The following is a 56,409-nucleotide window of genomic DNA, read 5'->3' as shown; positions in this document are numbered from 1 at the left end:
GCGACGGCGGCCGATCCGACCGGCCTGCCGCCAGCCGGTACGCGAGCAGGCCCGCGCTGCCGAACCGGGTGATCACGTCCCGCTCGGCCAGCGCGGCGAACGTGCCGAGCGTGCGCAGGCCGAGCCGTTTGAGCAGGTCCACGAGCTCGGCCCGCTCCGCGCCTGGCTGGTCGAGCTCGTGGATGCCCAGCGGGGCCAGGAAAGCCGCGGCCGCGCCCCGCTCGACCAGCGCCGACCGGTGCGCCGCCAGCGTCGCGGCGAACAACCCGTCCGCGACGCCGACCTGGCATTCCACCCCCGCCGCGCCGGACACGTGATCGACCAGCTTCTCGACCAGCTGATACTCGCCGCCGAAGTAACCGGCGGCGCCGTCCACCGGCACCGCGACCAGCCCGGGCCGCACCACCTCGACGCCGACGACCAGCTCCTCGACAGCGGCCGCGACCGGCTCGAACAGCCGCGCGTCACGCCCGTCGTCCTCGCCGAACACGCCCAGCTCCGGGCACCTGGCCTGCGCCTCACGCCGCCGCATGCCGCGGCGGACACCCGCCGACCTGGCGACCGCCGTGCACGCGACCACCCGATTGGCGCAAAAAACCGCGGCGGGCAGATGAGGTGAGTGTCCTTCGGCGGCGCCCGCCGCCACCGCCGGCCAGTCCGGGCACCAGAGGACCAGCATGCGCTTGCCGTTCACCCGACCTCCGCGGAGAAGATCGCATGCACGTTGTGTTCTTGCTGGGCAACGCTTCCCGCCGGACCAGGCAAGAGCACCCGCGTGCTCATGGGCCGTGCCGCCGCACCCCTTCCCCGGGCGTGGACCACGACTCCACGAGCACGCAGGTGCCCATACCCCGCTTCGAGCCCGGACCAGCGGCCCGGTTCGCAGCGAAGCTCCACCTCGGCGCCGGGCCAGTGGCCCAGCGCGAGCAGCACGGCGTCCCGATGCCGTGCCCGCGCGGACAGCCGCCTGGCCACCTGCGCGTTCACCCCGGCGGCCCCGACCGCCACCAGATCGACCCCGTCCAGCAGCGCGGCCGTCACCGCGGGGAACTCGACGCCGGGGCGGGGAATGAGAGCGAGCCTGCCCACCTCGACGCCGAGCTCTTCCGCGGCGGCCAGGCCGAGCGTGGGCACGCCCACCACCGCGGCCCACGACCCGGCCGCCGTGGCCTCCGCCAGCAACGCGAGCAGCAGGGAGACCGAGCCCAGCACCGCGACGGTGCTCCCGCGCCTCAGTCCCGCCGACGGCAGCAGATCGGCGAAGGCGGGATGCACCCTGAGAACCCCGCCCGTCGATCGCGCGTGCTCGGCAGCGGACGCCACTCCGCTGGCCGTGCTCACCCCTGGCAACGAAGCCAGCCGCGCCACTCCCGCCGACACCCCGCACCCGCTCCCTTCGGACCAGCGCCACGGCGCACGCCCCCGCGAAAAGGCGTGCTCCGTCGGCGCTACGGTCACCGCGGGGAAGGCGGCGAATCGCACCTCGAACACTTGTTCGACAAATCCAGTACACACGATGCGGCCGAGTGCTGTCAAGCCGACTGTGACCTGCGACGAAAGTCCGGCGCGAGCCGTGATCAAGGTTGTTATGCTCGCGCCGAATCGCGGTGTCGGCCGCGGCTGGGGATTTAAGGAAAAACCATGTTTAACCTGCGAAGACTGTCTTTTGTCGTCGGGTCCGCGCTCGTGCTCGGAACCCTCACCCCGATGGCGGCTTTCGCCGACCCGTCCATCGAAGAACTGCCCGCGCTCGACGGTGCTTCCGGCGCGGGCGCCTGGGGCGTCAACGACGACGGAGTGGCCGTCGGCTGGTCGAACGTCGACGACACCTCGCACGCGGTCCGCTGGGACCCGGACGGCTCGGTCAACGACCTCGGCACCCTCGAGGGTGACACCGGCAGCCGCGCGTACGGCATCAACGCCGTCGGCGCGATCGTCGGCTCCTCGTCGAACGCGGACCACCGGCGCGCGATCCTGTGGACGCCGGAAGGCGAGATCACCGAACTCGCTTCACTGCCCGGCTTCGACTTCTGCGAAGCCAAGGCGATCAGCGAGCGCGGCGAAATGGCAGGCTGGTGCGCCACGTACGACTACGTCTACGGCGGCCACGCGGTGCGCTGGACCGCCGAGGGCGAGGTGACCGACCTCGGCACCCTGCCAGGCGGCCACACCAGCATCGCGACCGGGATCTCCTCCGACGGCACGGTCGCGGGCTCCGGCGACGACGCCGAAGGCCGCACCCAGGCACTCCGCTGGGACCCGGACGGCAAGGTCGTCGCGCTGCCCAACGTGCGTAACGGCTACTACTCGGTGGCCAACGGCATCAACAACGACAACACGATCGTCGGCACCCTGCAGGCTTCCCTCGACCACGATTTTGGCGTCTTCGCCATCCGGTGGAACACCGACGGCACCGTCACCGAACTCGGCAGGCTGCCGAACAGCTTCCGGTACAACAGCGATGCACGGGCGATCAACGACGCCGGTGTCATCGTCGGCGCCTCGGAAAACGAGCAGCACCGCTCCAACCCGGCACGGTGGACGACGCCGACCAGCGTGACGGATCTCGGCACCCTGGACGACGCGGGCCCTGGCACGATCTCGTTCGCGACCGCGATCAGCTCGAACGGCCTGATCGTGGGCAGCTCGGGCGGCAAGGCCGCCCGCTGGACCGAATAGGACCTCGTGAGTGTTCCGGCCGGTTCTGGCCGACCCGTATTTAGTCACCTACGGCGGAATTCGCGGCGCTACCTGGTGCGAGGGGAAGGTTTGCTGCGTTAGATGCAGCAAACCTTCCCCTCGCACACCCGATCACACCTCACAAGCCGAAATACGCCCCACGATGTACCTTTTGCCGGTTTCGCTGGCGAAACAAGGGTCGCCCTTGCCACACTGGAGGTGACAAGGGCCACCCTTGTCACCTCCAGCACAAACTCCGGCAGCCTGGCCCTCGCCGCGCATGTTACGAACGGGACTTTTGTCACCGTGAGCGCGACAAAAGCCCCGTTCGTGCGGATCCCGACGAGCACGACCCGCGTAGATCACCAAATGCGGCCGGTTCTAACCGGCCGCAACACTCACGACTCCTTTTCTTATGCCGAGCCGTCGTTGATGTGCAGCAACGCGTCAGCTCCGTCGATCGTCTCCTGCTCGAGCGGGAAATACCCTTGGCGTGCCTCGATATCGGTCCGCTTGCGGCCGGAAACCTCAGGCCGCACCAGGGCCCAGGTCTTGATATCGCGTTGAAGCGCACCCTCGAAGGTGTCCGCCTCAGGCTCACCCAACCCGATATCGGCGTTCCGTCCCAGGCTTCCGAGCACGACGACGTACTGCCCGCCCACCAGCGAACTCACGATCGAACCGGCGGGCGCCCACGTGAAGTCCCGGCCGCCCAACGCCCAGCGGCCGAGATTTCGTTGCAGGTGCGCGTTGTTCGCGAAGACGAAGGTCGTGCCCCTGCCCGTCTCGGCCCGCCTGATGGCGAACAGGTTCTGGGCCATGAACGCGTCACGGGTCGCCATCAGCCGTGACACCCGGGCGTTGACTTCGAGTTTCGCCGCCGCCTGCTTGTGATAGCGCAGCAGATCGAGACCGGTGGTGAGGTGCGCCTCGGCCCTGAACCACTCCGCGCGGGAAGTCGTTTCGATCAGTTCAGGGCCGCGCCAGTAGAGCGTGGTGAGCATGTCGTCGGCGAGCACCCGGAGTTCGCGGGCAGGCACGGTGTCGCCGATCGACATGGCCGGGTCCATGATCGCTTCGGTGCGGCTCCACTGCTCGTCGTCGCCCGCGAGGCCCGCGAAGTCGACGTCGAGCCCCAGGTAGTCACGGGCGTATTCGAGATAACCGAGCGGGCTGGGCGCGCTGAAATTCTCCGTCGCGGCGTCGAAACCGTGGAACGCCAAGCGTTCTTCCGCCGGGCGCCCCTCGTTGTACTCGCGCATCCAAGCGACCAAGAGCCGATTGTCTTCCAGCTCACCGAAGTTGTGCGAAAAGCCTTCGCTCATCACCTTGTCGAGGGATCCGATGCCCTCTCGGACGTAGTCGTCCACGAGGTACGCGGCCACGCGGTCGGTCTCCAGCGCGATCGACCGGAAGCCGTGGTCCGCGAGCTGGGCGAACAGCTCGTTGCGAAGCCGCCGGAAGGCGGCCCCTTGATGCGTCGGCTCACCGAACGCCAGCAGCTCACATGACGGGGTTACGAAGTCTCGAATGTCCTGACTCATGAGACTCAATCGTATCTTTGAACACTCGATTGAGACTTAGTGTGCGTCCGCCAGCCAATCCTGCTCCAAAGTCTCAAAGGAGGAGGTGAACCGCACCTGACGCCCCTTGTTCGACTCGTAGACGAAAGCCCGCAGCGCGTCCGAAGCCGCCAGGTGCTCCGAGATGTCCCCGACGATGACCACGCGCAGCCGGTAGTCGAGCAGCTTCTGCAGGAACTCGCCCGCGATCCGCGTCTCCAGCCGGAAGAACTCGGCGTCCAGCCGCGAGACCGGGATGACGACCACGTTCGTGTCCGCGCTCAACGCCTCGCCGACCAGATCCACGGCGTCGCGATAGGACCCGAGCACCGGCCCCTCGGCAGCGACCTCAAGCATCGACGGCCGCCAAGAACTCGCTGATCACCTTCGTCTGGTCCGGCAGCAGGTGCCCGGCAGACGGCAGCACCTCGATCCGCGCGTGCGGCACGGCCGCGCCCAGCCGCAAAGCCGTCTGCGTGGTGTCGAGCATCTCGTCCCTGGCGCCGACCACGACCAGCATCGGCATCTTCAGGCCGCGCAACGCCTCGTCCGGGAACACCGGCAGCGGCTTCTTCCGCGGGTTGAAGTTCTTCGAGATGGCCAAGACGTAGCTCGCCGCCACCGGGTCCAGCTCGGTGCCGATCGCGGTCGACAGCGCACGCCGCTGCCCCCACTCACCGAACATCCGCCAGAACAACGCCTTGAACAACACCGCCATCTTCTGCCGTCCGACCCCGCCGGGGGTCAGCAAGACCAGGCTCGTCACCTGCTCCGGCCGCCGGGTCGCGAAGTCGAGCGCCATCCAGCCGCCGAGCGACTCCCCGACCACCGCCGCACGCTCGATTCCCAGCTCCCGCACCACATCCGAGAGCCAGAGCGCATACGCATCGGAGTCCATCGGTGGCCGCGAAGGCGCGCTCAGCCCAGGCTCGCCGATGATGTCGACGGCATAGACACGATGGTCCCGCGTCCATTCGCTCACCGAACCCAGCCACCGCACCGTGTTCGCCATCGAACCGTGCAGCGCCACGACCGGCGGCGCGCCCGCCGGGCCACTCGCGACGACGAAGGTGTCACCCTCGCGCGTCGGGACGGTCAGCGTCTCGTGCTCGACCGGCCAGGACTTCAGCGCCTCGCGGTACTTGCCTTCGAGCAGCAGGCGGCCCGCCTCGCTCTTGTAGATGTTCATCGCTCACCCCATCAGCATGTCGGCTATTTCCAGCAACTTCGCGGTGTCGAGCGGACTGGCCAGCACGATCACCTTCAAACTCGCGCGCTCTTCGTCATAGGCGGACTCGATGCGCACCGGCGGCCCACCCGGCTCACGCCCCTGCAGCGACGCGTTGAGCCCGAGCACCACCCGGCTCGCGCCATCCCGGTCGATCGCGTCGACCTGGACGATCGTCGTCACCTCGACCCGGCGGCTCCGGACGGCCGACTCACGCGGCGTCGCCGGGACGACCCCGCCGGTCAGCGCCTCGAGATCCTCACGGGCGATCCGGTACTGCTTGCCGATGCGCACGGCCTTGAGCCGACCGTCGCGCACGTAGTTGCGCACCGTGCGCACATGCAGGCCGAGCCGATCGGCGACCTGCTCAACCGAGTACAACTCCTGATCCATATTCCTCAAAGTACCCTATCTTCCGGAAGATAGGGAGTCTTGAGGTAAATTCAGTGGCGCGTGACACTCGATCCCCGTCAAGCTGAGCGCCATGGAAAACCCGAAATATCAGATCCGCGCGAAGCAGACGGCCACCACGGTCACCGTCTACCAGGCGTACGGCCCGCACCTCGGCCTGCCCGCGGCGCGCGACAACCGCTTCCCGCCGGAGTGGAAGCGCGACCGGATGACCTGGATCAAGCCGTCGTTCCTCTGGATGATGTACCGCTGCGGCTGGGGCACCAAGGAAGGCCAGGAGACCGTGCTCGCCGTCGAAATCACCCGCGAGGGCTTCGAATGGGCACTGCGCAATGCCTGCCTGTCCCACTACGACCGGGCACTGCACACCGACGCCGCCACCTGGAAACGCCGGCTCCGGCAAGCACCCGCGCGCGTCCAATGGGACCCCGAGCGCACGCTCCGGCTCGGGCCGCGTGACTTCCGCTCGCTGCAGCTGGGCCTTTCCGGCGAGGCCGCGCGCCGCTACGCCGACGAGTGGACGGTCGCCATCACCGACGTGACCCCGCTCGCCCACGAGATCCACGCGCTCGTCCGCGCCGGCGACCTCGACGCCGCCGCCGCGCTACTGCCCGAAGAAGTCCCCTACGACCACCAGGAAGACCTGATCGCGCACCTGATCAGCTGACCGCGAGCACCCGCACGCGCACGCCGTCGCGGGGCCGCATCGCGGCCAGCGAGGTCGGCTTGAACGCGTCGTCCAGCAACTCCAGCGAAGTACGCAGCCGCAGCCGCGCGAGCATCGCCCGCAGCTCTGTGAGAGCGAAATGCGAGCCGACGCACCGATGCGGGCCACCGCCGAACGGCAGGTACTCGTGCGGCCCCGGTTTCCGCGTCTCCCAGCGGCTCGGGTCGAAGCGCAGCGGATCCGGCCAGACCTCTTCGAGCCGATGCGTCACGAACGGGCTGTAAACCACGAATCGCCCGGCACGCACGCGATGTCCCTCGTAAGTGAACTCCCGCACGGTCTTGCGCAGGCTGATCACCGCGGGCGGATACAGCCGCAACGTCTCCGACACCAGATCGTCCAAAGAGGACTCACCTGGATGCATCAGCGACGCGCGCACCGCCCACGCCATCGCCGCGCTCGTTGTCTCGTACCCGGCCGCGATCAGCGAGATCACCTGATCGACGATCTCCACATCGGACAGTCCGGAACCCAGCAGCGCGCCGAGCACGTCGTCGCTCGAACGGTCGCGCGCCATCTCCGCCCGCACCTTCGCCTCGACGCGCGCGCGGGCCGCGACGGCTCGCCGGTACGACGGCAGGAACCGTTGCGCCTGCTGCAGAAGCGGGCTCTGGTCGAGCAGGTCGAGCGCGATCTGGAGGTCGCGGCCGAGCGCCGGTTCGTCGGCCGCGAGCACCGGTCCGAACAGGACCTCGATCGTGGCGCGCCGGATCGCGGTCCGGAACTCGGGGTAGACGTCGACGACCGAACCCGGGCGCCAGGTGTCGATCACCCGATCGGCGTGCGCGGCCATCGTCTTCTCGTAGCCGGCGATCCGCGCGCGGCTGAAGGCGGGCGTGACGAGCCGTCGCCTGCGCTGGTGGTCCTCGCCGTCGCTGACGATCAGCGCCGTCTCGCCGTCGACCGGGATGAGCGGCTCGAACGCGCCACGCCAGCTGAACAGCTCGGCGTTGGCGAAGACGAACTTGTTCGCCTCCGGTCCGAGCAGGTTCACATACGGCCCGATCTCGCTGACCGGCCCGAATCGGCGGTACAGCTCCGGGTAACCGGTGAACGGATCCCGGATCAGCCGCACCGCGCTTTTGGCTCTTTCGAGCGCCTTCATACCAGCGACAATGCCATACTGCGGCAGCAGAATGGGGGCACGAACATGCAGCAATACGGGCAGCCGTACTACTACCCGCCGCGCCGCAAAAGCCGCGTCGGCCTGGTCTTCGCGATCATCGGCGCGTCCTTCGTGACGCTGCTGGCCGCCGGGGTCGTGACGTGGCGGCTGATCGATCTCAACATCCCGGGCGGCGTGCCGGCGGCGAACGCGCCGGTGGAAGGCGCCTGTGCGTTCACTCCGGCCCTGCTTCAGCGGATCGACGCCACCAACGCCGCCCGAGGCACCGACGGCATGGGCAGCGACGGCACCCGCTTCGTCGAATGCACCTACTTCACGTTGCAGGGCACCGCCGACAACCGTGACCGCAACTTCTACGTCTCCGCGCGCCACTCGCCAACGCCCGCGAAGGCGGACGAGCACTGGGCCGAGCTGACCAGGGGGTACGCCAGCCGGTCGAAGCCGCTTCCCGGCCTCGGCGACCAGGCGATGATCTCGGTCGACGGCGGCGACACCACCCGCGCGCAGATCATCGTCAGGGCGGGTAACTCCACCGCGTCCGTCGGCTACGCGGGCTTCGACAAGGGCTTCTTCGGCAAGTCCGGGTGCGACGAGGCCGACGCCATCCGCGCCGCCACCGACCTGACCAAGGAGCTGCTCGCCAAGCTCACCTGACGCGTTCGATCAGCAGATCGTTCGCGACATCCTTCACCGCGGCCACCGACTCGTCCGAGGGGATCGGCTCGGTGCTGAAGAACGTCTTGTCCCAGCCCTTGTAGATGATGTCGACGTAGTACGTGCCACGAACGAACATCAGCTCGGCGCCGCTGAACGAACTGTCGGTGTCGAGTGATTCCAGGATCGAGTCGTCGCCGATCCCGGGAATCGTCAGCTGCTTCTTGTACGGGCTCACCTTGAGCTTGAAGTCACCCTGCGCCAGTTCCGGCCTGGGGTACTTGAACACGATGACCGACAGCTGGCGATCGTGGATGTGCTCGCTCTTCATCGGCCGCCAGCTGCAGCCGTAGCGCTTGCCAGCGTTCTCCCCAATGCCGACGGACGCCTCTTCGGACGGCCCGGTCGGCGTGGGCGTGTAAAGCCGCTCCAGCAGCCCTTCGGTCTTGACCATGCATTCGCCGCGCGGCGACGGCGAGTTCGCCGCGACACCCACCGAGGCGAAGTAGTCCTTGGCGAACAGCCCCAGCGGAATGCCGGCCGCCAGCAGCACGAACACAATGGACAGCGAGATCCACAGCCCCGTCCGCTTCTTCTTGGGCGGACGCTGCTGCTGGTAGCCGTAACCGGGCCAGGGCTGCTGCTGAGGCGGACCCCAGCCCGGTTGTTGCTGCGGCGGATACGACACTGTTCCCCCAGTTTCGAATCTCAGTGCGCGAAGTGACGCGTCCCGGTCAGGTACAGGGTCACCCCGGCGGCCTCCGCCGCGGCGATCACCACATCGTCGCGCACCGAACCACCAGGCTGCACGACGGCGCGGACGCCGGCTTCGAGGAGCACCTCGAGACCGTCGGGGAACGGGAAGAACGCGTCCGAGGCCGCGACCGAGCCCTTGGCGCGGTCACCGGCGCGCTGCACCGCGAGGCGCGACGAGTCGACCCGGTTGACCTGGCCCATGCCGACGCCGACGGTGGCGCCGTCGTCGGCGAGCAGGATCGCGTTGGACTTCACCGCGCGCACCGAGCGCCACGCGAACTCGAGGTCGGCCAGCGTCTTCTCGTCGGCGGCCGTGCCGCAGGCGAGCGTCCAGTTGGCCGGGCTGTCCCCTGGCGCGTCGATCTGGTCGCTGGTCTGCAGCAGCACACCGCCGGAGATCGGCCGCAGCTCGATGCCGAGGCCCGCCGCGTCCGCCAGCTTCAGCAGGCGGATGTTCTTCTTGCGGGACAACACTTCCAGCGCGTCGGCGTCGAAGTCGGGCGCGAGCACGACCTCGGTGAAGATCTCGGCGATCTGCTCGGCCGCGGCCAGCGTCACCGGCCGGTTCGTGGCGATCACGCCGCCGTAGGCCGAAACCGGGTCACAGGCGTGCGCCTTGCGGTGCGCCTCGGCGATGTCCGCGCCGACCGCGATACCGCACGGGTTGGCGTGCTTGATGATCGCCACCGCTGGCTCGCTGAAGTCGTACGCGGCGCGGCGTGCGGCGTCGGTGTCGACGTAGTTGTTGTACGACATGGCTTTGCCGTGCAGCTGCTCCGCGTGCGCGAGGCCGCCGTGGATGTTCTTGTACAGCGCGGCCTTCTGGTGCGGGTTCTCGCCGTAGCGCAGTACGTCGCCGCGCTCCCAGGTCCCGCCGAGGAAGTCGGGGAAGCCGGAGTCGTCGGCGGGCGCGTACGCGCTGGCGAACCAGGACGCGACGGCCGTGTCGTACGCGGCGGTGTGCGCGTACGCCTGCGCCGCGAGCCGCTTGCGGTCGGCGAGTTCGAAGCCGCCGCTCTTCACGCGGTCGAGCACCCACTCGTAGCGCGCCGGGTCGACGACGACGGCCACCGAGCCGTGGTTCTTCGCGGCCGCGCGGACCATCGCGGGGCCGCCGATGTCGATGTTCTCGACGCAGTCCTCAGGGCTCGCGCCCGAGGCGACGGTCTGGGTGAACGGGTACAGGTTGACCACGAGCAGGTCGAACGGCGCGATGTCGAGCTGCTTGAGCTGCTCGACGTGCTCCGGCCGGTCCATGTCGGCCAGCAGCCCGGCGTGCACGCGCGGGTGCAGCGTCTTCACGCGGCCGTCGAGCGACTCGGGGAACCCGGTGACCTCTTCGACCGGGGTGACCGGCACGCCCGCGTCGGCGATGACCTTCGCGGTGCCGCCGGTCGAGACGATCTCGACGCCCGCGGCGTGCAGCCCGGTCGCGAGCTCCAGCAGGCCGGCTTTGTCCGAGACGCCGATCAGCGCACGCCGAACAGGGCGCAGTCCAGTGCTCACGAGAAAATCACCTTTCGTCCTTCGACAGCGCAGCCGCGGCGGCCGAGCTTTGCGATCGTTTCCACCAGCAGCCTGCGTTCCACGGCCTTGATGCGTTCGTGCAGCACGGCTTCGTCGTCCTCGGGCTCCACGAGCACCGCCTCCTGGGCGATGATCGGGCCGGTGTCCACACCGGAGTCCACGAAGTGCACGGTCGAGCCGGTGACCTTGACGCCGAGTTCGAGCGCGTCGGCGACCGCGTGCATGCCGGGGAACGCGGGCAGTAGTGCTGGGTGCGTGTTGATCACGCGGTTCGGGAACCTGGCGAGGAACTCGGCGCCGAGTATCTTCATGAACCCGGCCGAGACGACCAGATCCGGCGAGTACGCGGCGACCGCCTCGGTGAGCGCCTTGTCCCACGCGTCGCGGTCAGGGTGGTCGGCGACCCGCACGGTGAACGACGGCACGTGCGCGCGCTCGGCCCTGGCGAGCGCCTCGATCCCGGTGCGGTCGGCGCCGACCGCGACCACCTTGGCGGGATAGTCATTGGCGGCGACGGCGTCGAGCAGCGCCTGCAGCAGGGTGCCGGAACCGGAGGCCAGCACCACGATCTTCACCGGCGAGGGCAGGTCCAACCGACTAGCCAGGACAATCTCCTTGCCGGGGCCGCGCGCACTCGGGCGCGCGGCGATTCACCAGGTCACACGCACTCTAACGGTCCGGCTGTTGATCTTGATCGGCCGGTGCGGGCTCGGATTCTTCAGTGGTTTCCGTCACGGCGGCGACGGCCTCGGCAGGCTCCGGCTCGCTGGGTGCTTCGTCGGCTTCGGGCGCTTCAGATGCTTCGGGTGCGTCAGACTCTTCGGGCTCTTCTGGTTCTTCGAGTGCCTCAGGCACCTCAGGTTCCTCGGGCACCTCAGGCGTCTCGGTCTCGTCGACGTCTTCGGCCTCTTCGGGCTTCTCAAGCTCTTCTGACTCTTCGAGTTCGTCAGTGGCTTCGACGGTCTCCTCGGCCGTCTCCTCCGTCTCGACACCCATGACCTCGCTGGGCGCGGCGGGCGGCGAATGCGGACCGGCGAAGAACGCGACGAAGCAGCCCGGGATCACGATCCAGGCGAACGCGACCACCGAGGCGATCCCGACCGGCACGCTCACCGGATCGAACGGCCCGTGCCCGAGCCGCCCGCCCGCCAGCGTCCCCAGCACGACGCAGCCGAAGCCGACGATCGCGCCCGCGACGCCGACCGTGCGCAGCCGGGCGACCGGGTCGTCGTCGATCTTGCGCACCGACCAGCCGACGAGCGCGCCCGCCGCGGCGGGCAGCAGCATCAGCACCGGCCACCACACCGCGTGGTGCTCGGGGATCCCGCCGAGCAGCGGCACGCCGGGCACCGCGCCGCCGTTGAAACCGAACGGCGTCACCGTCACGGCGCCGAACGAGAAACCGGGCCCGGACGCGAACGACAGCGCGGCCACGATCGCGTTCGGCAGGTAGCCGAGCGAGAGCAGGAACAGCCCGAGACTGCTGCCGAACGCGGGCTCGAACAGATCGTCCACAGTGGACCAGGACAGCGCGAGACTGAGCGTGCACGTCACCGCGCCCGCGGCGAGCAGCGCGGCCATCCCCAGCGCGCCCGCTCGCAGGCCGCGCAGCGCCAGTGGATCGACGTACTCGGCGACGGCTTCGACCATCCCGCAGCGTTTGGCCAGCCCGGCGATCGCGGCCACGGCGGCGAACAACCCGGGAACGGCGAACGCGGTGAACGCGTTGACCCCGATCTGCTTGCCGTCGGCGATCAAGGCGATGAGCACACCGAACGTCGCGTGCGCGAACCCGATCACCACGACGACCGGCACGGCCTCACGCGGCGAGCGGAGCCCGAGCCGTTGCGCGGCGCCGCCCGCGGTGCGCGCGTTGAGCACGGCGAGCCCGATGGTCGGCAGCAGCGGCAGCACGCCGAGCGGTTTGCCGCCGATGTCGATCGGGACCTGGTACGAGGCGAGCCAGCCCGGTCCGGCGGAGAGCACCACGCCGATCACGGTGAACCGCGCGCGCTCGGCGGTGACGGTGATCAGCGCGAGCAGCGTCGCGACCAGCGCGTAGCCGGTGATGAGCGGGGCGAGCGCGGCGAAGAGCAGCACCCGCAGCCGCGCCGACGGCGACGGTTCGGCGACGGGCTCGTCGACGTCGGACCACTCATCGGCCTCGGGGGTGAGCAGTTCCGCCATGATCGGCACACTGACACCCGGGTTGCGCCGACCGGGTGAGACACGCCGCCCGGCCAGGCGGATGTGAGAGCACGCCCACTCGGACGGGTCAATCCGGAAAAGAAAACACCCGCGGTGACACAGAGCGTCACCGCGGGTGGTCTTCCCAGTTCAGGGCCTTACTTGGGCTCGCCGAATCCGCCGGGCGGGGTGCCGGGCGAGGACGGCGGCGGGGTGGCCTGGGTCGGCTCGGAGGAGAAGAACTGACCCTGCTGCGGCGCGTAGGTGGTGGCGCCGGAGCCGGGGCCCGACGGCGGCGCGACCGGCGGGTTGAACTGCGTGCCCTGCGGGCCGGACGACGGCTGCTGCGGCTGCGCGCCGGTCGGCGGCTGGTGCTGTTGCTGCTGCGGCGGGCCCTGCTGGAACTGCGGCGGCTGGTGACCGAACTGCTGACCGTAGGGCTGGCCGTACGGGCCCTGCGGCGCGGCGGGCTTCGGCGCCGGCAGCTTGAGGACACCGTGCTCGAACAGCAGCGCCGCGACCGCGATCAGCATCTGCAGGATGCCGAGGATCAGGATCACCGTGATGATGCCCGGCATGGTCCGGTCGGAGGGGACCTGGATGACCAGGTCCAGCGTTCCCAGCGCGCCTATCACGCTGAACAGGGCCGCGAACGGGAGAACCCTCGGCGCCTTGGGCAGCGCGTACAGCCCGGCGAGCAGACCACCGACGAGCAGGTACCTCGTCATCGAGTCCACACCGGTGGCCTCGTCCGAGAAGCCGATGAAGTACTGGACCAGGCCGAGAAGGGCGACCGCCAACGCGAGCAGCAGACCGAGGTTCACCGGGTTCTCCGCCGAGGCGGGTGCCGAGGGCGGCGGCGCCTGAGGAGGGAATCCGCCCGTGTTCGGTGCGGGCTGGTGGGGCTGGGCGCCACCCTGTTGGGGGTAGCCAGGCCCACCGCTGGGGAAGGTCATCCGAGCTCACTCCTGTCATTGAAGACCGGCGCCCCGGGAGCAGGCGGTACACCCGGGACAAACGAGGCGCCTGTGATGTGGGGAAACGCTAGCGCACCCGCGGTCACCCGCGGTTTCGGGTGTAAGACGCCGCGTTCACCCGATCGGTTGCACTTTCCACCGTACAAAACCCCACCCCGCCAAGTGAGCCCTTTCCCAACCCCGCCCCGTGTCCCCGCCCACCCTGGGGTCGTGAGTGGCATGGCCGGTTCTAACCGGCCCGAACACTCACGACCCTTGTTTGCCGATGACCGTGCGCAGGAGGGCGGCGAGTTCGGCCATGCCCTGGTCGATCTTGGCGAGCTGGGCGCGGACGTCCGCCTGGTAGAGCGTCGTCTCGAGCTGGGCGGACCGCGACCGGGCCTCGAAGATGCTCATCTTCGTCTCGAAGGCGCGCGTCTCCTTGAGGTGCTCGGCCTGCGTCTGGCTGAGGTCGCTGAGCACACGGGTGTGCGCGGCCAGCGTCCCCCGGCACTCGGACACATCGCGATCCGCCGCCACCGCCAGCACTCGCGCGGTGGTGGCGTCGCACTGCATGTCCGACATCTGACGCTGCATCCCGGCCAGGTGCGCTTCGAGTTTCTCGGAATCAACCATGCGTCCAGCGTAGCAAAGTGGCTAAGTTGCTTAGCCACTTGCTCGGGCATAAAAGGGCCGGACACCAGGAGAGGTGTCCGGCCCTTTTCAGTCAGCCTGGATCAGGCGTGCAGAGCCTTGTAGATCTCGCGCGCCAGCTCGGCGGTCTCGCTCGGGGTCTTGCCCACCTTGACGCCGGCGGCCTCGAGGGCCTCCTTCTTGGCGGCGGCGGTGCCGGACGAACCCGAGACGATCGCGCCGGCGTGACCCATGGTCTTGCCCTCCGGCGCGGTGAAGCCCGCGACGTAGCCGACGACCGGCTTGGTCACGTTGGCCTTGATGTAGTCGGCCGCGCGCTCTTCCGCGTCGCCACCGATCTCACCGATCATCACGATGACCTCGGTCTCGGGGTCATCCTGGAACGCGGCGAGCGCGTCGATGTGCGTGGTGCCGATGACCGGGTCGCCACCGATGCCGACGGCCGTCGAGAAACCGATCTCGCGCAGCTCGTACATCATCTGGTAGGTCAGCGTGCCCGACTTCGACACGAGGCCGATCTTGCCGGGGCCCGAGATGTCGGCCGGGATGATGCCCGCGTTCGACTTGCCGGGGCTGATCACGCCGGGGCAGTTCGGCCCGATGATGCGGGTCTTGTTGCCCTTGGCGACCGCGTGCGCCCAGAAGTAGGCCGAGTCGTGCACCGGGATGCCCTCGGTGATGACCACGGCGAGGCCGATCTCGGCGTCGATGGCCTCGACGACCGCGTCCTTGGCGAACTTCGGCGGCACGAAGACGACCGACACGTCGGCGCCGGTCTCCTTGATGGCCTCTTCGACGGTGCCGAAGACCTTGAGGTCCTTGCCCTCGATGGTGACGGTCGTGCCCGCCTTGCGGGCGTTGACGCCACCCACGATGTTGGTGCCGGACTTCAGCATCTTCGTGGCGTGCTTCATGCCCTCGGAGCCGGTGAGGCCCTGGACGATGACCTTGCTGTTCTCGGTCAGGAAGATCGACATGTCACGCACCTGCCGCAGCGAGCTCGGCGGCCTTGTCGGCCGCGTTGTCCATGGTGTCCACGACGGTCACCAACGGGTGGTTGGCCTCCGCCAGAATGCGGCGGCCTTCTTCGACGTTGTTGCCGTCGAGCCGGACCACCAGCGGCTTGGTCGCCTCGTCGCCGAGGATCTTCAGCGCTTCGACGATGCCGTTGGCGACCGCGTCGCACGCGGTGATGCCACCGAAGACGTTCACGAAGACGCTCTTGACGTCGGTGTCGTTGAGGATGACGTCCAGACCGGCCGCCATGACCTGCGCCGAGGCGCCGCCACCGATGTCGAGGAAGTTGGCAGGCTTGACGCCGCCGTGCTTCTCACCCGCGTAGGCGACAACGTCCAAAGTGGACATGACGAGCCCCGCGCCGTTGCCGATGATGCCGACCTGGCCATCGAGCTTGACGTAGTTGAGGTCCGAGGCCTTGGCCTTCGCCTCGAGGGGGTTCTCGGCCTGCTTGTCGACGAGGGCCTCGTGGTCGGGGTGCCGGAAGCCGGCGTTCTCGTCCAAGGTGACCTTGCCGTCGAGGGCGATGATCTTGTCCTGCGGGTCGCGGACCAGCGGGTTGACCTCGACCAGCGTCGCGTCCTCGGAGACGAAGGTCTCCCAGAGCTTGACGACGACGTCGGCGGCCTCGTCGATGATCTCGGCCGGGAACTTGCCCGCGGTCAGGATCTCCAGCGCCTTCGCCTTGTCCACACCGGCGATCGCGTCGACGGGGATCTTGGCGAGCGCCTCGGGGCGCTCGACGGCGAGCTGCTCGATCTCGACGCCGCCCTCGGCGGACGCCATCGCGAGGAAGGTCCGGTTGGCACGGTCAAGCAGGAAGGAGAAGTAGTACTCGGACGCGATGTCCGAGGCCTCCGCCACCAGCACGCGGTGCACGATGTGGCCCTTGATGTCGAGGCCGAGGATGGCTTCCGCCTTCTCGGCGGCCTCATCGGGGGTCTGGGCGAGCTTGACGCCGCCCGCCTTGCCACGGCCACCGGTCTTCACCTGGGCCTTGACGACGACCTGGTTGCCGATCTGCTCCGCGGCAGCCTTGGCTTCTTCGGGGGTGTTGGCCACGGCACCCGGCAGAACCGGTACACCATGGGCGGCGAAGAGATCCCTCGCCTGGTACTCGTAGAGGTCCACTACTCCAGTCTCCTGACGACACGCCACTGTGTTGGTCCGGGCTACCCGAACCGCTGCTGCTGTCGGACCAGATGAGGTTAGCGACCTGCGGAGAAGCAGGGGACTCCGCACCTGGTGAACTCGGTCACGAGACGCGGTTTACCGGTGTGAGTCCACCCACTTCACGGCCTCTTCCGCCGTTTCGAAGCGGGTTTCGGCGCCTTCGGGTGACCCGATCGTGAACAGCCGCACAGCGCCGATCGACTCGGCCAGTCCGTCAAGTCGCCGCCCCGCGCCGACCGCGACACCCAGTACGTCCGGATCCTCCTGTTCGGCGGTCCGGACGATCTGGTCCACAGTGGTCAGTTCGCCGGTGTAGACGACCTCGACGCCCGCGTCACGCAGCAGCCGGGCCAATTCCACACAGGGTTCGCCGAACTCGACCAGCACGACACGGATCACTTCGCGCTCCGCGCCGAGAGACCGGCCGCGACGATCAGCCCGATGAGACAGAGAAGCCCGAACCAGAAACCGAGGCCGGCGTGCGCGCCCTCGATCTTGCCGCTGAGGAACGGCAACTCGGCCACGCGCAGCACGACGACGGCGGCGGCGCCGAGCAGCAGCACCGCGCCCTTGGCAGGCCTGCTGCGCACCGCGAACGCGACGGCGCCCACCACGGCGGCCAGTCCGGCGAGCAGACCCCACGAGGAGACATCGAAGCTCGCGAAGAGACCGGGTGCGACGTAATCGGGCGCACTGACGACCGGGATCGCGAACGTGAGCACGGCGAGCACCCCGGCCAGCGCCAGCGGGACGGCCAGCGCCGGTCCGAGCGCGGGCCTGTCGAGCTCCTCGGCCTCTTCACGCTCGACGACGCCGGTGACGACGGAGGCGACGGCCGTCGCCGCGGCGGCGAACATCGCGAGGCTGGTCAGCACGACGCCAGGCCCGATGGTGAACGCGCCGGCCACCTGTGTCGCCGCGACCGGCGTGGCGAGCACGGCCGCGCCGGTGAGCACGACTCCGGCCCAGGCCACCGAAAGCGCGGGCCGCGCGACCGGCACCAGCGCGAGCACTCCGGTCAGCACGCCCGCGATGAGCAGCAGCCAGCGGACCGGGCTGTGCGCCGCGGTGAACCCGGCTTCGGCGACAACCACGGGCGCCAGGCAGCCCGCGACGGCCAGCGCGGCGGTGAGCACGCCCAGCGCGCCGGTCACCCGGCGCCACAGCGACAGTCCGGGCACCTTCGCCTCGGATGGCAGCTCGCCCGCCTTGCGGAAGGTGAGCGCGAGCAGCAGAGCCGTAGCCAGCAGCCCGAAGGCGGCGACGAGCACGAGCACCGGGCCCGCGCTCAGCGAAAGCTTGTCGACCACCAGCCCGGACACCACGCTGGGCACGACCACGCCGAGCAGCCCGGCGGCGAGCCCGACGAGCACGCCCGCGCCGACCTCGGGCACCAGCGTCAGCGCGACCGAAGCGGCCACGATGACGCCGACGCCGAGCAACAGGTAACCGGCGAGCACGAAGGCGGGCGACTCGAACGCCGAGTGGGACAAGAGGAAGACGTTGGCCGAGCCGACCGGCGGCATCACCAGGCCGACGGCCGCCCAGATCGCCGGGAACGGCGCGAGCAGCTGCCACCAGCGCCGGGCCGGGATCGCGCCGAGCGCGTCGGCCTCGTCCTGCGCGACCCGGTTGGCGGTGTACCCGGCGGCGATGGTCAGCAGGAACCCGGCCTGCAGCACCCAGAAGCCGACGCCGACCGGCGGATCGTCGTACCGGCCCGGCAGGTAGTACTCGGGCCGCACGATGTCCTGGGAGCCGGCGAGCACCTGCATGTCCAGCGCGAGGCGGCCGGGTGCGAGCGCGGCGGCGCCGAGCAGTACCCCGGCGGCCAGGCCGTACCGGCGCTCGAAGGTGAAGACGAGAGCGGCCACGAACGGCAGCAGCGCCAGGATGATCAGCATCGGCCCGGCGGAGAACCCGGCGCTCACGCCGGTCACCACGGGGAGCAGCGCGCCGAGCACCAGTGCGGCCGTGGCGGCCGCGGACAGCGCGAGCGCGACGGTCAGCGCTCCCGGCCTCGGCTGGGTGGACACGGCGGCTTCGGCTTGAGCGGCTTCAGAGGTCGGCATCGGCTGGAGACGCTAGCAAGCACCCGGACGGCTACGCCGCGCCACGCACCTCGACGCGTCGCCCGGCTTTCCCAGTGCGGCGACGCGGCGGCGTTCGGATGCGCACAGGTGTGTGGACACCCGCGTACGCGCGCTCGCGCGCGCGGAGGCAGGCATGGGTGCCGCAAGGCGCGCCACGCAACCGGTTATTCGCCTCCCGGACATCACAAACCGTCCGTTCATACGGTTGCCCCTAGGGGAACCCCTGTTACGTAAGTCACACCAGTCGATGTAACCCCCTCCCAACTTTGCGTAATAGCCACTGGTCCAAGCACGGCACGCCGTTCCACGTTCAGCCGACACGCGGGGCAGATGTTGCCCAGAACGGTGCCCCTTGGTTACTGTCCCCCGAACCCCATTACAGTCAGGTCACGAAAAGGACAGCGAGCAACCACCCCCGAGGTCGCTCAGCCGGGATCCCCCGCCCGGTGTTCTGGACCAACCTGACTCCCCGAACACGGAAGGCCCCGTCTTGGCTTCACACCGCTCCCCCGGCGGCCAAGCTCCTTCCCCGGTTGTGAAAGGCGCACTGAACGGTGCCGTCGTTCGCGTCCGGGGTTCCCACCGGCTTGCTCCTCCCTCCTCAGCTCTGCGCGGTCGTGTCGTCGTTGCCGCTGTCGCCTGTGGCGCTTTCGCCGCAGCCGCGGCCGGCCAGACGCTGAACTCGGCCGGTGCCACTGATTCCGACGCCGCGGTCACCCCGCTGGCGAACGCCACCGACGCGAGCGCGGCCTTCGGGCTCGGCGGCGCGGCCACCGGCGGCGCACCCGAACTGCTTCCGGCGTCGCACCTGAGCGACCCCTCCGCCGAAGCGCAGAAGCTGGCCGACAGCGAGCAGGTCACCCAGGCCCGCGAGAAGCGTGAAGCCGCCGCCCGCAAGGCCGCCGAAGAGGCCGCCAAGCCCAAGACCTGCCTGCCCGCCAAGGGCACCTTCACCTCAGGTTTCGGCGCCCGCTGGGGCACGAGCCACCTCGGCGTCGACATCGCCAACTCGATCGGCACCCCGATCTACGCCGCCGCCGCCGGCACCGTCATCGAAGCGGGCCCGGCCAGCGGTTTCGGCCTGTGGGTGCGCATCCAGCACGACGACGGCACCGTCACCGTCTACGGTCACATGAACAGCTTCTCGGTACGCGCGGGCCAGAAGGTCGGCTGCGGCGACCAGATCGCCGAGATCGGCAACCGCGGCCAGTCCACCGGCCCGCACCTGCACTTCGAGGTCTGGCAGAACGGCACCAAGAAGATCAACCCGCTGCCGTGGCTTTCCGCGCGGGGCATCAACCTCACGTAAGAGGTTCCTGGCCGTTCCGATATTCGCCGTCTCGCCGCGCCCCGTCATCCAGGGCGCGGCGTGCGGCGTTTTCCGGCCCCTGCATCCCGGTCTACGCACGCCAGGCGGCGAGCCCGACGTCCTAGCTGGACCACGAGCCCCCGCCCGCGCTCCGACCCATTTCCCGTCACTGACGTTGATATACCCCGGCCTCGATCCCCCGAAACCCGTCGTCACCCGCATCGGTTACCCCTCCCCGATTCCCAGGGGCCGCCGACCTGCCCAGCGTACCCCATGATTCGAACTTCTGTTCGAATTCTAGTCGGCGGGTCCGACAGTTTCCGGAACTCAGTCCAGCCGCAGGATGGTCTCCTCGATTTCGGCGCCCCTGGCGTTCGCGTACCCGACGTCGGTGCCGACGACCGCGAAGCCCGCCTTCTGCAGGACCCTGAGCGAGCCAACGTTGTCGCTGGCCGCCCGAGCGTGCAACGGCCGGACGGGGACGAGGTCAAGCAGCAGGGCCAGCGCCCGGCCCGCGACGCCCTGGCCCCAGACCGAGCGGTCGATCCAGTAGGTGAGCTCGGTGTCGCCCTCGATGACGAAGGCCGCGATGGTGCCGACGAGACGGCCGTCGAGCGTCACCGCGCGGTTGGTGACGCCTGGCGCGCTGCGTATCTTCGCCATGTGCGCGTCGAACGCCGCGCGGTCGTCGGGATCCTTGGCCGTGAACGCGGCCATCCGGACCGACTCGGGGTCACGCATCTGCTCGAAAATCGCGTCGAGGTCGGCGTCCTCGATCGGCCGCAATGCCACCTCTGCCACTGAAAACCCTCCCTCGTACCAGGTGATCGCAAGGTATCAAGGGGGTCCGACACTTTTGGGGTCGCGAGTGCCGCGTCCTACGCGGAGGCATGCTCGCCGGGATCCGCACGAACGCCACTTTTGTCACGCTCACAGCAACAAAAGCCCCGTTCGTAACCCACGTGGCGAGGGTCGGGCAGATGGGGTCGAGCTGGACGTGACAAGGGCGGCCCTTGTCACCTCTAGCGTGACAAGGGCCGCCCTTGCTTCCTCAGCCAAACCCGGCAAAAGACCTCAGCGGTCGGCGCGCGTACCTGGAGGGCCGTCGGGCGTGCCGACCCTCGGGGGTCGTGAGTGTTTTGGCCGGTTAGAACCGGCCGCATCACTCACGACCCAACGCGAGTTTTAGAGCTTGACCATCGGGACGGAGCCGATGAGCATCAGCCGGACCTTGCCGGAGCCACCGAAGTCGATGGTGGCCGTGGCACGCGGGCCGGTGCCGTCGCAGGAGAGCACCGTGCCGAGGCCGTACTTGTCGTGGCTGACGCGGTCGCCGACCTCCAGCTTGAGCGCGACCGTGTCCTTCCAGTTCTTGTTGGGCGCCGCGCCGAAGCCCGTGGACTCCGAGCGCTGCTTGCTGCCCCACGTGGTCGCCACGCGCGGGGAACCGAAGTTGCCGGTGCCGCCGAAGGCACGCGAGACCGGCTCCTCGCGGCGCCAGTCGATCAGCTCGGCCGGGATCTCGTCGAAGAACCGGGAGGCCGGGTTGTTCATCGGCTGGCCCCACGCGGAGCGCGTCATCGCGCGCGAGAGATAGAGCCGCTCGCGGGCGCGGGTGATGGCCACGTACGCGAGGCGGCGCTCCTCCGCCAGCTCGGTCGGGTCACCCAAGGCCCGCATGTGCGGGAAGATCCCGTCCTCCCAGCCGGTGCAGAACACGACCGGGTATTCGAGGCCCTTCGCGGTGTGCACGGTCATCAGCGTGACCACGCCGGCGTCGTCCGCGTCGTCGCCGCCGTCGGGGTCGGGGATGGAATCCGCGTCCGCCACCAGTGAAACGCGCTCCAGGAAGGCCGGGAGCGACCCGGGGGCGGGCACTCCGGCGTCGTCGTCTTCGACCAGCTCGGCGTTCTCGTCGTTCGCGATCGCGGCGGCGACCTCGACCGTGAACTCGGTGAATTCTCTTGCCACGGTGACGAGTTCGGTCAGGTTCTCGACGCGGGAGGCGTCCTGGGGGTCGTCGGACTCTTCGAGCTCCGTGCGGTAACCGGTGCGGTCGAGTACCGACTCGAGCACGTCCGCGACCTCCTGGCCGTCGTCGACCAGCTCGCGGAGTCCGTCGAGCAGCTCGACGAACCCGGTGATCGCCTTGCCGGAGCGCGGGTTCATCAACGGCATGTCGCCGGTCGCGGCCACGCGCAACGCCTGCGCGAACGAGATCCGCTCGCGCTCGGCGTAGGTGGCGACCACGGCCTCGGCACGGTCGCCGATGCCGCGCTTGGGCACGTTGAGGACGCGCCGCAGGCTCACCGTGTCTTCCGGGTTCGCCAGCACCCTCAGGTACGCCAGCATGTCCTTGACCTCGCGGCGCTCGTAGAACCGCACGCCACCGACGACCTTGTACGGCAGGCCGAGCCTGATGAAGATCTCTTCGAACACCCGCGACTGGTTGTTGGTGCGGTAGAACACCGCCACGTCCGAGTAGTTCGCGACGCCCTTGTCCGCGAGCGCGTCGATCTCGCCCGCGACGAAAGCGGCCTCGTCGTGGTCATTGTCCGCGACGTAGCCGACGATCTTCTCGCCGTCGCCGGAATCGGTCCACAGCCGCTTGTCACGCCGGTTCGGGTTACGCGCGATGACCGCGTTCGCGGCGGACAGGATCGTCTGCGTGGAGCGGTAGTTCTGCTCCAGCAGGATGGTGCGCGCGTCGGTGAAGTCGCGCTCGAACTCTTCGATGTTCCGGATGGTGGCGCCGCGGAAGGCATAGATGGACTGGTCCGCGTCACCCACCACGCACAGCTCGGCCGGCGGCACGCCCGACTCGGTCGTCTCGATCCCGACCAGCTCACGGACCAGCGTGTACTGCGCGTGGTTGGTGTCCTGGTACTCGTCGACCATGACGTGCCGGAACCGGCGCCGGTAGTACTCGGCGACATCGGGGAAGACCTGCAGCAGCTCGACCGTGCGCATGATCAGGTCGTCGAAGTCCATCGCCTTGGCCTGGATCAGGCGGCGCTGGTACTCCGCGTACACCTCGGCGACGCGGCGCTCGAGATCGTTGGCGGCCTGCGAAGCCGCGCCGTCCGCGTCGATCAGCTCGTTCTTGAGGTTCGAGATGTGGATCGCGAGCGTGCGCGCCGGATAGCGCTTGGGGTCGATGTCGAGATCCCGCGCCACGAGCGTGATGAGGCGCTTCGTGTCGTCGGAGTCGTAGATGGAGAAGTTCGACGTCAGGTCGAGCGTCTTGGCCTCACGGCGCAGGATCCGCACGCACATGGAGTGGAAGGTCGACACCCACATGGCGTTGGCCCGCCTGCCGACCATTTCGTTCACCCGGTCCCGCATCTCCGCCGCGGCCTTGTTGGTGAACGTGATCGCGAGGATCTGCCCTGGATGCACATGGCGCTCCGCCAGCAGGTACGCGATGCGCCTGGTCAGCACCCGGGTCTTACCGGAGCCTGCGCCCGCGACGACGAGCAGCGGCGCACCGTGGTGCGTCACCGCCTCACGCTGAGCGCCGTTGAGGTCGTCGAGCAGCTCGGCGTGCCGCCGCGGGGTTTCGGGTTGCAGATCGAAGAGGGTGTCCATCAGGAGTCCACGCTACTCGGCGCGTCCGACAAGATTCGCGGCTACCGCACCGGACGTAGCTTCCGATGCCGCTTCGGGGCCGACGCGCGATCGACTTCGCGCGCGGACGATCGTCTTATGGAAACCCGGATCCCGCATCGACTCCGCGCCGCCGACACCGATCGCGAGCGCGTCGCCACCCTCGTACAGGCCGCGGTCGCCGAGGGCAGACTGACCATGGAAGAAATGGAGGAACGGCTCTCCGCGGTCTATCTGACGAAGTACACCGACGAGCTGACCGCGCTCACCGCCGACCTCCCCCGGCCCGCGCCGCCGGGGCGCCGCTTCGGCGCGCATCCCGCGCTGCGCGTCCACGCCGCCTTCGCGGTGGTGCTCTCCGTGATCTTCCTGATCAGGTGGGCTACTTCGGATGTGCCGTACTTCTGGCCGATCGCGCCGATGTTTTGGCTGGCAGTGAGCCTGGCGGTGCACGCACGCGTCCGAGGCTCACGGGAACGCCGGGCCGCCGCTGTGCCATACTGATCACATGCGGCACCACGCTGAGCGATTTTTTTACGGGACCCGGACTCCGGCTCCCGTGATCGCGTAGTGCCTCCCAGCGAATCACCCGAAGCCCCGGAGTCCTCGGACCCGGGGCTTTTGTCTGCTCAGGGTTTCGAGGATGATCAGGACCGAAGAGAGGTCTCGATGAACACTCAGACGCAGGAAACGCCGGACGCCGAACACACCGCGGAGGAGATCGACGCACTCCGCCAGGAGATCGACTGGCTGGACGCCGAGATCCTCCGCCTCATCAAGCGCCGCGTCGAGGTCTCGAAGACCATCGGCGCCGCCAGGATGGCCGCTGGCGGGACGCGGATCGTCTACAACCGCGAGATGGACGTGCTCGCCCGCTACCGCGAACTCGGCCCCGACGGCCGCCAGCTCGCGATGGCACTGCTCAACCTGGGCCGCGGCCGCCTCGGTCGCTAGCCACCCGGTGCGAACGCCCGTTCGCGGCGTCGAGCGTCGCGAACGCGGCGCGCATAACTTCGCGGGCACGGTCGGCCAAATCAGGGTGAACCCCTAGGACGAACCGGACACCGTCCAGGCAGACTGGTGACATGATTAATTTGATCGCCATCCTGGTCGCCATCGCCGGTGTGCTGGCGACGCTCGGGCACCTCGGTTATCTCGCGATGCTCAACAACGCGGCGAACAAGCGGGCGGGCGGCGCGCCGATCGCCCAGTACGTGAAGAGCCGCTGGGCGATCGCGGGCGGCACCACCGCCGTCTCGCTCGTCGCGTGGCTGTTCACCGCCGGCGGCACGGGGATGGACATCCTCGCGATCATCTTGGCGGCAGGCAGTGGCGCCGTGGCGACCAAGTCACTGCAGTCGACTCAGGCCCGTTACCGCAGCGGCGGGTAATCGCAAACTGCGGAAAATCGCGGAAATCCGGACAAAACGGATCGTTTGGAGCCGCATATCATCTCTCTGAGTAAGCGCCGCCCATTTAGCCGCGCCCGTCAGAGTGAAAGATCTGCAACTTGCACAACTAACGAGACGAATGGCCCATTCAGCTTTTAGTCTGAATGGCGTGTGGACCCTCGCGTCTGGGTCGGGCGATGCCCGCGAGACGCGCCCGGCCAACGGCCCGGCGCGTCTACCGTCGCGTGCGCGTGCATTTGCTCGGTACTCAGCGCGTTATCCCGCTCGTTCCGATGCCCGCTCGTTTGGTCCGTTCGGCTTAAGTCTGACGGTAACCGCGTCAGGGCGCAGAGTGAGGGGGGTCGATCCAGCATGAGCATCGGGGCGGACTCCTTCGGCGATCCTCTGGACGCACGGGGGCGGCATCGGCGTAACGGCGCGGGGACCTGGACTCCCGCGGTCTCCGCACATCCGGACCACGGGCGGCACGAGCGTCACGAAGACAATCCCTTCTATCCCTCGGTGAGCGGCTCGCTCCCCCGCGCCGAGCGGCAGACCAGGCCGGTCAAGACGGACTACGGCTTTCTCCCCATCCGCGGCGAGCTGCCCGTGCCGCGGCCACCGGTGCCGCGCCCGCTGCGCCGCCCGGCCGCGCCGCTGCCCCAGCCCCGCGCGGAAGAACGGACGGCCGAGACCCCGGTGGTCGCGCCGCCCAAGCCGGCCGAAGACCAGGCCAGCCGCCGCACCAAGGTCAAGATGACCCAGCCGGTGCGCCCGCCGCGCCGCGAAGAAGAGGACGACGACGTCCGCGTCTACCTCGCGCCGGCGCCCGACGGGCTCGGCACCTTCGACCTCGGCTCCGTGCCCGCGTCGGTCACCCCGCCGAAGACCTGGAAGAAAGCAGCCTGGTTCGCCACCATCTCCTCCGGTGGCGTGGTCGTCGCGCTGCTGTTCGCCGGTTCGCTGCTGGTCGGCAGCCCGACCGAGAACCAGGCCTCCAACCAGGGCTGGCCCGGATACCGCGGCGGGCAGCCGTCGGTCAGCGACGAGCAGAAGACCGCGCCGGCGCCGACGACCCCCGCCGCCAAGCCGTCCGGTGGCGGCGGCAAGAACCAGGCCTCGACCGGGGACCACAAGCCCGTGAACGCGGGCGCTCCGCGTGACGGCGGGATGATGCCGCCCGCCGCGCCTTCGGGCGGCAGTGGCCCGGTGACCACCGGCGCCCCGGCGCCGAGCACGCCCCAGAAGCCGCCGATCACCCCGGCGCCGCGGGTCACCCCGACCACCGCGCCCTGGTACTCGTTCCCGCCGGACAGCCAGGCGATGGGCGACAACACGGAGAAGTTCTTCAACACCGTCGCCGACGACCCGAACGCGGCGTCCTCGGTGACCACCGGCAGGCTGCGTGACCAAGGCCCGCAGGCGCTGGCGCAGAAATACGCCGATGTCGCGTATTTCGAAGTGAAGAAGATCAGCATTGACCAGAATCGCGGAGTAACCGTCAATACCGTCGAGGTCACCCATAAGGATGGCAGCAAGACGCTCGAAACGCGCACGCTGACATTCAGTGATGACGCCAAGATCGAGAGCGACGGTCGGTAACAGCATCTGCACGTGCAGCTGCCCAATTACCGTGCACGTGCAGTGCGCTAAGCGGTTTTTCCTGGTCCGGGTGGGTGACATAGAGTGCCGTTCGTCGTTCCACGAACGCATTCCGGCGACCGGGGCTGGCTAGCCCCCGTTTCCCAGGGTTACCTGATGTCAGTGGTTCGGCGCGTCCACCAAGACGACCGAGTTACACCGAACGGCCGAACCGGCCGAATCCCGGACAGCAGAGCGAGACCGGCTCAGAAAGCGCGAGGAAACCCGTGCACGATCGGCAAGGAACCCGGCGCGAGCCGGTCCGATCCGACACCGTCGACACCATTCGCATCGAGGACGTCATCCCGGCCGACTTCCTCAATGACACCCGTGTCGACCGCGAGTACCTCGAGCAGGTCTTCCGCGAGCCGCAGAAGTTCGTGCCGCCCCGCGCCCAGGACGAGCCGGAGCCGCAGCCCGAAGAACTCGAACCCGAGCAGCAGACCGAGAGCAGGCTCGCCAGGCGGGCCAAGCTCGGCGGGCTGCTGGTCGCCGCCTCGCTCGTCACCGGCTCCGTGATCGCCGCGGCCTCGCTCGCCGGTCACCGCCAGCAGCAGAACGTGCCCACCGTCGTCGAACCGGCTGGCGCCGCCGCGCTCGGCGGCTTCGCCGTGCCGGACCCGGTGTCCGGCGGCCAGGGCGCCTCCGGCGCGCCCAGGCAGGCCAAGCCGGGCGCCGGTTCGCCCGCCGTCGTGCAGGCCGCCGAAACGCCCGCCGCGACCACGGACCGTACCGGCGGCGCGCCCGACGCGGCGAAGCCGCAGGTCGCCGTGGCAGGCGCGCCCGCGCAGAAACTCGACATCGTCAAGAAGTTCTACGAGATGATCGACTTCAACCCGGCAGGCGCGCTGTCACTGCTGGATCCGCTGCTCGCCGGCTCCGAGCCGGGCGACCTGGTCCGCGCGTGGAGCTCGATGGACGCGCTGAAGGTGCTGGAAGCCACGGTTCAGCCCGATGGTTCGGTGATCGCGGTCGTCACCATGCGCGAGCCGGACGGCGGGCGGCTGCGGGTCACCCAGCTGCTGCGGATGGCCGAGACTGCGGGCGGGCTCATCTCCGAAGTGAAGCTGCTTTCGGCCCAGCAGATGTGATCAAGGTCGCCTCTCAATGCGTGCCGGATGTGTGTGCGCAGAGTGAGCGCTTAGCCTTGTCACGAGTCGGTCTCGGCAAAGCCGACACACTGACCACAAGATGTGCCTACGCTCCTGGACGTGTGGCGCGCCACCACGGTCGCCGCTTGCCCTCTGCGGGAACCGAACCCGCAGCGAGACGGAGCCTGAAGGAGGTCGCGTGAGCGACGAGGGTCGCCTGGTCGCCGATCGGTACCGCATAGTGCGGCGGATCGGCACCGGCGCCATGGGCGCCGTCTGGCAAGCACACGACGAGGTTCTCGCCAGAACGGTCGCGGTCAAGCAGCTGCTCCTTCAGCCAGGCCTCGAGCACCACGACGCCGAGGACGCCCGCCAGCGCACCATGCGCGAAGGCCGGATCGCCGCCAGGCTGCATCATCCGAACGCGATCACCGTGTTCGACGTCGTCACCGACGAGTTCGGCCAGCCCTGCCTGATCATGGAGTACCTGCCGTCGACGAGCCTCGCGCAGGTGCTGCAGGAGCAGGGCACGCTGCAGCCGACCGAGGTCGCCAGGATCGGCGCGCAGATCGCGGCCGCGCTGAAAGAGGCGCACGCGGTCGGCATCGTGCACCGCGACATCAAGCCAGGCAACATCCTGCTCGGCGGCAACGGGATCGTGAAGATCACCGACTTCGGCATCTCCCGCGCCACCGACGACGTCACGGTCACCAAGACCGGGATGATCGCGGGCACCCCCGCCTATCTGGCGCCCGAGGTGGCCATCGGTGGCGAGCCTGGACCGGAAGCGGACGTCTTCTCACTCGGTTCGACGCTGTACGCGGCTTGCGAGGGCCAGCCGCCGTTCGGGCTCAGCGAGAACACGCTGAGCCTGCTGCACAAGGTCGCGGCCGGGCAGATCGACCCGCCGCGCCAGTCGGGGCCGCTCGCGAGCGTCCTGGCCGTGCTGCTGCACCCTGACGTCCACCACCGGCCGACCGCCGAAGAGTGCGAGGAGCTGCTCGCGGCCGTCGCCCGCGGCGAGACGCCGCTCGGCGGGCCCGCCGACGCGACGCACCTGGCGCCGGTCGCCGGTGTGCTCGGTGGTCCGGCGCCCGGCTCGACGCAGCTGTTCGAGGGCGAGAACGGGCACTCCGGCACGCTGCTCGACCAGCAGGAGCCGCCGCGCCAGGGCGGGTTCTACGACGACCAGTACGACTACGACGACGGCGGCGCGTACCCGCAGGACGACTACGACAACGCCGCCTACGACTCCGGTTTCGACCGGACGACGGCGCTGCCGCCCGCCGGCCCGCCGCCAGGCCCCAACGCCACGCGCGCGGTCCCGGTGGCGGACTACGACGATTACGACGACGGCTTCGACGACGAACCGGTGCCCGCGCCACCGCCGCCTCGGCGTCCGGCGGCGGAACCGGCCGCGAAGGACGACGAAGAGAAGCCGGGCGCGTGGAAGAAGCCCGCCATCATCGGCGGCATCGTGCTGGTCGGGCTCATCGCCATGGGCATCTGGGTGTTCAGCCCGCGCAGCAGCACCGCGACGACCGACACCAAGCCGAGCACTTCGGCGCCCGCGTCCACGAAGTCGTCGCCGTCGACCACGGACACGCCTCCGACGGAGGAGAGCACGACTCCGACGGAGACGACGACGAAGAAGTCGACCTCGTCCAAGTCGACGCCGCCGGAGACGACTTCCAGCAAGTCGACCCCGCCGACGACGACCAAGTCGACGCCGACCAGTACCAAGTCGTCGCCGACCACGACGAAGTCGTCCAGCGATTCACCCACAACGACCCCGACCGGCGGATAGGTATCGCACGTTGGTGAGTACCGAAGGGTCCGTTGTCGGCGAGCGCTATCGCCTTGATCAGCCGATCGGGCGTGGCCGCGCGGGCATCGTGTGGCTGGCGCTCGATCTGCGGCTGCACCGGACTGTCGCGATGAAACGCCTGCTCATCCCGTCCGGCCTCACGCCGGAACAGGCGGCGCAGGCGCGGGAACAGGCCTTCCTCGAAGGCCGCAACGCCGCCAAGATCGAGCACAAGTGCGCGATCACGGTGCACGACGTGTTCCACGAGAACGACGACGTGTGGATCGTGATGGAGTACATCCCGTCGCGCAGCATGGCGCAGTTCCTGGCCGAGCACGGCAGGCTCACCCCGGAGCAGGCCGCCGGCCTGGGCATCCAGCTCGGATCGACGCTGGCCACGCTGCACGCGGCGAACATCATCCACCGCACGCTCGAACCGGGCACGGTGCTGCTCGCCGACGACGGCGGCGTCAAGCTCACCGACATCGGCATCACCGGCGGCGGCCCGACGCCCGCATACCGCGCGCCCGAGGTGGCACGCGGGCTGCCCGCGACGCCCGCCTCGGACGTCTACTCGCTGGGCGCGACGCTGTACACGGCCGTCGAAGGCGTGCCGCCGTACGGCGAGAACGGCCAGGGCGGACCGCCGTCGATCGACAACGCCGGGCCGCTGTCCGGCGCGCTGGGCAAGATGCTGCGGCAGGACCCGGTCACCCGGCCGACGATGAACGACACGGTCCGCGCGCTCAACGCGATCAGCCACGGCGACACCAAGACCGCGTTCGTGCCGCCGACGGCACCCGCGATGCCGACCATGCCCGCCACGCCCCCACCGGGCACCGCCGCACCGACCGCGATCCAGCAGCCGGTTCCTCCGCAGCAGGCGTTCCAGCCGCGACCGGCCGCGCCGCCACAGCCGCCGAAACCGGCTTCGGCCAAGCCGAAGTGGCTGATCCCGGCGGTGGCCGTGGCCGTCGCGATCCTGGTCGGCGTGCTGATCGCCGAGCTCTTCTTCGTCTAGGCGATCCGCAGCCAGATGTTCGTGGCGTTGGGCGCGAGACCGCGGCTGACGTGTTCGAGCTTGATGTTGGTGCCGCCGAGGTGCTCGAACAGCCGCACACCGTCGCCGAGCAGCGCGGGCACGATCGTCACGGCGATCTCGTCGAGCAGCCCGGCGTCGAGGCACTGCTTCGCGACGTTCGCGCCGAGCACGTTGACGTACTTGTCACCGGCGGCCGCTTTCGCCGCCGCCACCGCGGTTTCGAGGTCAGTGCAGAACGTCGTGTCCGGCACCGGTGCCGACGGCGGGTTGTGCGTGAGCACGAACTGCTGACCGTGCCAGGCGCCGCCGAACGGGCCCTCGTTGGGCGTGTCCCGGTTCGGGTCATCGCCGAACTGGGTCCTGGCGCCGATGAGCAGCGAGCCCGTCTTCTCGATCAGCTCGGCCACGATCGGGTTCTCGCCGGGATGGTCGTTCAGCCAGGACATGTCACCGCCCGCGCCCGCGATGAACCCGTCCAGCGACATCGCGGCCGAATACAGCAGCTTGCTCATGGTCTTCCTCCAGGGTTTCGGTACTCCTGGACGTTGAGACGGCCACTCGCCGGAAAACTCATCGAAGCTCGGTGTCCAGCCCGAACGCCGGGAACAGTCCTGGGTCGTGGAACGCGGTGATCTCGGCGATGTGGCCGTCGGAGATCACCAGCACGCCGATCGCGAAGGCTTGATAAGCCGTCTCGCCGGGCAGCTGGACGTACGCGGCCACCGCGAGCTGACCGTTCGCGCGAGTGGGCACCATGCGGAGCTTGCCGACGTAGTGCGGCGCCGTGGTGTCCCAGCCGGCGGCGAGCGCGCCGATGACGGCTTCGCGGCCCTCGAACCACATCGGGTACGGCGGCATGGTCGTGCGGACGTCCTCGGCCAGCAGCTCGGACACCGCGGCGACGTCGGCGCGTTCCACGGCGGTCATGTAGCGCCGCAGCACGGCCATGTCCTGCTCGGTGGGTTCGGCGGACCAGTCCAGCCTGCGCTCGGGCAACCGCTCCTTGAGCGTCGACCTGGCGCGCTGCAACGCGCTGTTGGCGGAGGCGACGGTGCCGTCCAGCAGGTCGGCGGTCTGCTTGGCCGACCAGCCGAGCACGTCACGCAGGATCAGCACGGCACGCTGCCGGGGCGGCAAATACTGGATCGCGGCCAGGAACGCCAGTTCGATCGTCTCCTTGGCGACGAACTGGGCGTCCGGCTGGGACTCGCGGGGCGCGGCGAGGTCGGGAAACGGTTGCAGCCAAGGGATATCGGTGCGCACCGGTTCGCCGGCGTCGGGCGTCGACGGCGGCGCCAGGTCGTTCGGGAGCACACGGCGGGCGCGGCCGTCGAGCGCGTCGAGGCAGGCGTTGGTGGCGATCCGGTACAGCCAGGCGCGGAAGGTCGAGCGACCTTCGAAGCCGTTGATTCCCTTCCAGGCACGCAAAAACGTCTCCTGGACGAGGTCCTCGGCGTCGTCGAACGAGCCGAGCATCCGGTAGCAGTGCACGCGCAGCTCGCGGCGATGCCGCTCGGCGGCCTGCGTGAACGCGACCTCGTCCATCGGGCTAAGCGGCGTTCGCCGAAGCGAGCCGCATGGCCGACAGCAGCCGTTCGACGGCCGGCTGGCCCATAGCGTGCGCGGCGACCGCGGCGTGGATCGCCCGATACGGCCCCGGATGGCGCACCTTGCGGATGGCGACGCCGGGATGCGGGGAGCCGAGGCCGAGTTCCGGCACCAGCGTGACACCGAGCCCGGCGGCCACGAATCCTTGTGCCGTCTGGTAATCGTCGGCGTCGACGGCGATGTTGGGCGAGAAACCGGCCGCGGCACAGGCTTCCATCAGCAGCTGGCGGCAGGCGCCGGGCACCGCGTCGACGCCGACCCAGGGTTCCTCGGCGAGGTCGGTGAGTTCGAGCACGCGCTTGCGGGTGAGCGGGTGGTGCTTGGGCAGCACGGCGCGGTACGGGTCGTCGAGCAGGTGGACGAGCTCGATGCCCTTGGCGACCGGATCGGTGCGCGGCAGCACGACGATCGCGATGTCCGCGCGGCCGGACTCGACCTCGGGCATCGGGTCGTTGGGCTCGGTGAGCTTGAGGTCGAGCTCGATGCCCGGGTACTCGGCGCGGATGGCCGCGACGGCTGGCGGGACGAGCGCGGCGCCCGCGGTGGCGAAGTAGCGGATGGCGAGCCTGCCGGTGCGGCCGTTCTTCAGCTCGGTGAGCGCGGCCTCGGCCTTGGCGAGCTGGCCGCTGAGCACCTCGGCGTGCTCGGACAGCAGTGTCCCGGCCGGAGTCGGGCGGATGCCGCGGCCGACGCGCTCGAACAGCTCGGTGCCCGCTTCGCGTTCCAAAGTGGACAGCTGCTGGCTGATCGCGGACGGCGTGTAGCCGAGATTGCGCGCGGCGGCCGTGATCGACCCGCTGGTGATCACAGCGCGTAATACCTGCAGGCGGCGGACGTCCAACATGGGCACGATCTTACAGGTTTACTTAAGGGTCGATGCAGTTATTTTCGCTTGTCCTTACTCCTTCGTGGCCGCAAGCTTTGGGTGAATACGAGGAGGACTGGGTGGGTGAAGGTAAGGCGCTGCTGCGCATGGCCGCACTGGCGTTGATGTGGGGTTCCAGCTTTTTCTGGATCAAGTTCGGGCTGCAGGCCATGTCGCCGGTGCAGCTGGTGCTCGCGCGTCTCGTGCTCGGCGCGCTGGTACTGCTCGGCCTGGTTTACCTGGCCAAGGACCGGCTGCCGCGCCAGCGGCGGTTCTGGCTGCTGATCGGCTTCGCGGCGTTCTTCCACAACGCGTTGCCGTTCCTGCTGTTCGCGATCGGTGAGCAGACGGTCGACTCCGGGATCACCGGCGTGCTGAACTCGACCACGCCGCTCTGGGTGGTGCTGATCGCGCCGCTGTTCGGCGCGGGCGGCAGGCTCGGCGGGGCGCGGGCGTTCGGGCTGGCCATCGGGCTGGCCGGGATCCTGTTGATCTTCGCGCCGTGGAACGCGTCCGGCCTGCTCAGCTGGGGTGCGGTGGCGTGCCTGGTGGCCGCGGCGAGCTACGCGCTGGCGTTCGTCTACGAAGGCAAGTACCTGTCGGGCACGGGCGTCTCGCCGGTCGTGGTCGCGGCGGCGCAGATGCTGGTGGCGAGCGGGATGATGCTGTTCGCGGTGCCGGTGGGCGGGCTGACGCCGATCCACCTGTCGCCGATCGCGGTCATCGCGGTGGTGATCCTGGGCGCCGGCTCGACCGGGATCGCGTTCAAGCTCAACTACCAGCTGCTGGAGTCGGAAGGCGCCGTGGCCGCGTCGATCGTCGGCTACCTGCTGCCGGTGGTCTCGGTGCTGCTGGGCTCGCTCTTCCTCGGCGAGACGCTGAACCCCCGCGTGATCGCGGGCATGGTCGTCGTGCTGGCCGGAGTCGCGCTGACCAGGGTCCGCCGCCGCCCGGCCGCCGCCCCTGCCACCCCACCCCTCGCGGTCGCCGCAGCCACCGACTGAGCTGAAAAAATCCCAATGTGGCTTTCGTCAGCTTTGACCTGACGAAAGCCACATTGGCGGCCTGAAACCTGACCAATGCCACATTGGGATTTTTTTCCCAAGATCGGGAAGGGATTGGGGGGGTGGGTGGGTTCTGGGTGGTATGGGGTTTGACGAGACGACGCAAAAGTTGTTGGACGGCAAGAACTTCGCGACTGTGGCCACGCTGGATGCGGATGGGTCGCCGCATACGTCGCTGGTGTGGATCGGGACGGATGGGGACGCCGTGGTGTTCTCGTCGCTCGCCGATCGGCGGAAGGTGCGGAATCTGCGGCGGGACCCGCGGATCAGCCTGACCGTGTCCGACAAGGACAATCCGTATCGGTCGGTGGACATCCGCGGGACCGCCGAGCTGATCGAGGATCCCGAAAAGACCTTGCCCGCCAAGCTTTCCCACAAGTACCTCGGGCAGGATCCACCCGAGGAGGCCGAGGAGAAGCTGCGGATGATCGTGCGGGTGACCCCGCACAAGATCACCCAGTTCTCGGTTTAGACGAGACGCCGGTCCGAGGCCCAGCGAGACAGCTCGTAGCGGTTCGAGAGCTGCGTTTTGCGCAGGACACTCGAGACGTGGGTCTCGACCGTCTTCACCGAGATGAACAGCTCGGACGCGATCTCCTTGTACGCGTAGCCACGCGCGAGCAGGCGCAGCACGTCGCGCTCGCGGGGCGTGAGCAGGTCGAGGTCCGGGTCGCTGATCGGGGCCGAGCCGGGACGGTCGGCGAACGCGTCCAGCACGAAGCCGGCCAGGCGCGGTGAGAACACGGCGTCGCCGTCGGACACCCGGACGACCGCGCGCACGAGTTCCTTCGACGAGATGGTCTTGGTGACGTAGCCGCGGGCGCCCGCACGGATGACCGCGATGACGTCCTCGGCCGCGTCGGAGACCGAGAGCGCGAGGAAGACGACGTCCGGCAGCTCGGGACGGACCCGCTTGAGCACCTCGGCGCCACCGCCGTCGGGCATGTGGACGTCGAGAAGGACGACCTGCGGGTTGGTGCGGACGATGCCCGCCACCGCCTCGGCGACGGAACCGGCCTCGCCGACCACCTGGATCTCGTCGGTGATCGAGTCGAGCTCGGTGCGCACCCCGGCGCGGAACAGCGCGTGGTCGTCGACCAGGAATACCTTGACCGGTTCCCGCGTCTGCTGGCTCTCCGTCACGCTGCTCCCCTAGTCGCCTTCATCGGCATTTCCAGCTGTACCTCGGTGCCTTCGCCGGGCGCTGTCTTGATCCGGCAGCTGCCGCCGTTGCGCTCCATCCTGCCCCGGATCGAGTCGGCGACGCCATGCCGGTCCTCCGGCACGACATCGGGGTCGAAGCCCTTGCCCCGGTCACGCACGAACACCGTCACCGCGGTCGGCTCGACCTCGGCATAAACACTAACCTCTTCGACACCCGCGTGCTTGGCCGCGTTGACGATCGACTCGCGCGCCGCCTGCACCAGCGCGATCAGCGGCTCGTCGAGATCGGCCTCACCGACGACGACCTGCTGCACCGAGATGGCGAACGTGTCTTCGACCTCGCCGCACGCGGCCGCGAGCGCCTCGGAGAACCGGCCGTTCGGCGCGGACTCGGCGGGCTTGCCGTAGCCGGACGGACCGTAGAGCCAGGCCCTGAGCTCACGCTCTTGACCACGCGCGAGCCTGGCGACCTCGCGGGGCGAGTCGGCCTGCTTCTGGATCAGCGCAAGCGTTTGCAACACGGAGTCGTGCAGGTGCGCGGCGATCTCGGCGCGCTCGTCGGTGCGGATGCGCGCCTTGCGCTCGTCGGACAGGTCACGGACCATCCGCAGCCAGAACGGGATCGTCAGCACCGCGACGCCGATCAGCGTCGCGATCACCGCGATCAGCGCGAACTGGACCTGGTCGAAGCTGCTGTCGCGCAGCACGACGACGCCGATACCGGTCATCACCAGCGCGACGCCCGCGAGGATCCGGACCGCGGCCGACCAGCCACCGCCACCGAACAGCGCGCCGACGAAACCGTCCTTGGCGCCGTCACGCCACCGCCGCCGCTGCGACTCGTCGGCCTCACGCCAGACGACCGCCGCACCGATCAGCGCCAGCGCCAGCGGCACCGCGACCCAGCCGCTGATCGCGCCGGTCACCGTGCCGCCCGCGACCGTCAGGCCGGCGCCGAGCGCCATCAGCCCGAACGCCTGCTGGCGTTCCTTGGGCGGCTGCTCGTGCCGGGCGGCGCTCTCTTCGGTCTCCTGCGGCGCGAACACCCAGAGCAGGCCGTACGCCAGCAGGCCCATGCCGCCGAGCGCCGCGAAGATCGCGAACCCGAGCCGCACCCACAGCACCTTGGCGCCGAGATGATCGGCGAGCCCGCCCGCGACACCGGCCAGCGCGCGGCCGGACCGGCGCCGGTACATCTTGGGCTGCCCGTCGGGCCCGACCATGACCGCGGCCGGCGCCTCTGGCTGGATCTCCTGCTGTTCCACGTCACCCATGGTCACACGGCGTGCGCCCGGATTCATCAGGGAAGCCCCCGATCCAGGCATTTCAGGGTCGGTCGTGCCAGCCCCACCGATGGACCCCCGATCGGCTGGTCAGGGACAACTCAGGGTCGTTCCCCGATGTGGGGGCCCGCACCAGTGACGCATCATTTTCACCATGAGTGGCGAGACGCAGACACAGAAGCCGCACGTCGGCTTCGAAGAGACAGTCAAAGACTTCGTGGCCAGCAGACCACGCAGGCCGGTCGAAGGCCGCAAGATCGCGGGCGTGGCAGCCGGTATCGGCAACCGCTACGGCCTCGACCCGGTGGTCGTGCGGGTGGCGCTGGTCGCCACGACCGTGTTCGGCGGCGTCGGCCTGGTGCTCTACCTGCTCGGCTGGCTGTTCTTCCCGGACGAGCGCGACCAGGTCTCCGCGTTCGAGAGCATGATCGGGCGCGGCTACAGCACGACCTCGACCGGGTTCACCGTGGTGCTGATCATCGCGCTGTTCCCGACCACGGGCTGGTCGCTCAGCGGCGACTGGTTCGGCGGCAGCGGGATTCTCGGCTACGCGCTGGCGATCGCCGCGCTCTACCTGCTGCACCGCAACCGCGGCCAGTTCAACCGCCCCGCCGCGTGGACCGGCCCGGTGCCCGCCGGCGCCGAAGCGTCGTTCTCCATGTCGGACACCACCACCGCGATGCCGACCAGCGCCGCCGCGCCTGCCTCGTGGGACCCGCTGGCCGCCGAGCCGAAAGGCTGGGACCTGCCCGAGCCGAGGCCGGTCGTCGAGCACGCGCCGCCGCCCGTTCAGCCGCCAGTCCGCCAGCCGCGCCCGAAGACCAAGGTCGGCCTGATCACCTTCGGCGTCGCGCTGCTGACCGCAGGCACCGGGGTCGCGCTGAACATGAGCGGTGAGAGCTACTTCTCGCTGCAGCACATCATCGGGCTGACGCTCGGCGTGGTCGGCCTCGGGCTGCTCATCGGCTCGTTCGTCGGCGGTGGCCGCGGCCTGATCGGCCTCGCCATTCCGCTGTCGATCGTCGGCATGGCCATCACGGTCGTCCCGTTCAACCAGTACCAGGGCGGCTACGGCGACCTCACCGATTCGCCGACCACGGCGGCCGAACTCAAGTCGGTGTACCAGCACTCGGCTGGCAACATCGATCTCGACTTCCGCAACCTGACCGCCGATCACCCGGTGACGGTCAAGGTCAGCAACGGCGCGGGCAACACCACCGTGCTGCTGCCCGCGACGGCGGACGTGACCTACAGCTGTAAGTCCAACGCGGGCCGCAGCGACTGCCTGACCAAGCACGCCCAGGGCGTCGGCCAGCGGGCGATCACCGGTTCCGACAACGGCACCGACGGGGCCGGCGGGCTGCAGATCCACCTGGAAGTCGACAACGGTGCCGGTGACGTGGAGGTGTCCCGTGGCTGAGAACGAGTACACGTACGACGAGCCGCAGGTCGAGAAGAAGCCACGCCGCGGGCTGGACCTGGTCGCCTTCGTCTTCGGGCTGCTGACGCTGATGGTCTCCGGGTTCGTGCTCGGTGACGGCTCGTCCTGGCTGCCGAACTTCGACTTCCGCTGGCTGATCGCCGGGGTGGCGGTGTTCGTCGGGCTGGTGCTGCTGGGCGCGTCGCTGCGGCCCAAGCGGTAGCCGCACTGACGCCACTCAAAACGGAAAGGCCCCCGGGTTCCCTCACCCGGGGGCCTTTCTTTCGGTCCTACTCCCACTCGATGGTGCCCGGCGGCTTGCTCGTCACGTCGAGCACCACCCGGTTGACCTCCGCCACCTCGTTGGTGATCCGGGTCGAGATCCGCTCCAGCACCTCGTACGGCAGGCGCGTCCAGTCCGCGGTCATGGCGTCCTCACTGGACACCGGGCGCAGGACGATCGGGTGGCCGTAGGTGCGGCCGTCGCCCTGGACGCCGACGCTGCGGACGTCGGCGAGCAGCACCACCGGGCACTGCCAGATCTCGCCGTCGAGACCGGCGGCCGTCAGCTCCTCGCGGGCGATCGCGTCGGCCGCGCGCAGGGTCTCCAGCCGGGAGGCGTTGACCTCGCCGATGATCCGGATGCCCAGGCCGGGGCCGGGGAACGGCTGGCGCTGCACGATCACCTCGGGCAGCCCGAGCTCGGTGCCGACGCGGCGCACCTCGTCCTTGAACAGCAGCCGCAGCGGCTCGACCAGCTCGAACTGCAGGTCGTCCGGCAGGCCGCCGACGTTGTGGTGGCTCTTGATGTTCGCGGTGCCCTCGCCGCCGCCGGACTCGACGACGTCCGGGTACAGCGTGCCCTGCACGAGGAACTTGTAGTCGCCCTCGGCCTTGAGGTCCCGCTCGGCCTGCTCGAACACGCGGATGAACTCGCGGCCGATGATCTTGCGCTTGGTCTCGGGATCGGTGACCCCGGCCAGCGCGTCGAGGAACCGCTCGCGCGCGTCGACGGTCACCAGCTTGACGCCGGTCGCCGCGACGTAGTCACGCTCGACCTGCCCGCGCTCACCGGCCCGCAGCAGCCCGTGGTCGACGAACACGCAGGTCAGCCTGTCGCCGATGGCGCGCTGGACCAGCGCGGCCGCGACCGCGGAGTCGACGCCGCCGGACAGCCCGCAGATCGCGCGGCCGTCGCCGACCTGCTCGCGGATCCGGGCGACCTGCTCCTCGACGATCGACGAGGTCGTCCACTGTGGACGGATACCGGCCACGTCGTGCAGGAAGCGGCGCAGCACCTCCTGGCCGTACGGCGAGTGGTGCACCTCGGGGTGGTACTGGACGCCCGCGATACGCGCCTCGAGGTTCTCGAACCCGGCGACGGGCGCGCCCTCGGAGGTCGCGGTGACCGTGTAGCCCTCGGGGGCCTTGGTGACGCTGTCGCCGTGGCTCATCCAGGTGGGGTGGCTGCCGGGCAGCTCGTGGTGCAGGGTGCCGCCGTCGCCTGCGACCTGGACCTGCGTGCGGCCGTACTCGCGGGCGCCGGTCGCCTCGACGTCGCCGCCGAGCGCGCGGGCCAGCAGCTGGAAGCCGTAGCAGATGCCGAAGACCGGCACACCGGCCTTGACCAGCGCCGCGTCCATGCTGGGCGCGCCCTCTTCGTACACACTGGACGGCCCGCCGGAGAGGATGATGGCGGACGGGTTCTTGGCGAGGATCTCGTCGACGCTCGCGGTGTGCGGCACGACCTCGGAGTAGACCTGGGCCTCGCGCACGCGCCTGGCGATCAGCTGGGCGTACTGCGCCCCGAAGTCCACGACGAGTACCGGACCGGTGGGACTGGGCACCTACTACCTCCTAGACAACGGCACGCTGTGGGTCCATCGTCCCAGGTGAGCCGCGCCACGCCCGCACGGGGTTTGGCCGGGTGCCCACCGAGGTGACAGTAGGTTCCGCTTCGGGTCGCGCGGTCGTGTGCGGCGACACATGCTGGGGTAGGAATGAATCACTCCCGCCGGGACTCCACTTAAGAGGACCCACCACGAAAGGAGCCCCATGCGAGCGACAGTCATCTACGGTGCCGGCGACGTGCGCGTCGAAGAGGTGCCCGACCCCAAGGTCGAGGCCCCGACCGACGCCGTGGTGCGCGTCGTGCGCTCCTGTATCTGCGGCAGCGACCTGTGGCCCTACTCGGACATGCCCGCCACCGACCGCGGCAAGCGGATCGGCCACGAGTTCCTCGGCATCGTCGAGGAAGCCGGGTCCGAGGTCGGCACCGTCAAGAAGGGCGACCTGGTCGTCGCGCCGTTCGTCTACTCCGACAACACCTGCGAGTTCTGCCGAGAAGGCCTGCACACCTCGTGCCGCAACGGCGGTTTCTGGGGGTCGAAGCACGTCGACGGCGGCCAGGGCGAGGCCGTCCGCGTCCCGCAGGCCGACGGCACGCTCGTCAAGCTGCCGCACACCGAGGACGAGGACCTGCTCGCTTCGATGCTCACCCTCTCCGACGTCTTCTCGACCGGCCACCACGCCGCGGTGACGGCGGGCGTCAACGAGCGCACGACGGTCACGGTCGTCGGCGACGGCGCGGTCGGCCTCTCGGCGGTACTCGCGGCGAAGCGTCTCGGCGCCGAGCGCATCGTCCTGATGGGCCGCCACGAGGCGCGCACCAACCTCGGCCGCGAGTTCGGCGCGACGGACGTCGTCTCCGAGCGCGGCGAGGAAGGCATCGCCCGCGTCCGCGAGCTCACCGGCGGCCAGGGCACCCACGCGGTGCTCGAGTGCGTCGGCACGAAGCCCGCGTTCGAGATGGGCGTCGGCTCGGTCCGCGCGGGCGGCACGATCAGCCGCGTCGGCGTGCCCCAGTACGAAGAGGGCCCGATCGGCCCGTACGTCTTCCGCAACAACATCACGATCACCGGTGGCGTCGCGCCGGCGCGGCACTACATCCCGGAGCTGATGGGCGACGTGCTCGACGGCAAGTACCAGCCGGGCAAGGTGTTCGACCGCACGATCGGCATCGAAGACGTACCCGCCGGGTACCAGGCGATGGCGAACCGCGAAGCGCTCAAGGTCGCGATCAAGTTCTAGGTAGTCGTGAGTGTTCCGGCCGGTTAGAACCGGCCGGAACACTCACGACCATGCACCCGACCGGGTGGGTGTTCACACTGGCGAGACCCGGCCGGAATACCTTGGTACGCATGGACATGATCACCCCGGAACCGCGGCCAGCCTGGATCGCCGGGCGCCCGGAGCAGGGCGCCAGCACGATCGTCGTGAATCACCCGTTCGACGGCAGCGAGGTCGCGACCGTCGCGGTCCCGGGGCCGGAGCAGGTCGAGAGAGCGGTCGCGGCCGCGGTTTCGGTCGCGAAGGAGTTCCGCCGGTCGGCCGCGCATCTGCGGGCCGGGGCGCTCGATCATGTCTCACGGCGGTTGCGGGAGCGGTCCGAAGAGCTCGCCGAGGTGATCACGGCCGAAAACGGCAAACCGTTCAAATGGGCGGAAGCCGAGGTGCGGCGGGCGGTCTCGGTGTTCCGGATCGCCGCCGAGGAGGCGCGCCGGTTCACCGGTGACATCCAGCGGCTCGACACCGACGCGGCCGGTGAGGGCCGGATGGCGATCACGCGGCGGATCCCGCGCGGGCCGGTGCTGGGGATCGCGCCGTTCAACTTCCCGCTGAACCTGGTGGCGCACAAGGTCGCGCCGTCGCTGGCCGTCGGCGCGCCGATCATCGTCAAACCCGCGCCGCGCACGCCGTTGTCCGCGTTGATCCTCGGCGAGATCCTGGCGGAGACCGAGCTGCCCGAGGGCGCTTTTTCCGTGCTGCCCTTGGGAAACGCCGAGACGTCCGCGCTGGTCGCCGATCCTCGGCTACCCGTCGTCTCGTTCACCGGGTCCGGGCCGGTCGGCTGGTCGCTGGCGGACGCGGCGCCCCGCAAGCATGTGGTGCTCGAACTCGGCGGCAACGCGGCGGCCGTGGTCCTGCGCGATTGGCCGGACGTCGAAGGCGCCGCGCATCGCATCGCGACCTTCGGCAACTACCAGGCAGGCCAGTCGTGCATCGCGGTGCAACGGGTGATCGTCGAGAGCGCGGTGGCCGATGAATTCGTGCCCGCGCTGCTGGAAGCCGTGCAGGCACAGCAGACCGGCGACCCGTATGACACCAACGTGGACGTCGGCCCTGTCGTCGACGAGGCGGCCGCCGAGCGGATCATCGAGTGGGTCGACGAGGCCGTCGCCGCTGGCGCGAAGGTGCTCACCGGCGGCAAGCGCGACGGCGCGACCGTCGAGCCGACGCTGCTGACCGAGGTGCCCGCTTCGGTGAAGGCGTGGTCGGAGGAGATCTTCGGGCCGGTGCTCGCGGTGTCCATTGTGGACGGCGTGGATGAGGCGTTCGCGGCCGTCAACGACTCCGCGTACGGGCTGCAGGCCGGGGTTTTCACCCGCGATGTGCACCTGGCGTTCTACGCGTCGACCGAGCTCGAGGTCGGCGGGGTGATCATCGGGGACGTCCCGTCGTACCGGGCCGACCAGATGCCGTACGGCGGCGTCAAGGGCTCCGGCGTCGGCCGTGAGGGTGTGCTCGCGGCGATGCACGACCTCACCGAGGAGCGGGTGACGGTCTTCACCGGCATCGACCTCTAAGCAGGCGTGATCGCCTGCGCGAAGCCGAAGACCTTGTCCGGGTCGTACTTCTTCGCGACTTCGCGCAGCTTGCGCACGTTGTCGCCGTAGTAAGCGGTCATCCAGTCCGGCAGGCCGGGATCGATGTAGTTCACGTAGGCGCCCGAGGCGCCGATCCCGGCCAGCCCCTGGACAACGGCGTTGACGTTCTTCTGCGCTTCGTCGTGGTTCTGGGCCGTGGCCTGCGAGTACACCTGGACGGTCGCGAGCGCCTTGCGGTGCCAGAACGCCGTGTCCGTCGGCGCGAGCTTGGCGACCTCGCCGCCGAGCGAGTCGATGAGCAGGTCGATCGCCGGGTACTTGGCGAGTTCGACGAGTTTTTTGGGCTCTGCCAACGGTTCACCGATGACACGCGACGCGGCGACGAACGTCTGCCTGCTCTCGCTGCCCGAGAAGTACTTCATGGCGCCGAGGTAGTCCATCGGCTTCACCAGCCGCGAGGTCTGCCGGGTGCCGGTCTGCGCGACGAAGTCGTCGAGCAGCTGCCCCAGCTGAGCGGCGCTGCCGAGGAAGGTGCCGCCGACGCGGACCCTCGACCCGCCGCCGAGCACGAAGTTCGACCACAGCTCCGGCGGCGCGCCCGCGATCCACTCCTGCCACGGCCCGAGCACGACCCCCGCCGTGCCGTCCGGGAAATGCAGCGAGAAGACCGTGACGGCGGGCGCCGGATCGGTGCGGAAGGTGAACGAGGTGACGATCCCGAAGTTGCCACCACCGCCACCCCGCAGTGCCCAGAACAGGTCCGGCTCCGATTCGGCGCTTGCCGTCCGCAGCTGCCCGTCGGCCGTGACGACCTGAGCCGACACGAGATGATCGCAGGTCAGCCCATATTTCCTGGCCAGCACGCCGAGCCCGCCGCCGAGCGTCAGCCCGGCGATCCCCACACTCGGGCACGAGCCCGCCGGCAGGCACCGGCCCGCTTTCCCCACCGCCGCGTAGACGTCCTTGAGCTTCGCCCCTGCCCCGATGACCACGCGGTCACCTTGAACGTCCACTTGCGACATCTTCGCCAGATCGACGACCAGACCCCCGTCCGGCGTCGAATACCCCGCGTAGCTGTGCCCGCCGGCGCGTGCGGCGACCGGCACCCGACCGGCCGCCGCCTCGACGCAGGCCCGCACGTCGTCCGGCTTGGCGCACTGGGCGACGGCGGCGGGCTTGCGCCCGTCGTACAGCGTGTTGAATCCCCGTTTCACCTGGTCGAACCCCGATTCGCCAGGCAGAACCAACCCTCCGGACAAGCGCCCCTTCAACGCCGCCCAGTCGGGCGGCCCGGCCGGAACGACCTTGCTACTGCTCGGCGCCGCCGTCACCCCTGACGTCGGCGCCGCCGGCCCGGACTCCGGCGTGCTGCAGGCCGCTGCGACGGCCCCCGCCGCCGACACCCCCACGACCCGCAGGAACGACCTTCTGTCCAAGCTCATATGCCCAAGACGTACCGGCCGCCCGAAAGGTTGCGTGCTTCACCCGGCCGAGGTCAGCGGTATTCGGGGTTCTCGAAATCGAAGCGGCAGCCCGCGTCCCACGCCGCGCGCTGGTTGCCGTGCGCGGGGATGCCGCCCGCCGCCTTGAGCATCGCGGCCAGGTGCAGCAGGTTCCAGGTCATGAACGTGGTGTTGCGGTTCGTGAAGTCGTTCTCTGGCCCGCCGGAGCCCGGGTCCAAATAGGACGGCCCGGGGCCCGCCTCGCCGATCCAGCCGGCGTCGGCCTGCGGCGAGATCGTGTAGCCGAGGTGCTGCAGGCTGTAGAGTACGTTCATCGCGCAGTGCTTGACGCCGTCCTCGTTGCCGGTGATCAGGCAGCCGCCGACCCGGCCGTAGAAGGCGTACTGGCCGTCGTCGTTCAGCAGCGAGGAGCAGGCATAAAGGCGTTCGATGACGCGCTTCATCACGGAGCTGTTGTCACCGAGCCAAATCGGCCCGCACAGCACCAGTATCTGCGCGTCCATGATCTTCGAGTACAGCGACGGCCACTCGTCCGTGGCCGCGCCGTGTTCGGTCATGTCCGGCCAGACACCGGTCGCGATATCGTGGTCGGCCGCCCGCAGCACGGTGACGCCGACGCCGTGTTTCTCCATGATGCCCTTGCTGATTTCGATCAACCCGTCGGTGTTGCTCGGGTCGGGCGATCGTTTGAGCGTGGCGTTGATGAACACCGCGCGCAGTCCGGTGAAGTCGTAAGTCATCACATCAGCACAGCACTTCACCGGGCTGCGGACCAGCCGAAACCGTCTTACGAAAGTCGGACGTCAGCGAAGCGCGGCCGGAGCGTCTGACGGCACCGCGGGGTTCTTGGGCGCGATCGGCGCGAGACGGGCGTACGACTCGCCTTGGGCGGGCCGCGCGTCCTGCTCGCCCTTGTTGGGCCAGAAGGAAAACGCGCGCTCCGCCTGCGCGGTGATGGTCAGCGACGGGTTGACGCCCAGGTTCGCGGTGATGGCCGCGCCGTCCACAACGGACAGTCCGGGGTAGCCGAAGACCCGGTGATACGGGTCGATCACGCCGCTGGAGGCGTCGGTGCCGATCGGGGCGCCGCCGATGAAGTGCGCGGTCAGCGGGATGTCGAAGATCTCGCCCCACGTGCCGCCCGGCATGCCGCCGATGCGTTGCGCGGTCAGGACGTTCGCCTCGTGGCCTGCCGGGATGAAGCTCGGGTTCGGCTCGCCGTGGCCCTGCTTGGACGTGTACTTGCGGCGGCCGAAGAGGCCTCGCTTGGTGTAGGTGGTGATCGAGTTGTCGAGGCTCTGCATCACCAGCAGGATCACGGTCCGCTCGCTCCAGCGGTAGCCGTTGAGCAGCTTCACCGTCTGGATGGGGTGTTTGACCATGAAGTCGACCGCCTGGCGCCAGCGCGGTTTCTTCGCGGCGCCGTCGGTGGCGATGGTCTGCAGCAGGCTCATCGCGTTGCTGCCCTTGCCGTAGCGGACGGGCTCGATGTGCGTGGTCTCGTCGGGGTGGATCGACGAGGTGATCGCGACGCCCTTGCTGAAGTTCCGGTTCTCGTCGACCTGGGTGCGCGCGGCGCCGATGATCGCCTCGGAGTTGGTGCGGGTCAGCTCGCCGAGCCTGCGCGACAGCTTCGGCAGCGTGCCGGTGTCCTTCATCTTGTGGAGCAGGTTCTGCGTGCCCCAGGTGCCGGCGGCGAGCACGACCTGGCCAGCGGTGAGCGTGCTCTTGGTCCGCTTCCCGGTGCGGCGGAGGTCGACCTCGAAACCGTCGCCCTTGGGCCGGATCGCGGTGACCGTGGTGAGCGGGATGACCTGCGCGCCCGCCTGCTCAGCCAGGTAGAGATAGTTCTTGACCAGTGTGTTCTTGGCGCCGACGCGGCAGCCGGTCATGCAGGCGCCGCATTCGGTGCAGCCGGTGCGCTCGGGCCCGGCGCCGCCGAAGAACGGGTCCTTCGCGTTCTCGCCTGGCTTGCCGAAGTAGACGCCGACCGGGGTCGGGTGGAACGAGTCGGCGACACCCATGTCCTTGGCGACGTCGCGCATGACCTCGTCGGACGGGGTGATCGTCGGGTTGGTGACCACGCCGAGCATGCGGCTCGCCTGGTCGTAGTGCGGTGCGAGTTCCGACTCCCAGTCGGTGATGTGCGACCACTGGCGGTCGTTGTAGAACGGCTTGAGCGGCCGGTACAGCGTGTTCGCGTACACCAGCGAGCCGCCGCCGACGCCCGCGCCCGCCAGCACCATGACGTCCTTGAGCATGTGGATGCGCTGGATCCCGTAGCAGCCGAGCTGCGGGGCCCACAGGTAGCGCTTGAGGTCCCACGAGGTCTTGGCGAACTCGTCGTCGGCGAACCGGCGCCCGGCCTCGATGACCGCGACCCGGTAGCCCTTCTCGGTCAGCCTGAGCGCGGCGACGCTCCCGCCGAAGCCGGAGCCCACGACGATGACGTCGAAATCTTCTTCGGTGGTGGTGTTACCAGCAGTCACACCTCGACTGTAACTCCGGACACGCTAACTGACCAGAGGTAAGTTACCCGCCGGTCACCTGCATGCTGGTGGTCATGATCGACGATTTCGCGAAGGAATACCTGCACAGTGATCTGCGAGAGATCCGTGAGGAGATGGTCCGGAAGCTCGACGGGCTTTCCGAGTACGACATCCGCCGGCCGCTGACCTCGACCGGAACCAACCTGCTCGGGCTGATCAAGCACCTGGCCGTGTCAGAAGCCTGGTACTTCGGGGAGGTCTTCGACCGGCCGTTCCCCGAGCCCGTTCTCCGGTGGGACGACCTCGAGCAGCGCGGCACCGACATGTGGGCGACCGAAGACGAGTCGCGCGAGGACATCATCGGCCGCTACCAGCGCGTCTGCGCACATTCCGATGCGACGATCGCGGCGCTCGCCATCGACGCGCCCGGTCACGTCCCCTGGTGGCCCCGCCCCGATGTGAAGCTGTTCAACGTCATGGTCCACATACTCACGGAGACCAACCGCCACGCCGGCCACGCCGACATCCTGCGCGAACACCTCGACGGCGCGATCGCCACGAACACCCGGCCGGAACAGGACGCGACCTACTGGGCCGCCCGACGAGCCGAAATCGAGCGAGCGGCCCAAGCCTCGACAGCCCCCTGACCTGGGAAAAAATCCCAATGTGGCATTGGTCAGTTTTCAGCCAGCCAATGTGGCTTTCGTCAGCTCGAAGCTGACGAAAGCCACATTGGGATTTTTTTGGCTTGGCCGGGGGGTCAGCGGCGGACCGTGAGGCCCACGCGCTGGAACTCCTTGAGGTCCGAGTAGCCGGTCTTGGCCATCGCGCGGCGCAGGGCGCCGAAGAGGTTGACCACGCCCTCGGCGTCGGAGGACGGGCCGAACAGGAGCGTCTTGAGGTCGACCGCGTAGTCGGGGCCAGCGGCCACGCGGGAGCGCGGGAGCGACGGGTGCGCGGCGGCCGCGGTCCAGTAGAGGCCCTGGCCGGGCGCGTCGGAGGCGGCGGCGAGCGGGGCGCCGAGCATGACCGCGTCGGCGCCGCAGGCGATGGCCTTCGCGATGTCGCCGGAGACGCTCATGCCGCCGTCGGCGAGCACGTGGACGTAGCGGCCGCCGGTCTCGTCGAGGTAGTCGCGGCGCGCGGCGGCGGCGTCGATGATCGCGGTCGCCATCGGGACGCCGATGCCGAGCACGCGGTCGGTGCTGGTGACGCCGGGCGTGTAGCCGTGGCCGACGATGACGCCAGCCGCGCCGGTGCGCATGAGGTGCATGGCCGTGCGGTAGTCGCCGACGCCGCCCGCGATCACCGGGACGTCGAGGCGGCCGATGAACTCCTTGAGGTTCAGCGGCTCGGCGTCACGCTGCACGTGCTCGGCGGAGACGATGGTGCCCTGCACGACGAGGATCTCGACACCCGCCTTGAGCAGGTCCGGCGTCAGCTCGGCGGCGTGCTGCGGGCTCACCCGCGCGGCGACCGTCACGCCGGACTCGCGGATGGTCTTGATGGCCTCGGTGATCAGGTCGAGCCGGATCGGCGCGGCGTGCAGCTCCTGCAGCACGCGCACGAGCGCGGTCGGGTCGTCGACATCCTCGGCCGCCCTGACCAGTCGGAACATCGCGTCTTCGACGTTGGCGTGGCGCGCCCAGAGACCTTCGGCGTTGATCACGCCGAGCCCGCCCAGCTCGCCGACGGCGACCGCGGTGCCCGGCGACACGATCGCGTCCGTCGGGTGGGTGACCAGCGGCAGCTCGAAGTTGTACGCGTCGATCTTCCACGCGGTCGACACCACGGCCGAGGACCGGGTGCGCCGCGACGGCACGATCTCCACGTCATCGAGGTCATACGCCCGCCGTGCGGTGCGCCCCATGCCGATCTCGACCAGATCCCGCACGTGAAGTCCCTCCTCGCCGCCAACAGCTGTCACCCACATTGTCGCTAGTCCGTGTGGGTTGCCGACGCACGGGGGCGCTTATTCGGCGAATAGAGGACTATCGTGTGGTTATGACCGCAGCAGCCGCGCAGCCTCCGCAGCAGCCGAATCCGCTCCGGTTCGATTCACCCCGCGCGATCCGTGCAGCGCTGCTCCCGGAAGAGGCCGGCGAGTTCGATCTCGCCTACCAAGCAGCGCTCAAGACCGCCGCGGAAACGCTGAGTCTCGAGCAGCTCCAGGCGACTCTCGAAAACTGGCGGACGATCGCGCGGATGACCCAGGCCGACCCCGCCGGCCATCGGCACCTGATCCAGCAGGCCGAACGCGGCCGCCGCACCGGTGAACCGCCCGCGGACAGCCGGTCATGGAGCAGCCTCAAGGCCGAGCTGGGGCTCTAGCACCACATGGCTTTTCACCTCGAGGTCGATCCCCAGGCCGTCGATCAGATCCGCGCTCTGCCCGAGCACGCGTTGCCGATGCTTGCCGAAGCCATGACCGTGCTGGAACTGGCACCGTGGAACGGCAGGCCCTACGTCGAAACGAAGCCCGACGGAGCGCTTCGTCAGCTGCTGTTCGGCGACGGCGTGGGGATCATCACCTACCTGGTGCTCGACGAGCAGCGGCGCGTCGACGTTCTCGACGTCCTGTGGCTGCCCTAGAAGGAGACCTTTTCCACGGTGTCGGTGCGCAGGACGGACTCCTGCTGGAACTCCTTCTTGTAGTCCGCGCGGATGTCCTCGATCTCCCGGTTCGCCTTCCGGTCGTTCAGCGGGTACAGCAGGATCACCAGGTACGAGTGCTCACGCACGATCTCGCCGTTCGCGCCCTTGAACTGGCCGTCGGCGGCCACGCGGGTGAAGCCGTCGGGGAAGGCGCCGGTGATCTCCTTGTCCGAGAACACCTGGAACTCCGCCGGGGTGACCTCCGAACCGTCTGGCTTGCCGGTGCCGAAGTACAGCGTGGTCTTCTTCCAGACCTCGCCCGGCGAGGACGTCGCCGCGTTCGCGTCGGCCATCGCGGGGTCGCCCGCGACGGCCGTCGCCGCGGCGCTGCCGCCGAGTGCCAAAGTGGCGGCCGCGACCACGGTCACCAGCGCCTGTCGGGAAAATGCCATGCGAAACGCCCTCCAAGATCCGGTCAGGCCAAGCCTTCAGGATCCGGAGGGCGTGCGCAGTGCCCGAAAGGGCGGACTAACGGGACGTGTAGTTCGGCGCCTCGACCGTCATGGTGATGTCGTGCGGGTGGCTTTCCTTCAGGCCTGCCGCGGTGATGCGGACCAGCTGCGCCTCCTGCAGCTCGGCGATGGTCTGCGCGCCCGCGTAGCCCATGCCGGAACGCAGGCCGCCGATGAGCTGGTGCACGACGTTGGCGAGCGGGCCGCGGAACGGGATGCGGCCTTCGATGCCTTCCGGGACCAGCTTGTCCTCGGACAGCACGTCGTCCTGGGCGTAGCGGTCCTTGGAGTACGACTTGGCCTCGCCGCGTGACTGCATCGCGCCGAGCGAGCCCATGCCGCGGTAGGTCTTGAACTGCTTGCCGTTGACCAGGATCAGCGCGCCGGGCGACTCGGCCGTGCCCGCGAGGAGGCTGCCGAGCATGACCGTCGACGCGCCCGCCGCGATGGCCTTGGCGATGTCACCCGAGTACTGGATGCCGCCGTCGCCGATGACCGGGATGCCCGCCGGGCGGCACGCGAGGTCGGCTTCGTAGATCGCCGAGATCTGCGGCACACCCACGCCCGCCACGATCCGCGTGGTGCAGATCGAGCCGGGGCCGACGCCGACCTTGACACCGTCCGCGCCCGCGTCCACCAGCGCCTGCGCGCCCGCGCGCGTCGCGACGTTGCCGCCGACGACGTCGACGGTGTCGCCCAGCTCCTTCTTGAGCAGCGAGACGGTCTCGATGACCGCGCGGGAGTGACCGTGCGCCGTGTCGACCATCAGCACGTCGACGCCCGCGTCCGCCAGCGCCATCGCGCGCTGGTGGCCGTCCGTGCCGACGCCGACCGCCGCGCCGACGACCAGGCGGCCGTCGGGGTCCTTGGTGGCGTTGGGGTACTGCTCGGTCTTGACGAAGTCCTTGACGGTGATCAGGCCGCGCAGCTTGCCCGCGCCGTCGACGATCGGGAGCTTCTCGATCTTGTGGCGGCGCAGCAGGCCGAGCGCCGCGTCCGCGGTGACGCCGACCTGCGCGGTGATCAGCGGCAGCTTGGTCATCACCTCGCTGACCGGGCGGCTGTGGTCGACCTCGAACCGCATGTCGCGGTTGGTGATGATGCCCACCAGCGTGCCCGCCGCGTCCGTCACCGGCACGCCGGAGATGCGGAACCGGGCGCACAGCGCGTCGACCTCGGCGAGGGTGTCCTCCGGGGAGCAGGTGACCGGGTCGGTCACCATGCCCGCTTCGGACCGCTTGACGATCTCGACGGCGGTGGCCTGCACGTCGATCGGCAGGTTGCGCTGGAGCACGCCCATGCCGCCCTGACGGGCCATGGCGATGGCCATCCTGGCCTCGGTGACCGTGTCCATGGCGGCCGAGACGAGCGGGATCCGCAGTGTCACGTTCCTGGACAGCCGGGTGCTGGTGTCGACCCCGCTGGGCACGACGTCGGATTCGGCGGGGAGCAGCAGTACATCGTCGAAGGTGAGGCCGAGCATCGCGAACTTGCTCGGGGCGGCTGCAATGCTCTCGCTGGTCATGACAGGTGAGGGGCCTTCCTTGGCGGAGGTGGGGCACAGCGCGGTGGCTTCCCTCGATGATATCCGGGCCGGGCGCATGCCCCGGCCGGGTGGCCGCCCGGTAGCGTGCAGGTCGTGCCGCACGATGCGTTGCCCCCAGACCCGTTCGAGGATGACCCGAACGACCCGGCCAAAGCGTTCACCGACGCCGAAGACCAGCTGGAAGAGCCGATCAGCCCCGACGAGCGCACCGAGCTGCTCGCGGACCTGTCGGACCTGGCCGTCTACCAGGCGCTATTGGAACCCCGTGGCGTGCGCGGGATCGTCGTGGACTGCGGCGACTGCGACGAACCTCACTACCACGACTGGCATCTGCTACGCGCCAGCCTGGAGCAGCTGCTGCAGGACGGGCGCATGCGCCCGCACGAGCCCGCGTTCGACCCGAATCCGGGCGACTACATGAGCTGGGACTACTGCCGCGGCTTCGCCGACGGCGTGACCGCGAACGAAAGCGCGTACTGACTTTCCACCAGCCGGAAAAACGATGGCCCCTCGCGCCCTAGGCGCTGGGGGCCATTGTTCGTTCTGGGGATGGGTTACGGCTTGGCGGAGGACGTGGTGGTCGAGGTGTCCGACGAGTCGGGGATCTCGTAGCGCGGGCTCGTGCCCGGCACGTTCGCCGTGCCGGACTGCGTCGTCGACGTGGTCGGCGTCGGCGTCGGGCTCGGGCTGGACGTGGGGGTCGGCGTCGGCTGCGTGGTGCCGCCACCGGTGCCGGGCGGGATCACCGAGGTGGACGGCGACGGCGGGATCGACGTGACCGAGCTCGGCGAGCCGGAGCCGGACGTCGTGGTCGCAGGCGGCGGGTTGGAGCCGGTCGGGTTGGCCAGCTGAGCGCTCAGCTGCCGGTGCTGCTCCATGAGCTGGTCGAGGTTGTCGTCAGGCGAGACCTGGCGCAACGCGGCCTTCGCGTCGTCGAGCGCCTTGCGTGCGTCGTCGAGCCTGCCACCCGCGAGCGCGAGGTTGGCCCGCTCGAGGTCGAGCCTGGCGGCAGCGGCGGCCTCGACGGACCGCGCGTGATCCGCGTACAGGACCTTCGTAAGGCCCCAGAGGGTGTCGCCGGGACGGGCGTCCTTGGCGGCGAGCCCGGTGCCGGTGAACAGGATGGCGAGCACGGCGGCCGCGGCGGCCACCGGGACGAGTGTTCTGCGTCTCGCGCCGCGCTGCCCGTACTTCTTGGCCAGCGCAGCGGTCTTGACGGTGGTGATCGCGGTGTCGGTGTCGACCAGGTCCGCGAGCGGTTCGCTGTCGATGTCGCGGCGCCACGCGAGCAGCAGCGCGTTGAGTTCCTGGTCACCTAGACCGTCGGCGACCTTGGGATCGGAGCCGCCCAACGCGTCGAGCAATGCGTCATCGGCCTGCACCGCCGACAGATCGGCGGCGAACTCGGCTTCGGACGCCGTCATCCCCAGCGGGAACGGCGGCAGATCGAACTCGGGCTCGGAACCGTACGACCAGTCATGGCGATTTTCGCGATCGGTCACTCAGATCACCTCCTCGGCGGCCAGTACCTTGCGCAATCGCGCGAGGGCACGGTGCTGGGCGACGCGGACGGCGCCGGGCGTGGAGCCCACGGCGTCGGCGGTCTCTTCGGCGGACAGCCCGACCACGACCCGCAGCACCACGATCTCCCGTTGCTTGTCCGGCAACACTCGGAGCAGTGTCGACATCCGCTCGTTCAACTCGCCTTGGAGCGCGCGCTGCTCGGGCCCGACACCGTTCTCGACCTCGTCGGGTACTTCGGCGACGGGCTCCGCCCTGTTACGGGCCGCGGCGCGATGCGCGTCCGCGACCTTGTGCTGGGCGATGCCATAGACGAACGCCAGGAATGGGCGGCCTTGATCACGATACGAGGGCAATGCCGTGAGCACCGCGAGACACACCTCCTGGGCAACGTCGTCTGCCGAAGCGAACGAACGCTCCTGCCTGCCAACTCGCGCGCGGCAGTACCGCACTACGAGAGGACGGATAGACGCCAGCAGCCGCTCCACTGCCTGGGGATCACCCTCGACAGCAGCGGCGACCGGCTCATCCAGTCCATCCCCCACATTGGCCATCGCAGACAACAGTCCCAGCGTTACGTGTAGGCGTGCAAATAGTCCGGTGTCGGCGAAGAACCAACCCACACCGGTGGTGGTAACCGTACCTTCCGGCGCCGGCGACCTCGTCCAACGGTCCATACCGGCGCGCCCGCCGTCAGCAGGCGGACATCACAGCCTCTCGCTCGGTCCCCCGCACTTTCAAACGAGCAGCGAGAAAAGGGGGTACGCCGCTCAGGCGGAAGAGGCCGATCGAGAGTCCGTGGATACCCGGAAGGCGGAAAATCTAGCCGCGTGTGACCCAAAACACAACGCGGGCCAGGGTTGAATCCCCCTGGCCCGCAATCTGTCACCCGGGTGCAGCAGACAGTGCTCAGTACTTACTTACTTGGTCGGCCGGAATCACGAAACCAGGCCGCGGCGGAAGCCGTGCGCGACGGCCTGAGCGCGGTCACGGACACCCAGCTTGCGGAACAAGCGGCGGGCGTGCGTCTTCACCGTGTCTTCCGAGAGGTAGAGCTCGCGGCCGATCTGGCCGTTGCTCTTGCCCTGGCTCATCCCGCGCAGCACCTGGAGTTCGCGCTCGGTGAGCTGGACTCCGGGGTCCGAGGGCTGCCGGGGCGCGGGCACCGAGGTGCTCGCCAGTGTGTGCGCCAGCGCCGCGACCAGTTCCGGCCGGGACGCGTCCCAGCGGAGGTAGCCGCGGGCGCCGCCGGCGATCGCGGCGGCGATGCTGCCCGCGTCGTCGGGCGCGCCGAACACGATCACGTTCGCCTGGGGGTTCGCGGAGACGAGACGCCTGGTGGCTTCGACCCCGGTCGGCACCGCACGCTGGGTCCCGACCAGCACGACGTCGACCGGCTGACGGGAATACCTGGCCAGCAGCTCGTCACCGTGCGCTACGCAGTCGATGCGACTGACCCCTGGAACAGCAGACATCACGCGAGTTAGCCCTTCGCGGACACTGCGTCGGTCGTCGCAGATCAAGACCGTCGTCACGGGGTTTCCTTCCTGCAGCCGGGTGACATTCCATATCCCCTATCGGACGCTTTAGCCCTGACCTTGACACGATCCGGTGGCTTTTTTGAAAGTTTCTTAGCCCGGATGCCGGAATGGGCCCGCCATCAGGGCCAACGGGGGTCAGACCGGCACCCATGGCGATTGCCTCGCGATCCGCCTACCGACAGGATCTGCGCGCAGTAACACTGCGTGCAACACCTGTTCGCTCCTGAATCGATACTTCTCGCGAAGTTGCCCCTCGATGCCCGCCGCGATCAGACACGCGGGCCAAATAAGTGAATGTAGTTCGCATTCTTCCGCATCGCTCAAGGCGGCGGTGACCAGTTCATTCGCGCGTTCCCTCCCCGTCGAATCGCCAGCGGACAGCGTAGCGGCCAGCACCAGCCGCGACTTGACAAAGTGTCTCCGCGATCGCTGTTCGGCGGAAAGCGCGTTAGCTCTTTCGGCGGGTTCGATCGCGTCATCCGGCCGCCCTGACGCGAGTGCCAGCTCCGCGGTGACCCACTCCGCGCGGAGGCGGCCGCGCCACCCGGTCGGGACCTTCAGCGCCCGGTCGAGCGACCGCCGAGCGGCGGTCAGCCGTCCGGCGCCCAGATTGTCCGCCGCGAGCCCCAGCAACGCGTCGACGCGCGCTCCGGCGGCGTCGAGCCCGTCCGGGTCCTCCGAGCCCTCGGTGGCCCGCATGGCCAGCGCGAAGGCCGCCCCGTCGAGCCCGCGCGCGGCGTCGTGCCCGCCGAGCTGCCGCCGATGCGAGGCGAGCGTGCTCAGCGCCAGCGACGCGATCACCGGATCCTCGGCACGCCTCAAGCCGTCGAGCAGGGTCGCGGCCGCGGCGTACCGGCCGCGGGCGCCGAGCACGATCGCGGTGAGGAGCCGGTCGAGCGGCGTCTCGGGCGGCGGCAGGTCGAACACGGGCGCGTCGCCGAACGCGGCCGCTCTCAGGTCAGGCACCCGTCCTTTTTAGCGCCCGGTACCGACAAGAACGTATTCGACGCGGTCAGCGGCGGCCGCGACGTCGTCGAGGTGCTCGACGTTGCCGGGCAGCGACGCGCGGTCCCAGCCGGGGCCCGCCGCGAACAGCCTGCCGCGCGAGCCGCCGCGCGAGATGCGGGCGAACAGCCGGGGATCGGCGATGCCCTTGCGCTGGGCCCAGAGCACGACGGCGGCGGGCGAGCTCCGGCGCACGGCGACCGCGAGCACGTCGGCCGGGAGCGGCACGCCGAAGAGCTGGGCGCCGAGCGTGCGGGCGGCGAGACACGCGGCGAGCGCGTACATCGGCATGGTGTCGCGCTCGTCCGGCACACAGGTGAGCAGCACCGGTCGATGGTTGCGCGGCGCGGCGAGCACCGGGGTCGCGCGCACGAGCGCGGCGTAGACGCACTCGGCGAGCAGGTACTCGACCTCGGCGCCCGCGCCTCCGGACGCGCCGCGCCAGCGCGCGCCCAGCGCGCTCAGCACGGGTTCGATCACGCCTTCCCAGGCGGCGGCGACCCCGAGTTCGGCGATCGTCTCGGCGAGCATGCGCTGCACCGCGCCGACGTCCATGGCCAGCGCGGCTGTGCTCAGCCTGCGCGCGAGCCGGGACGGGCCGTCGCGCTCGTCGCTGTCCTCGGCGGGCAGCACGACGGCGCCCTCGGGGGTCTCGATCTTCAGCGCGCTGCCCGGCGAGGGCATCGGCTGGTCCGTTCGGGTGAGCACGGATTTCGGCATCTGTTCGAGCGCGTACCGCGCCGCTTCGGCGGTCGAGGCGCCGCGCAGCAGCGCGCGCTGCATGAGTTCGAGCCTGCCTATGTCGGAGGTGCCGTAGCGGCGGTGACGGCCGTCGGTGTGCCTGCTCGGGCCTACTCCGTAGCGGCGGTCCCAAGTTCGGAGGGTGGACGGGGCGACCCCGAGCCGGCGCGCGACCGAGGCGACCGGCAGGGTGGGTTCATCAGAGTTCGACCCGGATCCCACCCGTCCCAATATCCAGGCGATGTGCACAGGCGGCAACCGGAGCCTGCCCCACCGCTCACAATCGGG

57 protein-coding genes (1 of these 57 running past the window's edge) are annotated in these 56,409 nt (G+C 69.3%); 21 read left to right on the top strand and 36 right to left on the bottom strand.

The features are described 5' to 3' along the window. Together BLV57_RS28320 and BLV57_RS28315 are read right to left on the bottom strand one after the other, a co-directional pair. A protein-coding gene (locus BLV57_RS28320; RefSeq protein WP_091294246.1) for a DNA polymerase Y family protein crosses the window boundary here: on the bottom strand, positions 1 to 679 show its start. Its footprint begins 866 nt before the window's first position; the window shows 679 of its 1,545 coding nt (coding positions 1-679); the start codon lies at positions 677 to 679; its stop codon lies beyond the left edge, outside the window. Between the two features lie 11 nt (positions 680 to 690). Then, positions 691 to 1,380, bottom strand: coding sequence for a hypothetical protein (locus tag BLV57_RS28315; RefSeq protein WP_091294245.1), 690 nt, complete (start codon positions 1,378 to 1,380; stop codon positions 691 to 693). Between the two features lie 261 nt (positions 1,381 to 1,641). Between BLV57_RS28315 and BLV57_RS28310 the strand changes: the two genes are divergently transcribed. Then, positions 1,642 to 2,679, top strand: a complete 1,038-nt coding sequence (locus tag BLV57_RS28310) for a DUF3466 family protein (protein WP_091293835.1) — start codon at positions 1,642 to 1,644, stop codon at positions 2,677 to 2,679. A gap of 413 nt (positions 2,680 to 3,092) precedes the next feature. Here the strand turns inward: BLV57_RS28310 and BLV57_RS28305 are convergent, their stop codons facing one another. Genes BLV57_RS28305 through BLV57_RS28290 form a run of 4 tightly spaced genes read right to left on the bottom strand, consistent with a single transcriptional unit; the run spans position 3,093 to position 5,862 of the window. After that, a complete protein-coding gene (locus tag BLV57_RS28305) occupies positions 3,093 to 4,223 on the bottom strand; it encodes an erythromycin esterase family protein (RefSeq protein WP_091293833.1) in 1,131 nt (376 codons plus the stop codon). 36 nt (positions 4,224 to 4,259) lie between these two features. Beyond that, positions 4,260 to 4,598, bottom strand: coding sequence for a DUF4180 domain-containing protein (locus BLV57_RS28300; RefSeq protein ID WP_091293831.1), 339 nt, complete (start codon positions 4,596 to 4,598; stop codon positions 4,260 to 4,262). After that, a complete protein-coding gene (locus tag BLV57_RS28295) occupies positions 4,591 to 5,430 on the bottom strand; it encodes an alpha/beta fold hydrolase (protein ID WP_091293829.1) in 840 nt (279 codons plus the stop codon). Before BLV57_RS28295 ends, BLV57_RS28300 begins: the two co-directional genes overlap by 8 nt. 3 nt (positions 5,431 to 5,433) lie before the next feature. After that, entirely contained in the window at positions 5,434 to 5,862 is a 429-nt protein-coding gene (locus tag BLV57_RS28290) for a helix-turn-helix domain-containing protein (RefSeq protein ID WP_091293827.1), read from the bottom strand. A 91-nt stretch (positions 5,863 to 5,953) separates the two neighbouring features. On the opposite strand from BLV57_RS28290, the gene BLV57_RS28285 reads away from it, so the two are divergent. Continuing rightward, positions 5,954 to 6,547 carry a DUF4291 domain-containing protein gene (locus BLV57_RS28285; protein WP_091293825.1) on the top strand — a complete coding sequence of 198 codons (594 nt, stop codon included), beginning with the start codon at positions 5,954 to 5,956 and terminating at the stop codon, positions 6,545 to 6,547. On the opposite strand, the gene BLV57_RS28280 is transcribed toward BLV57_RS28285, so the two are convergent. After that, complete coding sequence (locus BLV57_RS28280) at positions 6,540 to 7,712, bottom strand: cytochrome P450 (RefSeq protein ID WP_091293823.1); 1,173 nt, start codon at positions 7,710 to 7,712, stop codon at positions 6,540 to 6,542. The two genes, BLV57_RS28285 and BLV57_RS28280, sit on opposite strands and share 8 nt — an antisense overlap. 45 nt (positions 7,713 to 7,757) lie before the next feature. On the opposite strand from BLV57_RS28280, the gene BLV57_RS28275 reads away from it, so the two are divergent. Further along, positions 7,758 to 8,387, top strand: a complete 630-nt coding sequence (locus tag BLV57_RS28275) for a hypothetical protein (RefSeq protein WP_091293821.1) — start codon at positions 7,758 to 7,760, stop codon at positions 8,385 to 8,387. Here BLV57_RS28275 and BLV57_RS28270 read toward each other — a convergent pair. The 10 genes from BLV57_RS28270 to BLV57_RS28225 form a co-directional block, all read right to left on the bottom strand. Continuing rightward, positions 8,380 to 9,075 (bottom strand): hypothetical protein, encoded by a 696-nt coding sequence (locus BLV57_RS28270; protein WP_091293819.1) that lies wholly within the window; start codon positions 9,073 to 9,075, stop codon positions 8,380 to 8,382. The genes BLV57_RS28275 and BLV57_RS28270 overlap by 8 nt on opposite strands. A gap of 20 nt (positions 9,076 to 9,095) precedes the next feature. Then, positions 9,096 to 10,649, bottom strand: a complete 1,554-nt coding sequence (gene purH, locus BLV57_RS28265; RefSeq protein ID WP_091293817.1) for a bifunctional phosphoribosylaminoimidazolecarboxamide formyltransferase/IMP cyclohydrolase — start codon at positions 10,647 to 10,649, stop codon at positions 9,096 to 9,098. Next, positions 10,646 to 11,263 (bottom strand): phosphoribosylglycinamide formyltransferase, encoded by a 618-nt coding sequence (gene purN / locus BLV57_RS28260; protein WP_091293815.1) that lies wholly within the window; start codon positions 11,261 to 11,263, stop codon positions 10,646 to 10,648. The genes purH and purN overlap by 4 nt, the downstream gene beginning before the upstream one ends. A 76-nt stretch (positions 11,264 to 11,339) precedes the next feature. Further along, positions 11,340 to 12,857: a cell division protein PerM gene (locus BLV57_RS28255; protein WP_091294243.1), complete on the bottom strand. Its 1,518-nt coding sequence runs from the start codon at positions 12,855 to 12,857 to the stop codon at positions 11,340 to 11,342. Positions 12,858 to 13,015: 158 nt separating this feature from the next. Continuing rightward, entirely contained in the window at positions 13,016 to 13,813 is a 798-nt protein-coding gene (locus BLV57_RS28250) for a DUF5336 domain-containing protein (protein WP_091293813.1), read from the bottom strand. A gap of 267 nt (positions 13,814 to 14,080) precedes the next feature. Next, the gene (locus tag BLV57_RS28245; protein WP_091293811.1) at positions 14,081 to 14,449 is read right to left on the bottom strand and encodes a hypothetical protein; all 369 of its coding nucleotides are present in this window, start codon (positions 14,447 to 14,449) and stop codon (positions 14,081 to 14,083) included. Positions 14,450 to 14,550: 101 nt separating this feature from the next. Next, complete coding sequence (gene sucD, locus BLV57_RS28240) at positions 14,551 to 15,444, bottom strand: succinate--CoA ligase subunit alpha (RefSeq protein WP_091293809.1); 894 nt, start codon at positions 15,442 to 15,444, stop codon at positions 14,551 to 14,553. Position 15,445: 1 nt separating this feature from the next. Beyond that, a complete protein-coding gene (sucC, locus tag BLV57_RS28235; RefSeq protein ID WP_091293807.1) occupies positions 15,446 to 16,615 on the bottom strand; it encodes an ADP-forming succinate--CoA ligase subunit beta in 1,170 nt (389 codons plus the stop codon). 138 nt (positions 16,616 to 16,753) lie between these two features. After that, positions 16,754 to 17,056, bottom strand: a complete 303-nt coding sequence (locus BLV57_RS28230) for a hypothetical protein (RefSeq protein ID WP_245757549.1) — start codon at positions 17,054 to 17,056, stop codon at positions 16,754 to 16,756. After that, on the bottom strand, positions 17,053 to 18,729 hold the full coding sequence (locus tag BLV57_RS28225; protein ID WP_143047165.1) for a hypothetical protein: 1,677 nt from the start codon (positions 18,727 to 18,729) through the stop codon (positions 17,053 to 17,055). Before BLV57_RS28225 ends, BLV57_RS28230 begins: the two co-directional genes overlap by 4 nt. A 556-nt stretch (positions 18,730 to 19,285) precedes the next feature. On the opposite strand from BLV57_RS28225, the gene BLV57_RS28220 reads away from it, so the two are divergent. Continuing rightward, the gene (locus BLV57_RS28220; RefSeq protein WP_245757548.1) at positions 19,286 to 20,059 is read left to right on the top strand and encodes a M23 family metallopeptidase; all 774 of its coding nucleotides are present in this window, start codon (positions 19,286 to 19,288) and stop codon (positions 20,057 to 20,059) included. A 327-nt stretch (positions 20,060 to 20,386) separates the two neighbouring features. Here BLV57_RS28220 and BLV57_RS28215 read toward each other — a convergent pair whose 3' ends face one another. Both BLV57_RS28215 and pcrA read right to left on the bottom strand, forming a co-directional pair. After that, a complete protein-coding gene (locus BLV57_RS28215) occupies positions 20,387 to 20,860 on the bottom strand; it encodes a GNAT family N-acetyltransferase (RefSeq protein ID WP_091293804.1) in 474 nt (157 codons plus the stop codon). A gap of 384 nt (positions 20,861 to 21,244) precedes the next feature. Further along, on the bottom strand, positions 21,245 to 23,647 hold the full coding sequence (gene pcrA / locus BLV57_RS28210) for a DNA helicase PcrA (protein ID WP_091293802.1): 2,403 nt from the start codon (positions 23,645 to 23,647) through the stop codon (positions 21,245 to 21,247). Between the two features lie 117 nt (positions 23,648 to 23,764). Here pcrA and BLV57_RS28205 point away from each other — a divergent pair, with 117 nt between their 5' ends. From BLV57_RS28205 to BLV57_RS28175, 7 genes are all read left to right on the top strand, one after another. Continuing rightward, the gene (locus BLV57_RS28205) at positions 23,765 to 24,169 is read left to right on the top strand and encodes a DUF1707 SHOCT-like domain-containing protein (protein WP_091293800.1); all 405 of its coding nucleotides are present in this window, start codon (positions 23,765 to 23,767) and stop codon (positions 24,167 to 24,169) included. Between the two features lie 165 nt (positions 24,170 to 24,334). After that, positions 24,335 to 24,619 (top strand): chorismate mutase, encoded by a 285-nt coding sequence (locus tag BLV57_RS28200; protein WP_091293799.1) that lies wholly within the window; start codon positions 24,335 to 24,337, stop codon positions 24,617 to 24,619. Between the two features lie 131 nt (positions 24,620 to 24,750). Further along, on the top strand, positions 24,751 to 25,056 hold the full coding sequence (locus tag BLV57_RS28195; protein ID WP_091293797.1) for a hypothetical protein: 306 nt from the start codon (positions 24,751 to 24,753) through the stop codon (positions 25,054 to 25,056). Between the two features lie 372 nt (positions 25,057 to 25,428). After that, positions 25,429 to 26,658, top strand: coding sequence for a hypothetical protein (locus tag BLV57_RS28190; protein WP_176968848.1), 1,230 nt, complete (start codon positions 25,429 to 25,431; stop codon positions 26,656 to 26,658). A 266-nt stretch (positions 26,659 to 26,924) separates the two neighbouring features. Continuing rightward, a complete protein-coding gene (locus tag BLV57_RS28185; RefSeq protein ID WP_091293796.1) occupies positions 26,925 to 27,788 on the top strand; it encodes a hypothetical protein in 864 nt (287 codons plus the stop codon). Between the two features lie 199 nt (positions 27,789 to 27,987). Next, on the top strand, positions 27,988 to 29,595 hold the full coding sequence (locus tag BLV57_RS28180) for a serine/threonine-protein kinase (RefSeq protein ID WP_091293794.1): 1,608 nt from the start codon (positions 27,988 to 27,990) through the stop codon (positions 29,593 to 29,595). Positions 29,596 to 29,608: 13 nt separating this feature from the next. After that, on the top strand, positions 29,609 to 30,616 hold the full coding sequence (locus tag BLV57_RS28175) for a serine/threonine-protein kinase (protein WP_091293792.1): 1,008 nt from the start codon (positions 29,609 to 29,611) through the stop codon (positions 30,614 to 30,616). On the opposite strand, the gene BLV57_RS28170 is transcribed toward BLV57_RS28175, so the two are convergent. The 3 genes from BLV57_RS28170 to BLV57_RS28160 are packed head-to-tail and all read right to left on the bottom strand — an operon-like array spanning position 30,613 to position 33,089. Next, positions 30,613 to 31,149 (bottom strand): dihydrofolate reductase family protein, encoded by a 537-nt coding sequence (locus BLV57_RS28170; protein ID WP_091293790.1) that lies wholly within the window; start codon positions 31,147 to 31,149, stop codon positions 30,613 to 30,615. The two genes, BLV57_RS28175 and BLV57_RS28170, sit on opposite strands and share 4 nt — an antisense overlap. Positions 31,150 to 31,207: 58 nt before the next feature. Next, complete coding sequence (locus BLV57_RS28165) at positions 31,208 to 32,182, bottom strand: sigma-70 family RNA polymerase sigma factor (protein ID WP_091293789.1); 975 nt, start codon at positions 32,180 to 32,182, stop codon at positions 31,208 to 31,210. A 4-nt stretch (positions 32,183 to 32,186) separates the two neighbouring features. Further along, on the bottom strand, positions 32,187 to 33,089 hold the full coding sequence (locus BLV57_RS28160) for a LysR family transcriptional regulator (RefSeq protein ID WP_091293787.1): 903 nt from the start codon (positions 33,087 to 33,089) through the stop codon (positions 32,187 to 32,189). A 101-nt stretch (positions 33,090 to 33,190) separates the two neighbouring features. Here BLV57_RS28160 and BLV57_RS28155 point away from each other — a divergent pair, with 101 nt between their 5' ends. Further along, positions 33,191 to 34,114, top strand: coding sequence for a DMT family transporter (locus tag BLV57_RS28155; RefSeq protein ID WP_091293786.1), 924 nt, complete (start codon positions 33,191 to 33,193; stop codon positions 34,112 to 34,114). 142 nt (positions 34,115 to 34,256) lie between these two features. Then, on the top strand, positions 34,257 to 34,646 hold the full coding sequence (locus tag BLV57_RS28150; protein WP_091293784.1) for a PPOX class F420-dependent oxidoreductase: 390 nt from the start codon (positions 34,257 to 34,259) through the stop codon (positions 34,644 to 34,646). On the opposite strand, the gene BLV57_RS28145 is transcribed toward BLV57_RS28150, so the two are convergent. Further along, positions 34,643 to 35,317, bottom strand: a complete 675-nt coding sequence (locus BLV57_RS28145; protein WP_091293782.1) for a response regulator — start codon at positions 35,315 to 35,317, stop codon at positions 34,643 to 34,645. The two genes, BLV57_RS28150 and BLV57_RS28145, sit on opposite strands and share 4 nt — an antisense overlap. After that, positions 35,314 to 36,561: an ATP-binding protein gene (locus tag BLV57_RS28140; RefSeq protein ID WP_245757566.1), complete on the bottom strand. Its 1,248-nt coding sequence runs from the start codon at positions 36,559 to 36,561 to the stop codon at positions 35,314 to 35,316. The genes BLV57_RS28145 and BLV57_RS28140 overlap by 4 nt, the downstream gene beginning before the upstream one ends. A 214-nt stretch (positions 36,562 to 36,775) precedes the next feature. On the opposite strand from BLV57_RS28140, the gene BLV57_RS28135 reads away from it, so the two are divergent. Beyond that, positions 36,776 to 38,041 carry a PspC domain-containing protein gene (locus BLV57_RS28135; RefSeq protein WP_091293780.1) on the top strand — a complete coding sequence of 422 codons (1,266 nt, stop codon included), beginning with the start codon at positions 36,776 to 36,778 and terminating at the stop codon, positions 38,039 to 38,041. Further along, positions 38,034 to 38,264, top strand: coding sequence for a hypothetical protein (locus tag BLV57_RS28130; RefSeq protein ID WP_091293778.1), 231 nt, complete (start codon positions 38,034 to 38,036; stop codon positions 38,262 to 38,264). The genes BLV57_RS28135 and BLV57_RS28130 overlap by 8 nt, the downstream gene beginning before the upstream one ends. A gap of 67 nt (positions 38,265 to 38,331) precedes the next feature. Here the strand turns inward: BLV57_RS28130 and guaA are convergent, their stop codons facing one another. After that, a complete protein-coding gene (gene guaA, locus BLV57_RS28125; protein ID WP_091293776.1) occupies positions 38,332 to 39,888 on the bottom strand; it encodes a glutamine-hydrolyzing GMP synthase in 1,557 nt (518 codons plus the stop codon). Between the two features lie 208 nt (positions 39,889 to 40,096). Between guaA and BLV57_RS28120 the strand changes: the two genes are divergently transcribed. Beyond that, positions 40,097 to 41,131, top strand: coding sequence for a zinc-dependent alcohol dehydrogenase family protein (locus BLV57_RS28120; RefSeq protein WP_091293774.1), 1,035 nt, complete (start codon positions 40,097 to 40,099; stop codon positions 41,129 to 41,131). A 110-nt stretch (positions 41,132 to 41,241) separates the two neighbouring features. Next, positions 41,242 to 42,687, top strand: coding sequence for an aldehyde dehydrogenase family protein (locus tag BLV57_RS28115; protein ID WP_091293772.1), 1,446 nt, complete (start codon positions 41,242 to 41,244; stop codon positions 42,685 to 42,687). On the opposite strand, the gene BLV57_RS28110 is transcribed toward BLV57_RS28115, so the two are convergent. The 3 genes from BLV57_RS28110 to BLV57_RS28100 all read right to left on the bottom strand — a co-directional run bounded on the left by BLV57_RS28110 (position 42,684) and on the right by BLV57_RS28100 (position 46,660). Continuing rightward, positions 42,684 to 44,150: an FAD-binding oxidoreductase gene (locus BLV57_RS28110; RefSeq protein WP_091293771.1), complete on the bottom strand. Its 1,467-nt coding sequence runs from the start codon at positions 44,148 to 44,150 to the stop codon at positions 42,684 to 42,686. The two genes, BLV57_RS28115 and BLV57_RS28110, sit on opposite strands and share 4 nt — an antisense overlap. Positions 44,151 to 44,203: 53 nt before the next feature. Then, entirely contained in the window at positions 44,204 to 44,911 is a 708-nt protein-coding gene (locus BLV57_RS28105) for a flavodoxin family protein (RefSeq protein ID WP_091293769.1), read from the bottom strand. A 63-nt stretch (positions 44,912 to 44,974) separates the two neighbouring features. Next, complete coding sequence (locus tag BLV57_RS28100; RefSeq protein ID WP_091293768.1) at positions 44,975 to 46,660, bottom strand: FAD-dependent oxidoreductase; 1,686 nt, start codon at positions 46,658 to 46,660, stop codon at positions 44,975 to 44,977. 74 nt (positions 46,661 to 46,734) lie between these two features. Between BLV57_RS28100 and BLV57_RS28095 the strand changes: the two genes are divergently transcribed. Beyond that, positions 46,735 to 47,307: a DinB family protein gene (locus BLV57_RS28095; protein WP_176968846.1), complete on the top strand. Its 573-nt coding sequence runs from the start codon at positions 46,735 to 46,737 to the stop codon at positions 47,305 to 47,307. 113 nt (positions 47,308 to 47,420) lie between these two features. Here BLV57_RS28095 and BLV57_RS28090 read toward each other — a convergent pair whose 3' ends face one another. Beyond that, complete coding sequence (locus BLV57_RS28090) at positions 47,421 to 48,554, bottom strand: GuaB3 family IMP dehydrogenase-related protein (protein ID WP_091293764.1); 1,134 nt, start codon at positions 48,552 to 48,554, stop codon at positions 47,421 to 47,423. 110 nt (positions 48,555 to 48,664) lie between these two features. On the opposite strand from BLV57_RS28090, the gene BLV57_RS28085 reads away from it, so the two are divergent. Continuing rightward, positions 48,665 to 48,991 carry a DUF6247 family protein gene (locus BLV57_RS28085; protein ID WP_091293762.1) on the top strand — a complete coding sequence of 109 codons (327 nt, stop codon included), beginning with the start codon at positions 48,665 to 48,667 and terminating at the stop codon, positions 48,989 to 48,991. Positions 48,992 to 48,997: 6 nt separating this feature from the next. Beyond that, the gene (locus BLV57_RS28080; protein ID WP_091293760.1) at positions 48,998 to 49,252 is read left to right on the top strand and encodes a hypothetical protein; all 255 of its coding nucleotides are present in this window, start codon (positions 48,998 to 49,000) and stop codon (positions 49,250 to 49,252) included. Here the strand turns inward: BLV57_RS28080 and BLV57_RS28075 are convergent. Next, entirely contained in the window at positions 49,249 to 49,707 is a 459-nt protein-coding gene (locus BLV57_RS28075) for a DUF3574 domain-containing protein (RefSeq protein ID WP_091293759.1), read from the bottom strand. The genes BLV57_RS28080 and BLV57_RS28075 overlap by 4 nt on opposite strands. Positions 49,708 to 49,783: 76 nt before the next feature. Continuing rightward, positions 49,784 to 51,292: an IMP dehydrogenase gene (gene guaB / locus BLV57_RS28070; protein ID WP_091293757.1), complete on the bottom strand. Its 1,509-nt coding sequence runs from the start codon at positions 51,290 to 51,292 to the stop codon at positions 49,784 to 49,786. 105 nt (positions 51,293 to 51,397) lie between these two features. Between guaB and BLV57_RS28065 the strand changes: the two genes are divergently transcribed. After that, positions 51,398 to 51,793, top strand: a complete 396-nt coding sequence (locus BLV57_RS28065; RefSeq protein WP_091293756.1) for a DUF5319 domain-containing protein — start codon at positions 51,398 to 51,400, stop codon at positions 51,791 to 51,793. A 74-nt stretch (positions 51,794 to 51,867) separates the two neighbouring features. Here BLV57_RS28065 and BLV57_RS28060 read toward each other — a convergent pair whose 3' ends face one another. The 5 genes from BLV57_RS28060 to BLV57_RS28040 form a co-directional block, all read right to left on the bottom strand. Further along, complete coding sequence (locus tag BLV57_RS28060) at positions 51,868 to 52,815, bottom strand: anti-sigma-D factor RsdA (RefSeq protein ID WP_245757547.1); 948 nt, start codon at positions 52,813 to 52,815, stop codon at positions 51,868 to 51,870. Further along, complete coding sequence (locus BLV57_RS28055) at positions 52,816 to 53,388, bottom strand: sigma-70 family RNA polymerase sigma factor (RefSeq protein ID WP_091294233.1); 573 nt, start codon at positions 53,386 to 53,388, stop codon at positions 52,816 to 52,818. 384 nt (positions 53,389 to 53,772) lie between these two features. Beyond that, positions 53,773 to 54,369 (bottom strand): response regulator transcription factor, encoded by a 597-nt coding sequence (locus tag BLV57_RS28050; protein ID WP_003073605.1) that lies wholly within the window; start codon positions 54,367 to 54,369, stop codon positions 53,773 to 53,775. A 141-nt stretch (positions 54,370 to 54,510) separates the two neighbouring features. After that, positions 54,511 to 55,341: a hypothetical protein gene (locus tag BLV57_RS28045; RefSeq protein WP_091293754.1), complete on the bottom strand. Its 831-nt coding sequence runs from the start codon at positions 55,339 to 55,341 to the stop codon at positions 54,511 to 54,513. Between the two features lie 9 nt (positions 55,342 to 55,350). Continuing rightward, positions 55,351 to 56,343, bottom strand: a complete 993-nt coding sequence (locus tag BLV57_RS28040; RefSeq protein ID WP_091293752.1) for a MerR family transcriptional regulator — start codon at positions 56,341 to 56,343, stop codon at positions 55,351 to 55,353. Positions 56,344 to 56,409 lie beyond the last annotated feature (66 nt).

The organism is Amycolatopsis xylanica, assembly GCF_900107045.1.
Classification (GTDB): Bacteria; Actinomycetota; Actinomycetes; order Mycobacteriales; family Pseudonocardiaceae; genus Amycolatopsis; species Amycolatopsis xylanica.
The sequence above is the reverse complement of the archived record's forward strand: the minus strand, read 5'-3'. Positions and strand labels throughout refer to the sequence as shown.

Coding starts and splice junctions, on each gene's coding strand:
- BLV57_RS28310 (WP_091293835.1), top strand. CDS start 1,642: ATGTTTAACCTGCGAAGACTGTCTTTTGTCGTCGGGTCCGCGCTCGTG.
- BLV57_RS28305 (WP_091293833.1), bottom strand. CDS start 4,223: ATGAGTCAGGACATTCGAGACTTCGTAACCCCGTCATGTGAGCTGCTG.
- BLV57_RS28300 (WP_091293831.1), bottom strand. CDS start 4,598: ATGCTTGAGGTCGCTGCCGAGGGGCCGGTGCTCGGGTCCTATCGCGAC.
- BLV57_RS28295 (WP_091293829.1), bottom strand. CDS start 5,430: ATGAACATCTACAAGAGCGAGGCGGGCCGCCTGCTGCTCGAAGGCAAG.
- BLV57_RS28290 (WP_091293827.1), bottom strand. CDS start 5,862: ATGGATCAGGAGTTGTACTCGGTTGAGCAGGTCGCCGATCGGCTCGGC.
- BLV57_RS28285 (WP_091293825.1), top strand. CDS start 5,954: ATGGAAAACCCGAAATATCAGATCCGCGCGAAGCAGACGGCCACCACG.
- BLV57_RS28280 (WP_091293823.1), bottom strand. CDS start 7,712: ATGAAGGCGCTCGAAAGAGCCAAAAGCGCGGTGCGGCTGATCCGGGAT.
- BLV57_RS28275 (WP_091293821.1), top strand. CDS start 7,758: ATGCAGCAATACGGGCAGCCGTACTACTACCCGCCGCGCCGCAAAAGC.
- BLV57_RS28255 (WP_091294243.1), bottom strand. CDS start 12,857: ATGGCGGAACTGCTCACCCCCGAGGCCGATGAGTGGTCCGACGTCGAC.
- BLV57_RS28250 (WP_091293813.1), bottom strand. CDS start 13,813: ATGACCTTCCCCAGCGGTGGGCCTGGCTACCCCCAACAGGGTGGCGCC.
- BLV57_RS28245 (WP_091293811.1), bottom strand. CDS start 14,449: ATGGTTGATTCCGAGAAACTCGAAGCGCACCTGGCCGGGATGCAGCGT.
- sucD (WP_091293809.1), bottom strand. CDS start 15,444: ATGTCGATCTTCCTGACCGAGAACAGCAAGGTCATCGTCCAGGGCCTC.
- BLV57_RS28225 (WP_143047165.1), bottom strand. CDS start 18,729: ATGCCGACCTCTGAAGCCGCTCAAGCCGAAGCCGCCGTGTCCACCCAG.
- pcrA (WP_091293802.1), bottom strand. CDS start 23,647: ATGGACACCCTCTTCGATCTGCAACCCGAAACCCCGCGGCGGCACGCC.
- BLV57_RS28205 (WP_091293800.1), top strand. CDS start 23,765: ATGGAAACCCGGATCCCGCATCGACTCCGCGCCGCCGACACCGATCGC.
- BLV57_RS28200 (WP_091293799.1), top strand. CDS start 24,335: ATGAACACTCAGACGCAGGAAACGCCGGACGCCGAACACACCGCGGAG.
- BLV57_RS28195 (WP_091293797.1), top strand. CDS start 24,751: ATGATTAATTTGATCGCCATCCTGGTCGCCATCGCCGGTGTGCTGGCG.
- BLV57_RS28190 (WP_176968848.1), top strand. CDS start 25,429: ATGAGCATCGGGGCGGACTCCTTCGGCGATCCTCTGGACGCACGGGGG.
- BLV57_RS28170 (WP_091293790.1), bottom strand. CDS start 31,149: ATGAGCAAGCTGCTGTATTCGGCCGCGATGTCGCTGGACGGGTTCATC.
- BLV57_RS28165 (WP_091293789.1), bottom strand. CDS start 32,182: ATGGACGAGGTCGCGTTCACGCAGGCCGCCGAGCGGCATCGCCGCGAG.
- BLV57_RS28160 (WP_091293787.1), bottom strand. CDS start 33,089: ATGTTGGACGTCCGCCGCCTGCAGGTATTACGCGCTGTGATCACCAGC.
- BLV57_RS28150 (WP_091293784.1), top strand. CDS start 34,257: ATGGGGTTTGACGAGACGACGCAAAAGTTGTTGGACGGCAAGAACTTC.
- BLV57_RS28140 (WP_245757566.1), bottom strand. CDS start 36,561: ATGGTCGGGCCCGACGGGCAGCCCAAGATGTACCGGCGCCGGTCCGGC.
- BLV57_RS28135 (WP_091293780.1), top strand. CDS start 36,776: ATGAGTGGCGAGACGCAGACACAGAAGCCGCACGTCGGCTTCGAAGAG.
- BLV57_RS28120 (WP_091293774.1), top strand. CDS start 40,097: ATGCGAGCGACAGTCATCTACGGTGCCGGCGACGTGCGCGTCGAAGAG.
- BLV57_RS28115 (WP_091293772.1), top strand. CDS start 41,242: ATGGACATGATCACCCCGGAACCGCGGCCAGCCTGGATCGCCGGGCGC.
- BLV57_RS28110 (WP_091293771.1), bottom strand. CDS start 44,150: ATGAGCTTGGACAGAAGGTCGTTCCTGCGGGTCGTGGGGGTGTCGGCG.
- BLV57_RS28105 (WP_091293769.1), bottom strand. CDS start 44,911: ATGACTTACGACTTCACCGGACTGCGCGCGGTGTTCATCAACGCCACG.
- BLV57_RS28095 (WP_176968846.1), top strand. CDS start 46,735: ATGATCGACGATTTCGCGAAGGAATACCTGCACAGTGATCTGCGAGAG.
- BLV57_RS28085 (WP_091293762.1), top strand. CDS start 48,665: ATGACCGCAGCAGCCGCGCAGCCTCCGCAGCAGCCGAATCCGCTCCGG.
- BLV57_RS28080 (WP_091293760.1), top strand. CDS start 48,998: ATGGCTTTTCACCTCGAGGTCGATCCCCAGGCCGTCGATCAGATCCGC.
- BLV57_RS28075 (WP_091293759.1), bottom strand. CDS start 49,707: ATGGCATTTTCCCGACAGGCGCTGGTGACCGTGGTCGCGGCCGCCACT.
- guaB (WP_091293757.1), bottom strand. CDS start 51,292: ATGACCAGCGAGAGCATTGCAGCCGCCCCGAGCAAGTTCGCGATGCTC.
- BLV57_RS28055 (WP_091294233.1), bottom strand. CDS start 53,388: ATGGCCAATGTGGGGGATGGACTGGATGAGCCGGTCGCCGCTGCTGTC.